The 57,175-nt window shown below is 61.0% G+C and carries 48 protein-coding genes, 1 tRNA gene and 8 pseudogenes (2 of these 57 cut by a window edge); 22 read left to right on the forward strand and 35 right to left on the reverse strand.

Features of this window, described 5'->3' with window-relative positions; all coding sequences use genetic code 11:
- The 6 genes and pseudogenes from BQ4436_RS03035 to BQ4436_RS03050 form a co-directional block, all read right to left on the reverse strand.
- Positions 1-235: the 5' portion of a nucleotidyl transferase AbiEii/AbiGii toxin family protein gene (locus BQ4436_RS03035; protein ID WP_246814950.1), read on the reverse strand. Its footprint begins 719 nt before the window's first position; 235 of the gene's 954 nt are visible here — the first part of the coding sequence; it begins with the start codon at positions 233-235; the stop codon falls past the left edge of the window.
- On the reverse strand, positions 135-1,016 hold the full coding sequence (locus BQ4436_RS03040; protein WP_255366098.1) for a type IV toxin-antitoxin system AbiEi family antitoxin domain-containing protein: 882 nt from the start codon (positions 1,014-1,016) through the stop codon (positions 135-137). The genes BQ4436_RS03035 and BQ4436_RS03040 overlap by 101 nt, the downstream gene beginning before the upstream one ends.
- Positions 1,017-1,040: 24 nt before the next feature.
- Positions 1,041-1,190: pseudogene (locus tag BQ4436_RS12610) on the reverse strand (type IV toxin-antitoxin system AbiEi family antitoxin domain-containing protein); the annotation flags it as partial.
- A 600-nt stretch (positions 1,191-1,790) separates the two neighbouring features.
- The gene (locus BQ4436_RS11895; RefSeq protein ID WP_143000783.1) at positions 1,791-2,144 is read right to left on the reverse strand and encodes a hypothetical protein; all 354 of its coding nucleotides are present in this window, start codon (positions 2,142-2,144) and stop codon (positions 1,791-1,793) included.
- Positions 2,145-2,554: 410 nt separating this feature from the next.
- The gene (locus BQ4436_RS03045; RefSeq protein WP_070975476.1) at positions 2,555-3,706 is read right to left on the reverse strand and encodes a restriction endonuclease subunit S; all 1,152 of its coding nucleotides are present in this window, start codon (positions 3,704-3,706) and stop codon (positions 2,555-2,557) included.
- A complete protein-coding gene (locus BQ4436_RS03050; RefSeq protein ID WP_070975477.1) occupies positions 3,707-5,221 on the reverse strand; it encodes a class I SAM-dependent DNA methyltransferase in 1,515 nt (504 codons plus the stop codon).
- 173 nt (positions 5,222-5,394) lie between these two features.
- Here BQ4436_RS03050 and BQ4436_RS03055 point away from each other — a divergent pair, with 173 nt between their 5' ends.
- The 4 genes from BQ4436_RS03055 to BQ4436_RS03070 all read left to right on the forward strand — a co-directional run bounded on the left by BQ4436_RS03055 (position 5,395) and on the right by BQ4436_RS03070 (position 10,386).
- On the forward strand, positions 5,395-6,612 hold the full coding sequence (locus BQ4436_RS03055) for a Fic family protein (RefSeq protein ID WP_255366099.1): 1,218 nt from the start codon (positions 5,395-5,397) through the stop codon (positions 6,610-6,612).
- A 116-nt stretch (positions 6,613-6,728) separates the two neighbouring features.
- Positions 6,729-7,961, forward strand: a complete 1,233-nt coding sequence (locus tag BQ4436_RS03060; protein WP_070363350.1) for an MFS transporter — start codon at positions 6,729-6,731, stop codon at positions 7,959-7,961.
- A gap of 503 nt (positions 7,962-8,464) precedes the next feature.
- Positions 8,465-9,631 carry an ATP-binding protein gene (locus BQ4436_RS03065; RefSeq protein WP_070975479.1) on the forward strand — a complete coding sequence of 389 codons (1,167 nt, stop codon included), beginning with the start codon at positions 8,465-8,467 and terminating at the stop codon, positions 9,629-9,631.
- A gap of 23 nt (positions 9,632-9,654) precedes the next feature.
- Positions 9,655-10,386 carry a rhomboid family intramembrane serine protease gene (locus BQ4436_RS03070; protein ID WP_255366100.1) on the forward strand — a complete coding sequence of 244 codons (732 nt, stop codon included), beginning with the start codon at positions 9,655-9,657 and terminating at the stop codon, positions 10,384-10,386.
- 288 nt (positions 10,387-10,674) lie between these two features.
- On the opposite strand, the gene BQ4436_RS03075 is transcribed toward BQ4436_RS03070, so the two are convergent.
- Positions 10,675-12,078, reverse strand: coding sequence for a hypothetical protein (locus BQ4436_RS03075; protein WP_070363348.1), 1,404 nt, complete (start codon positions 12,076-12,078; stop codon positions 10,675-10,677).
- A 171-nt stretch (positions 12,079-12,249) separates the two neighbouring features.
- Between BQ4436_RS03075 and BQ4436_RS03080 the strand changes: the two genes are divergently transcribed.
- The gene (locus BQ4436_RS03080; protein WP_070975481.1) at positions 12,250-13,137 is read left to right on the forward strand and encodes an endonuclease domain-containing protein; all 888 of its coding nucleotides are present in this window, start codon (positions 12,250-12,252) and stop codon (positions 13,135-13,137) included.
- 126 nt (positions 13,138-13,263) lie between these two features.
- Here the strand turns inward: BQ4436_RS03080 and BQ4436_RS03085 are convergent, their stop codons facing one another.
- The 10 genes and pseudogenes from BQ4436_RS03085 to BQ4436_RS03135 all read right to left on the reverse strand — a co-directional run bounded on the left by BQ4436_RS03085 (position 13,264) and on the right by BQ4436_RS03135 (position 24,787).
- On the reverse strand, positions 13,264-14,979 hold the full coding sequence (locus BQ4436_RS03085; protein ID WP_070975207.1) for an IS3 family transposase: 1,716 nt from the start codon (positions 14,977-14,979) through the stop codon (positions 13,264-13,266).
- A 118-nt stretch (positions 14,980-15,097) separates the two neighbouring features.
- Entirely contained in the window at positions 15,098-15,367 is a 270-nt protein-coding gene (gene crgA, locus BQ4436_RS03090) for a cell division protein CrgA (protein WP_070975482.1), read from the reverse strand.
- A 52-nt stretch (positions 15,368-15,419) separates the two neighbouring features.
- A pseudogene (gene pknB, locus BQ4436_RS12615) lies at positions 15,420-17,575 on the reverse strand (Stk1 family PASTA domain-containing Ser/Thr kinase).
- Positions 17,576-18,163, reverse strand: a complete 588-nt coding sequence (locus BQ4436_RS12445) for a hypothetical protein (RefSeq protein ID WP_255366101.1) — start codon at positions 18,161-18,163, stop codon at positions 17,576-17,578.
- Between the two features lie 84 nt (positions 18,164-18,247).
- A pseudogene (locus tag BQ4436_RS12450) lies at positions 18,248-19,207 on the reverse strand (serine/threonine-protein kinase); the annotation flags it as partial.
- Positions 19,204-20,661 (reverse strand): penicillin-binding transpeptidase domain-containing protein, encoded by a 1,458-nt coding sequence (locus BQ4436_RS03115; protein WP_070975485.1) that lies wholly within the window; start codon positions 20,659-20,661, stop codon positions 19,204-19,206. The gene BQ4436_RS03115 and the pseudogene BQ4436_RS12450, both read right to left, overlap by 4 nt.
- Positions 20,658-22,010 (reverse strand): FtsW/RodA/SpoVE family cell cycle protein, encoded by a 1,353-nt coding sequence (locus BQ4436_RS03120; RefSeq protein WP_070975486.1) that lies wholly within the window; start codon positions 22,008-22,010, stop codon positions 20,658-20,660. The genes BQ4436_RS03115 and BQ4436_RS03120 overlap by 4 nt, the downstream gene beginning before the upstream one ends.
- Before the next feature lie 2 nt (positions 22,011-22,012).
- Positions 22,013-23,401 (reverse strand): PP2C family protein-serine/threonine phosphatase, encoded by a 1,389-nt coding sequence (locus tag BQ4436_RS03125; RefSeq protein WP_070975487.1) that lies wholly within the window; start codon positions 23,399-23,401, stop codon positions 22,013-22,015.
- A complete protein-coding gene (locus tag BQ4436_RS03130) occupies positions 23,398-23,853 on the reverse strand; it encodes an FHA domain-containing protein FhaB/FipA (protein WP_070975488.1) in 456 nt (151 codons plus the stop codon). Before BQ4436_RS03130 ends, BQ4436_RS03125 begins: the two co-directional genes overlap by 4 nt.
- Positions 23,854-23,881: 28 nt before the next feature.
- The gene (locus BQ4436_RS03135) at positions 23,882-24,787 is read right to left on the reverse strand and encodes a DUF3662 and FHA domain-containing protein (RefSeq protein WP_070975489.1); all 906 of its coding nucleotides are present in this window, start codon (positions 24,785-24,787) and stop codon (positions 23,882-23,884) included.
- A 137-nt stretch (positions 24,788-24,924) separates the two neighbouring features.
- Here BQ4436_RS03135 and BQ4436_RS03140 point away from each other — a divergent pair.
- From BQ4436_RS03140 to BQ4436_RS11910, 4 genes and pseudogenes are all read left to right on the forward strand, one after another.
- A tRNA-Leu gene (locus BQ4436_RS03140) sits at positions 24,925-25,008 on the forward strand.
- A 173-nt stretch (positions 25,009-25,181) separates the two neighbouring features.
- Positions 25,182-25,235, forward strand: a complete 54-nt coding sequence (locus tag BQ4436_RS12620; RefSeq protein WP_011113070.1) for a chloramphenicol resistance leader peptide — start codon at positions 25,182-25,184, stop codon at positions 25,233-25,235.
- Positions 25,236-25,256: 21 nt separating this feature from the next.
- Entirely contained in the window at positions 25,257-26,432 is a 1,176-nt protein-coding gene (gene cmx / locus BQ4436_RS03145) for a chloramphenicol efflux MFS transporter Cmx (RefSeq protein WP_005297378.1), read from the forward strand.
- Positions 26,432-26,530: pseudogene (locus BQ4436_RS11910) on the forward strand (IS481 family transposase); the annotation flags it as partial. The gene cmx and the pseudogene BQ4436_RS11910, both read left to right, overlap by 1 nt.
- Positions 26,531-26,635: 105 nt before the next feature.
- Here the strand turns inward: BQ4436_RS11910 and BQ4436_RS03150 are convergent.
- The 5 genes from BQ4436_RS03150 to BQ4436_RS03170 form a co-directional block, all read right to left on the reverse strand.
- Complete coding sequence (locus BQ4436_RS03150) at positions 26,636-27,472, reverse strand: APH(6)-I family aminoglycoside O-phosphotransferase (protein WP_070975520.1); 837 nt, start codon at positions 27,470-27,472, stop codon at positions 26,636-26,638.
- Positions 27,472-28,275: an aminoglycoside O-phosphotransferase APH(3'')-Ib gene (aph(3'')-Ib, locus tag BQ4436_RS03155; RefSeq protein WP_001082319.1), complete on the reverse strand. Its 804-nt coding sequence runs from the start codon at positions 28,273-28,275 to the stop codon at positions 27,472-27,474. The genes BQ4436_RS03150 and aph(3'')-Ib overlap by 1 nt, the downstream gene beginning before the upstream one ends.
- Positions 28,276-28,340: 65 nt before the next feature.
- Entirely contained in the window at positions 28,341-28,709 is a 369-nt protein-coding gene (locus tag BQ4436_RS03160) for a recombinase family protein (protein WP_012360778.1), read from the reverse strand.
- 5 nt (positions 28,710-28,714) lie between these two features.
- Positions 28,715-29,419, reverse strand: coding sequence for an IS6-like element IS26 family transposase (locus BQ4436_RS03165; protein ID WP_070975521.1), 705 nt, complete (start codon positions 29,417-29,419; stop codon positions 28,715-28,717).
- A 156-nt stretch (positions 29,420-29,575) separates the two neighbouring features.
- Complete coding sequence (locus tag BQ4436_RS03170) at positions 29,576-30,391, reverse strand: aminoglycoside O-phosphotransferase APH(3')-Ia (RefSeq protein ID WP_000018326.1); 816 nt, start codon at positions 30,389-30,391, stop codon at positions 29,576-29,578.
- A gap of 150 nt (positions 30,392-30,541) precedes the next feature.
- Here BQ4436_RS03170 and BQ4436_RS03175 point away from each other — a divergent pair, with 150 nt between their 5' ends.
- Positions 30,542-31,246 (forward strand): IS6-like element IS26 family transposase, encoded by a 705-nt coding sequence (locus BQ4436_RS03175; protein ID WP_070975522.1) that lies wholly within the window; start codon positions 30,542-30,544, stop codon positions 31,244-31,246.
- 17 nt (positions 31,247-31,263) lie between these two features.
- Here the strand turns inward: BQ4436_RS03175 and BQ4436_RS11555 are convergent.
- A pseudogene (locus BQ4436_RS11555) lies at positions 31,264-31,599 on the reverse strand (recombinase family protein); the annotation flags it as partial.
- 125 nt (positions 31,600-31,724) lie between these two features.
- On the opposite strand from BQ4436_RS11555, the gene BQ4436_RS03180 reads away from it, so the two are divergent.
- Positions 31,725-34,610: a Tn3 family transposase gene (locus BQ4436_RS03180; RefSeq protein ID WP_011116984.1), complete on the forward strand. Its 2,886-nt coding sequence runs from the start codon at positions 31,725-31,727 to the stop codon at positions 34,608-34,610.
- A gap of 39 nt (positions 34,611-34,649) precedes the next feature.
- Positions 34,650-35,540, forward strand: a pseudogene (locus BQ4436_RS03185) (IS481-like element IS5564 family transposase); the annotation flags it as partial.
- On the opposite strand, the pseudogene BQ4436_RS11560 reads toward BQ4436_RS03185, so the two are convergent.
- Both BQ4436_RS11560 and BQ4436_RS03195 read right to left on the reverse strand, forming a co-directional pair.
- Positions 35,535-35,732 (reverse strand): annotated as a pseudogene (locus tag BQ4436_RS11560) (IS256 family transposase); the annotation flags it as partial. The pseudogenes BQ4436_RS03185 and BQ4436_RS11560 overlap by 6 nt on opposite strands.
- 586 nt (positions 35,733-36,318) lie before the next feature.
- On the reverse strand, positions 36,319-36,714 hold the full coding sequence (locus BQ4436_RS03195; protein ID WP_070975491.1) for a hypothetical protein: 396 nt from the start codon (positions 36,712-36,714) through the stop codon (positions 36,319-36,321).
- Between the two features lie 512 nt (positions 36,715-37,226).
- Between BQ4436_RS03195 and BQ4436_RS03200 the strand changes: the two genes are divergently transcribed.
- From BQ4436_RS03200 to BQ4436_RS03215, 4 genes are read left to right on the forward strand one after another with little or no spacing between them, the layout of a single operon-like run.
- Positions 37,227-37,820 carry a hypothetical protein gene (locus tag BQ4436_RS03200; RefSeq protein ID WP_070975492.1) on the forward strand — a complete coding sequence of 198 codons (594 nt, stop codon included), beginning with the start codon at positions 37,227-37,229 and terminating at the stop codon, positions 37,818-37,820.
- Complete coding sequence (locus BQ4436_RS03205; RefSeq protein ID WP_070975493.1) at positions 37,820-38,818, forward strand: S66 family peptidase; 999 nt, start codon at positions 37,820-37,822, stop codon at positions 38,816-38,818. The genes BQ4436_RS03200 and BQ4436_RS03205 overlap by 1 nt, the downstream gene beginning before the upstream one ends.
- A 9-nt stretch (positions 38,819-38,827) precedes the next feature.
- Entirely contained in the window at positions 38,828-40,294 is a 1,467-nt protein-coding gene (locus BQ4436_RS03210) for an MFS transporter (RefSeq protein ID WP_070975494.1), read from the forward strand.
- Positions 40,295-41,551 carry a hypothetical protein gene (locus BQ4436_RS03215; protein WP_070975495.1) on the forward strand — a complete coding sequence of 419 codons (1,257 nt, stop codon included), beginning with the start codon at positions 40,295-40,297 and terminating at the stop codon, positions 41,549-41,551.
- A 113-nt stretch (positions 41,552-41,664) separates the two neighbouring features.
- On the opposite strand, the gene BQ4436_RS03220 is transcribed toward BQ4436_RS03215, so the two are convergent.
- Positions 41,665-42,978 carry a multicopper oxidase domain-containing protein gene (locus tag BQ4436_RS03220; RefSeq protein ID WP_255366102.1) on the reverse strand — a complete coding sequence of 438 codons (1,314 nt, stop codon included), beginning with the start codon at positions 42,976-42,978 and terminating at the stop codon, positions 41,665-41,667.
- An 89-nt stretch (positions 42,979-43,067) separates the two neighbouring features.
- On the opposite strand from BQ4436_RS03220, the gene BQ4436_RS03225 reads away from it, so the two are divergent.
- Both BQ4436_RS03225 and BQ4436_RS03230 read left to right on the forward strand, forming a co-directional pair.
- Positions 43,068-43,724, forward strand: a complete 657-nt coding sequence (locus BQ4436_RS03225) for a helix-turn-helix transcriptional regulator (protein ID WP_083329414.1) — start codon at positions 43,068-43,070, stop codon at positions 43,722-43,724.
- Positions 43,721-44,461, forward strand: a complete 741-nt coding sequence (locus tag BQ4436_RS03230) for a helix-turn-helix transcriptional regulator (protein WP_070975497.1) — start codon at positions 43,721-43,723, stop codon at positions 44,459-44,461. Before BQ4436_RS03225 ends, BQ4436_RS03230 begins: the two co-directional genes overlap by 4 nt.
- On the opposite strand, the gene BQ4436_RS03235 is transcribed toward BQ4436_RS03230, so the two are convergent.
- The 4 genes from BQ4436_RS03235 to BQ4436_RS03250 all read right to left on the reverse strand — a co-directional run bounded on the left by BQ4436_RS03235 (position 44,433) and on the right by BQ4436_RS03250 (position 47,938).
- Positions 44,433-45,593 (reverse strand): globin domain-containing protein, encoded by a 1,161-nt coding sequence (locus BQ4436_RS03235; protein WP_070975498.1) that lies wholly within the window; start codon positions 45,591-45,593, stop codon positions 44,433-44,435. The genes BQ4436_RS03230 and BQ4436_RS03235 overlap by 29 nt on opposite strands.
- A gap of 23 nt (positions 45,594-45,616) precedes the next feature.
- Complete coding sequence (locus BQ4436_RS03240; RefSeq protein ID WP_070975499.1) at positions 45,617-46,099, reverse strand: hypothetical protein; 483 nt, start codon at positions 46,097-46,099, stop codon at positions 45,617-45,619.
- 4 nt (positions 46,100-46,103) lie between these two features.
- Positions 46,104-46,316: a helix-turn-helix transcriptional regulator gene (locus BQ4436_RS03245; protein WP_070975500.1), complete on the reverse strand. Its 213-nt coding sequence runs from the start codon at positions 46,314-46,316 to the stop codon at positions 46,104-46,106.
- Positions 46,317-46,510: 194 nt separating this feature from the next.
- Complete coding sequence (locus BQ4436_RS03250; RefSeq protein WP_070975523.1) at positions 46,511-47,938, reverse strand: ATP-binding protein; 1,428 nt, start codon at positions 47,936-47,938, stop codon at positions 46,511-46,513.
- A gap of 75 nt (positions 47,939-48,013) precedes the next feature.
- Here BQ4436_RS03250 and BQ4436_RS03255 point away from each other — a divergent pair.
- From BQ4436_RS03255 to BQ4436_RS03265, 4 genes and pseudogenes are all read left to right on the forward strand, one after another.
- Positions 48,014-49,255, forward strand: a pseudogene (locus BQ4436_RS03255) (glutaminase); the annotation flags it as partial.
- Entirely contained in the window at positions 49,247-49,669 is a 423-nt protein-coding gene (locus BQ4436_RS12455) for an SRPBCC family protein (protein WP_255366105.1), read from the forward strand. The pseudogene BQ4436_RS03255 and the gene BQ4436_RS12455, both read left to right, overlap by 9 nt.
- Positions 49,670-49,983: 314 nt before the next feature.
- On the forward strand, positions 49,984-51,693 hold the full coding sequence (locus BQ4436_RS03260; RefSeq protein WP_070975502.1) for a bifunctional 3-(3-hydroxy-phenyl)propionate/3-hydroxycinnamic acid hydroxylase MhpA: 1,710 nt from the start codon (positions 49,984-49,986) through the stop codon (positions 51,691-51,693).
- A gap of 91 nt (positions 51,694-51,784) precedes the next feature.
- A complete protein-coding gene (locus tag BQ4436_RS03265) occupies positions 51,785-52,435 on the forward strand; it encodes a DUF6198 family protein (RefSeq protein ID WP_143000785.1) in 651 nt (216 codons plus the stop codon).
- Between the two features lie 49 nt (positions 52,436-52,484).
- On the opposite strand, the gene BQ4436_RS03270 is transcribed toward BQ4436_RS03265, so the two are convergent.
- The 5 genes in view from BQ4436_RS03270 to BQ4436_RS03290 are tightly spaced (at most 36 nt apart) and all read right to left on the reverse strand, a layout consistent with a single transcriptional unit that may run on beyond the window.
- Positions 52,485-53,882 (reverse strand): MFS transporter, encoded by a 1,398-nt coding sequence (locus BQ4436_RS03270; protein WP_070975504.1) that lies wholly within the window; start codon positions 53,880-53,882, stop codon positions 52,485-52,487.
- Between the two features lie 31 nt (positions 53,883-53,913).
- Positions 53,914-54,615, reverse strand: coding sequence for a putative quinol monooxygenase (locus BQ4436_RS03275; RefSeq protein ID WP_070975505.1), 702 nt, complete (start codon positions 54,613-54,615; stop codon positions 53,914-53,916).
- Positions 54,612-55,679 carry a VOC family protein gene (locus BQ4436_RS03280; protein WP_070975506.1) on the reverse strand — a complete coding sequence of 356 codons (1,068 nt, stop codon included), beginning with the start codon at positions 55,677-55,679 and terminating at the stop codon, positions 54,612-54,614. Before BQ4436_RS03280 ends, BQ4436_RS03275 begins: the two co-directional genes overlap by 4 nt.
- A 15-nt stretch (positions 55,680-55,694) precedes the next feature.
- Positions 55,695-56,255: an aromatic-ring-hydroxylating dioxygenase subunit beta gene (locus tag BQ4436_RS03285; RefSeq protein WP_070975507.1), complete on the reverse strand. Its 561-nt coding sequence runs from the start codon at positions 56,253-56,255 to the stop codon at positions 55,695-55,697.
- 36 nt (positions 56,256-56,291) lie between these two features.
- Positions 56,292-57,175, reverse strand: the 3' portion of a protein-coding gene (locus tag BQ4436_RS03290) for an aromatic ring-hydroxylating oxygenase subunit alpha (RefSeq protein ID WP_070363325.1). The gene runs 508 nt beyond the window's last position; the window shows 884 of its 1,392 coding nt (coding positions 509-1,392); its start codon lies off the right edge, out of view; it ends in the stop codon at positions 56,292-56,294.

Consider the following 57,175-nt stretch of genomic DNA (forward strand, 5'->3'; position numbering starts at 1 on the left):
ATTGCCGAAATAGGTCGAGGTCTTTTGTCTGCCGGGCGCCTGGTATTCGGCAGTAAATGTTGGTGCCCCCTTTGAGCACCCAACCGTCGTTTAGGCGCATGAGTTCATGAAGGAACACCTCACGGAAAAACTGGTTATATACGTCGTTTGGCTTCTTTCCGGCGTGGCTTGCTTCCTTCTTCAGTGCTGAAACGATCTGACCGTGGCGCTCCCTTTGTTTTTGAGGTTGTGGCACAGGATTCTCCTTGAGGTTTTGCTGTGTGGGATGGGGGAAGAGGGGTGGACAGCCAGAGGGTCTTCAAACCTTCACTGTGCACGATCGTTTCGGCTAATTGTTTATGTGTTGCTTCGAGCGCATGGGCAGTAGCTGCTCTGCCAGCGAGCATGTTCTGGAGTGCCTCTTCTACATTGCTGCTGTGAAAGTCGGTTTGAAGTGGCATCTTTGCGACGAGCGCCTTTAACTCTTCAGCAAATGGCTCGAGCGCCTTGGCGACAGCTCTTTGGATTTGCTCTTCCATGATTGCCGCGGGAACAGGTGGAAAGCATTCTTTCCAAAGCATACGTAGCCCCTCCTGATCACCTTTTGGCAGGCCGAAAGCTGTTTCGTTTCCAGCAAAAGCGCTGAGTAGCTCAGGTTCTTGCAGTAATTGCTTTTCGCTCGCATCTGCGATGAGATCAAGGAGATGTTGGGGTTCATGTCCGTCTAGTGCGAGGTCCACGATGGTGCGAGCTGCAGTTGTGATGGGGAGGTTGTGTTCGGGGTGCAGGGTCCATTCGTGGTCGTCGAGTTTGTTTCGATGAAACTGGACTTCTGGTTGCCTACTTTGGCGTCGACGGTTGACGGTGAAGTGGATTCCATCGGGCCAGAGGTCACCGATGCCCCAGAGTTCAGCTGCGGTGGTGTGGGAGATGACGGATTCGGACGCCAATGTAGGGTCGTGGACCCGGTCAGCGGCCATCATCTCGGGTCGGAGTGCAAGCCATTGTGCTTTGACGTCTAACGCTGGACTCATCATGGTGCCGACGGTCGCATAAACCCCATGTCGAACTCGGATGAGTCCACCCCTTGTCTCTAGTCGGGAGAGAGTCAAGGGCGTTACTCCTTCTGCGCGTGCTTGTTTTGCCGTGCACAGTCCCCACTGTTGGGAAGCGATCTCCCCGATGATCTCCAACGATTCGGCGGCATCCATACTTCAAAAATTACCATATAGGATAGTTTTGCAGCACGGAGATTTCATAACTCCTGCGAAACTATCAGTCGGGTTGCCGCCTCCTCATCCCATGAGCTGCAGGATGTTCGCGGCTATTTCGTCCGCGCGGCGGACACCTTGATAAGTTCACCGCCGAGAAAGTTGCTGGCAGTGGCAGTGCCGCGGACAGTGGAAGCACGAGGGCTCTTATCGACGCCCCTTCGACCAACCACGCTTACCTTTAACACTCATGACCCAGTTTTTAGGTGAACTGTGATTATTTGTCCGCGCCGCGGAATCCAGCGACTACCTGTCCGCCCCGCGGACACCCGAATACGATCCCACTGTCCGCCCCGCGGACAGTTCGACTTGGAAGCCGAGGTTTTGCAGAGTGTCCGCGGCGCGGAACTCTGCCGTAACCCCGAAGCCACATTCACCGGTGGCAACCTGTCCGCCCCGCGGAAAGTCGGTGTGGTTGCCTGTCCGTGCGGCGGACACCTTGACGGGTTCACGCCGGGAAAGTTGCTGGTAGATGGCGTGCCGCGGACAGTGGAAGCAGCGGCGGGTTTTCTAATCAACGCCGGCTCCGTCCCATCACGTTTACCTTTCACAACGCGCCTCGGTTTCCGGGTGAGTGGTGGATGTCAGTCCGCCCCGCGGAATCTGTCGCAGCTTTTTATAGGTGGCCCTCCCACCACGGATACCTTCATCCGTCATCCACATCATGTTCACTGCTGCCGACTGTCCGCGCGGCGGACACCTCAACTGGTTGCCGTCAAGAAGCTCGCTGGTCACGATGGTGCCGCGGACAGTGGAAGCAGCGAATACTTTCTTATTTGCGCCCTCTCCGTCCCACCACGCTAACCACCAACAACATGACCCGGCTTCCGGGTGAGCGATGAAGATCTGTCCGCGCGGCGGAATCCAGTGATAACTTGTCCGCCCCGCGGACATTCGAAACGAGTGAACTGTCCGCCCCGCGGACCTTTGCGACACCCGAAGTTGCGTACACCGTTAGCAATTGCTGTCCGCCCCGCGGAAAGCCGGTGTGGTTGCCTGTCCGCGCGGCGGACACCTCGATGTGGTTTCCACCAGGAAAGTCGCTGGTAGTTCCGATGCCGCGGACAGTGGAACCTTGAGGATTGTCCGCCCGCGGAATGGGTCCGAGGGGTTTATAAAAGAGACCTATAACAACATTGTCCGAGATGCGACCGGGTGGAAGATAGTCCAAATGTAATTTTGCGTATAGCTCGAAACACACTCGAAACGAACTTTCAAGTCGTGAAAAGCGCAAAACAATCTACTCGAAACCGTTTCGAGTAGATTGCCAAGGGGTCGTCAACTAGTCCTTTTATCTGTCAGCTCTAAAGCTCTCCCGCGAACGCACGAGAGGAGAGGGAAGTGTAGAGCTCGTTCAAAAGCATCGCTTTCTTGGTGAGCGAACTCGCTAGATTGTCTATCTGTAGAAGTTGACTGTTCAGCTCGAAAGCTTCAATTTCATTCAGTTGTGGTATTTCGAATTCGCTCAACGTAGTACGGCGAACATTCATGACACCAGAAGCTCCGGAAGCGTTGGATTCGACGTGGCGTCGAAAGCGTTGCGTTTGTAAGGCGGTGTGAAGAACTGCATTTGGAATGTTTGGACAAGAAATTTTCCAAACTTTATCTGGCAGGTAGAGGTTCCTTTTTGTGGCCGGTGCGATGGCTACAGCGCCAAGGAGTGAGGGGCTACCGCTGGCGCGTGCAAACAACAAGTCACCCTCGTGAATTAAATGATCTGGATTTGGCGTATAACTCGCAGGAAGTGGCTTTATTTCTGAAGCGTCAAAAATGCCACTCGAAACAGCACTAACTTTTATAACGAAGCTATCTGGCGATGCATCGTTACCTTTTGCCGTCAAGCTTTTGCCCGTTATTACTTGAAGGCCAGAATCTCCCAGTGACTTAAGCGTTGAATTACTGTTAGTGCAAGCTTCGAAAAACGAAACTTGTAATGTACTAGCCAAGGACTTTTGCCTGTGTACATTTGTCACTTGATCTTCTACAGAGTTGAGAATCTTCGCGATGCGCTGCTGCTCTTCCAAGGGTGGTAGGGGGATTTTGACGCGTTCGAATTCATCAAATTTAACGCTTCGGCGGCGTTCGACGCTTCCTTGCCCAATGAGCGAATACTGTTTGAGGGCGTTTCGTGACTTGAGGAAGCAATAAAGAAACTCCCTGTTGAGCACCGTTTCATCTACTGTAAATGTCTTATACATCGGGCTGATAAGACATCTTTCCGGAGCAAAGCCAAGTGATCCTTCATCTAAGTGAATTGTCGAATAGGCCCAGTCGTTCGTATTGCAGATCTTGTAGCGAGTTAGATCTTTTGAGTGGACTGTCTTGTTGAAGAACTCTTTTGATGGCATGAAGCCATGGTGTTTTGTTACCGAGTAAACGGGTAAAGCTTCGTCCTCTTTGTTCGTAATCCGAGTTTCTTCGATGAACTGCCCCAGCTTCACCATCTCCCACCCCATCTAGATCAGCCCCTTGAGCGTGCTCATGGCGTCGGCGATTTCGGCGTCGAGGGCGTCGATGTCGGCAAGAATATCCTGCGGGTCGCGGGTTTCTTCGGTTTCGAAGACGATTTCTTTGTACCGGTTCATCGACAGGTCGTAGTCCGCCTCGCGGATCTCATCGACGGGGACGGTGAAAGACGCTTCGGTGCGAGCGCGATCCCGTTCGGCGGCTTGATTGTGGAAGCGGGCCACAACGTCGGGAAGATTGTTCAGGCGCAGCTGGGCGTCGTCAAGTGGAGTCTTGGGCCAGGGGCCGAGTAGTTCCTCGGCGAGCAGTGGGCTGCGCTTGTCGTCGAGGGAGCGGCCGTCAGCGGTGATGTCGTAGAACCAGATGTGCTCATTTTGGCCCGGTGAGTCGGTGCGGGTAAAACACACGATGGCGGTGGACACCCCGGTGTACGGCTTAAACGCGCCGGACGGCAGTTTGATGATGCCGTCGATTTTCTGGTTGTCCACAAGCTCTTTGCGCAGCGTCTTGTGCGCGCGCGTCGAGCCGAACAGCACACCCTCCGGCACAACGACGGCCGCCCGGCCGCCGAGTTTCAGCAAGGTTAAAAACCTTGCGATGAACAGTAGCTCTGTTTTCTTCGTCTTTATCGACGCCAACTCCGGATCCAAAATGTCCTGATTAATCGAGCCCGCAAACGGCGGGTTCGCCAGCAGCACATCGAATGCTTCAAGCCGCTCTGGCGCCAGTTCCTGCAGGGAGTCGAGGTAGGAAATGTTCGGGTCCGCGAAGCCGTGCATCACCATGTTCATCGCGGCGATGCGCACCATGGTGGAATCGAAATCGAATCCGGTCAGGCCGCAGGCGAGGTACTGCTCGCGCTGCAGTTTGGTGGCGTCCTTGAAGTCGTCGCGCAGGTACTCACTGGTGGCGGCGAGGAAACGTGCGGTGCCGCAGGCCGGGTCGATAAGCCGGTCGGTGACCTTCGGTTCGGTCAGCGCCACGATCAGTTCGATGATGTGGCTTGGTGTCCTGAACTGTCCGTTCGTGCCGGCGGTGGCCAGTTTGGACAACATGTACTCGTACAAGTCGCCCGTCATGTCCTTATTCGAGAACTCCAGCTTCGCGATCATCGTCGCCACCGCCGTCAGCGTCGCCGCGTTCGGGATCAGGAACGCCGCGTCCTTCATGTGGGTGACAAACCCACTGTCACGCGCGGCGCCGAGCTGCTTGATGTAGTCGAACCCCTCACGGAAGGCGGCGAAGCGTGCCTCGGGTGAGTCGACGGCCAACAACTTGGAAAAGCGCAGGTGGTCGTGGGTGTCGTCGTAAAATATTTGGGTGTCATCGGGCTCGCCGCCCAGCGTGTTGGCGAGGAATTCCGCGTCCGCTTGGCGTTCGTCGAGTTGGCGCATGAACAGCAGGTAGGTGAATTGTTCGATGACGGTGATTGGGTTGGAGATGCCGCCGGACCAAAAAGCGTCCCAAATGCGGTCTACCTGGGACTTTAGTGCGCCTGTAATCATGGCGTCATTCTAACAACCGCGCGGGACAGAAGATAGAACGGCTCGTGCACGGAGCTATCTTTTAAAAACCGCGATTTCTATAAGATAGGTGCGTATCGAGTGGCATCTAAGTTCTGCTTTTCCAGATTTTCAGAAGATTGAGGGGCAACGTGGCATACCGACCATTGAAAACCGTGTTTCACCAGCACGACGCGAAAACCGTCGACCATGAACACAGGTCTCGCCTTCAGCTACCTTCAACGCTTCGTTTCTCCTACCCGGTAGGGGAGCACGACCTGTTTGTCGTGGTCACCAGGGAACTCGCGACGAAGATGGAGCAAGTGTGGCGCAATGAACTTGCCCTCGCAGAATTGTGGATTAATCTGCCAGGAGCAGCGCGCCACCACTACGTCTATTCGCTGTTGATTGATGAGATCCAAGCATCCAACCAAATTGAAAACATTCACTCAACCAGGCATGAGATCAGCGAAGCACTCGAAGCGGCACGTCGAAACCGCGGGCCGGGGATAGCGAGGAAGCGGTTTCAGGAGATGGCGAGCGCGTACATGGCGCTCTTCCAATCGGACGAACCTGTGAAGCTTCCTAACACATTGCGTAGTGTGCGCGAGCTGTATGACTCGTTGCTAGGGGACGAGATCGGCGAAGACGACACGCTGGACGGTGAACTCTTCAGAAAGTCGCCCGTCAGCATTTATGACTATGGCAGTGCAGAACCCGTCCACCGCGGCGCCACTGACGAGGCCGAGATCAACCAGCGCGTAGGGACCATGCTGCTGATTCACGACCTATACGACGGCCCCGAGCTTGTCCTAGCGTTTATTGAGCATTTCATGCTCGAACACACGCACCCTTTCTACGACGGTAATGGACGCTTCGGCAGATTCTTGCTGGCACTGCGCTTAGGTAACCTGCTTTCGACGCCAACCGCACTGTCGCTCTCAAGCGGAATTATGAAGGAGAAGAGCGCATATTACGCTGCGTTTATCAACGCTGAGCACCCGATGAATAGAGGAGAGGGGACCTTCTTTGTTGAATCAATGGTGCAAACGCTGTTGCATGCTCAGGAAGAACGTCTGGTCTTCCTTACTCAAAAATCCGACGAGCTTCGCCGACTCGCCGAGGTCTACAAAGCATGGAAGAACGACAACCCGGAAGACCTGACTCACTACGAACAGCAAACGCTGTTCCTGCTCGGGCAAGTGCACCTGCTCGGCCCAAGGAGTGGTGCAAGTTGGGACGAAATTGCGAACTACCAGGAGCGGTCGAAGCAAACCGTACGGCCAGCGCTGGACTCCCTCGAAGGACGTGGGTTCATCGAGCGGCTCAGCGCGAAGCCGCTAGTAGTCCGGCTCGCCGAGGCGGGACAAACGCTGCTCGGGTTGGATTCATAGCGCAGGGGCGGAGCCGTCGTCGAAAAGTTGGACCCCTAGCGGGGCGCGATTTGGTCATACCTCATCCGAGGAGCAATATATTCGTGCTACCAATCGGACAACGTGAAGAACTGATTATGACTCAACAATTTCATCCGCGCGCATGGTTCCCCGTCGCAGGCAGCATGGTTGCTGTCGCGTGGGGCGGCAACGAATTCACCCCGCTGCTCGTGATGTACCGCGAAACCTCGCACTTTTCGCAGGTCACCGTCAATGGGCTGCTCGCCGCTTACGTCCTGGGCATCATCCCGGCGCTGCTGATCAGCGGTCCGCTGTCCGACCACATTGGACGACGCCCCACCATGCTCCCAGCCGCACCACTTTCGCTCGTGGGGTCCTTCCTGCTGTCCATCGCCCCGAACGAGCCACTGGTGATCGCGACGGGCCGCATCCTGTGCGGGCTCGCCCTGGGCATCGTGATGGCGGTGGGGTCCACGTGGGTCTCGGAGCTGATTATTAAAGCGGGCGGGGACCCGGCGTCGGGGCCGCGCAAGGCGTCGATGTGCCTGACCGTCGGCTTCCTGATCGGCGCTGCGCTCGCCTCCGTGCTGGCGCAGTGGGGCCCGTGGCCCACGCACACCGCGTACGTGCTGCACATCCTGCTCACACTCGGCACCGCCTACTGGCTGCTCGACACCCCGGAGACCCGCCCGCCGCGCCGGGGCACCGTGAAGGAAACCTTCCTTGAACTGCGAGTTCGCGACATGCTCGAGATGCTGCACATCCCATCCGCCGCGCACCGTCGCTTCGTGCGCATCGTCGTGCCGGTCGCGCCGTGGGTATTCGGGTGCGCCGGCGCCGCGTACGCCCTGCTGCCGCAGCTGCTGTCCAGCTCAGCGCACGATATGCCCATCGCGTTCTCCGGCTTCATGACGGTCGTGACCCTCGGCTGCGGCGTCGGCGTCCAGATGCTTGGCCGTGTCATCGATACGAGTAGGTCCGCCCGCGCGTCCGCCGTCGCGATGGCCGTCATCACCGTCGGCTGCATCCTCGCCGCCGAGGCGTCCCGGTCCCTCTCGCTGCCAATCGGCGTTGCAGCCGCCGCCATCATGGGCGCCGGCTACGGCCTGGCCCTGGTAGCCGGACTTTCAGAGGTCCAACGCATCGCCAACGCCGACGAACTCGCCGGCCTGACCGCCGTCTACTACTCGGTGTCCTACACCGGCTTCTTCATCCCGATGGTCTTCAGCGCCGCCGCGCCCGTCGTCGGCTTCACCACCCTGTTCGTCATCGGCACCATCCTCGCCCTGTGCTGCCTGATAAACGTGGTTCTCGGCTGGCGCGCCCACCTGCCCGGCCCGACCTGGTAGGCGGCTGCCCCGGCTCTCTGCCGCCTCCGGCCCTCAAATCTGCTCGTAGCGTGCGCTTCGAAGCGTGCGATGCAGGTCGCGCATTTCGACCCACCCCGGGCGATTTCCGGCGACCAGCGTCGCACTCCTTGAACACCTCGACCGGAACGGATTTCAGCAAGCAGCGCGCTATCTCCACAGCGCCATTCATGATCAACCAGGCCTGTAATCAGCCCCGGCGTACCTCAAACCTGCTCGTAGCGTGCGCTTCAAAGCGTGCGATGCAGGTCGCACATTTCCACCCACCCCGGCTGATTTCCGGCGACCAGCGTCGCACTCCTTTAACACCTCGACCGGAACGGATTTCAGCAAGCAGCACGGCCCCAGCCCCCAACCCCCAGCCCCAGCACACCCGTCTATCCTGAAATATCCATAAAGATGTGTCCAGATGCGAAAAATCAGATACGGGGACATCTGGGCACATCTAGCCGGATATTTCACACATTTTCGATTATTGTGAACCCATGGACCAAACACTGAACCCGTATTCGCCAGGTGCGGGACTGCGACCACCTGCGCTGACAGGGCGCGAAGCGGAGCTCGAGCTTGTCGAGGCGATCATCACAAGGACCCGCAGCGGATTGCACAATCGCGGCGTTATCCTGAGTGGTTTGCGTGGGGTGGGCAAAACGGTGTTGCTGAATGAACTCGCGTCGCGTGCCGAGAATGCAGATTGGTTGACGGTGCAGCTTGAGGCAAGCGCTGATCGTGCTGGTGCGCAGCGGGTCCGGAAGCGGTTGGCCCGTGAACTGGCGTTGAGTGCGCGGAAGGTGTCGTTGCGTAAGCGGTGGCAGCATTTCAAGGACGCACTTCCAGCGATTTCTTCGTTTGCTTGGCATGTCGGTGGTATTGACGTCGCGCTGGAGGTACCTGCTCAGGCGGGTATTTCTGACTCTGGTGATATCGGGATGGATCTCGAGGAACTTGTGCTGAGTGTCGCAGAGTCCGCGCAGAAGGACGGGAAGGCGATTGCGTTTTTTATTGACGAGATGCAGGACCTTGATGCGGAATTGATGTCGGCGGTGATTACCGTGCAGCACCAGGCGGGCCAGCGTGGTTTGCCGTTTTATGTGTTCGGGGCGGGCCTACCTACGTTGCCTCAGAAGCTGGCGGAATCTCAGTCGTACGCGGAGCGTCTGTTCGAGTACCGCAAGATTGGTCCATTGTCAGATAGCGCGGCGGCGGCCGCACTTGAGGATCCGGCTACCAGGCAAGGGGTGCTGTTTACATCAGCAGCGTTGCGGAATCTTGTGGACGCCGCTCTGAATTACCCCTATTTCCTGCAGGAGTATGGGAAGGCGATCTGGAACGTCGCTCCTGCTTCGCCGTTTACCGAAAGTGATGCGCAACTTGCCGTGGCGGAAGGCAATGCGGCCCTTGACGCCGGGTTCTTCCCGAGCCGTTGGGAGCGTGCGACGCCTGGTGAGAAGCGCTATTTGCAGGCGATGGCTGCGCATTCTGCGAAGCAGGTTCCCACGAAGGACATTGCGGATTCGCTTGACGTTTCGGTGAATTCGTTGAGTAGTAACCGGAAGCACCTGATTGAGAAGGGTCTCATTTTTGCCCCTGACCACGGTGTTGTGCAGTTCACGGTCCCTGGAATGGCGGACTATATCAAGCGCCTATCCTGAAATATCCACAAAGATGTGCCCAGATGCGAAAAATCAGATACGGGCACATCTCACCGGATATTTCGCGATACGCCCAGGCCGCCCCGTACCGTAGCCGTATGCAATTCGTTCGCTCACTCTTCCGCGGCGCGCCCGCAACCGCGCTGATCACCGTCGTCTGCCTGGGCGTTTTCGTGATTACGGCGCTCCAGTCGCATTCGATCAGCAACGTGGTGTGGGGCTCCAGCCTCGCCGAGAACATGGTGCTCTTCGGCCCATTTATCGACGCCCCCTCCGCCACCTTCCGCACCCTCCTCGCGGGTTTTCTGCATGTGGATATCTCCCACGTGGCCGTGAACATGATCACGTTGGCGTTGTTGGGCCCGCAGCTGGAGCGCCGCCTGGGGACTGGGCCGTATTCGTTGCTGTACGCGGCGGGTGTGTTGGGGTCGTCGGCATCCGTGTTGGAGTGGAACTACGACGTGCCCACGGCCGGCGCGTCCGGCGCCCTCTACATGCTGATGGGCGTGTTGCTCGCGTTGTCGATGCGCCAGAAGGTCAACGTCCGGGCGCCGTTGGCCCTGGTCGGCGCGAATCTTGCTTACTCGGTGCTGTCCCCGGGTATCAGTCTGTGGGGGCACCTTGGCGGTTTGGTGGTGGGCTTGTTGGCGGGCTGGCCTGTGACGTCGGTGAAGAAGCGCGTCAGGTGGCTCGCGTCCGCTCTTGCGGCCGTAGCAGCTGTGGCTGCTGTGGCGTTTGTGATTGGTGTTGCCTAGTTTTTCACATGTTATCCCCAAGTTTGTACACCGGTGGAGAACTCCACAGACTTGTCCACATTGTGGATAAACACAACCGTGTAATTTCTAGAACATCGCTAGAACATGTCAGCGATTCACAAGAAAAAACGCCTGGCGAATGGGCATCATTGCAGCTCATTACGCCAGGCGCTCGATGTGCGAATAGGTTGTGCACAGAGTTATCCACAGGTGTGGATAACAGTCCTCTCCACAGAACCATCCACAACCTGTGGATAACTTGGCACTACGAATTACACAAAATGCTCCCTAGAAGGTGCCCTTCAGCCAGCGGCCGAAGTCGGACACGGTCACGTCGCGGGAGTCGACGTTCTGGTCGTTCCACTGGGAGACGTCACCGGCCAGGCGGCTGGTCTGGGTGACCGTCATGTAGTTGTGCAGGCGGCCTTCCTTGGTCTTGCCGTCGCCGAAGCTGAACGCGCCGAGCAGCATGTCGTCACCAGCGTTGACCGGGTTGGACAGCGTCACCTCGAAGATGCGCGCGCCCTTCTTGGCGTTGTAGCCGAGGTCACGGATGTGCGAGCCGTTCGCGCCAGTCGTGGTGATCAGGCGGTCCACACCCTTCGGGCCGGACTCGGTACGCACCTCAACGCGGAACGTCAGCGCCGGGAATTCCGCCCAGTAGCGCTCGGTGCCCACGTTCTTCACACGCAGCGCCACGGACCCAGCAAAACCGGAAGCTTTCCAGGAGCTCGTCGTGAAGTATGGCACCAGGTCGAGCGCAGGTGCCTCCGCATTATCGACGACCTCTTCGACCTCAGTGTTCTCCTCCGAGGTCGCCTCATCCGACTCCTCATCGGTGATGACCGCTGCGGTCTCGCCGTCGATTTCGACGTTGGTCACATTGGCTTCGTCGTTGTCGTCGATGGTGGTGACGTCGTCAAGATTCTCACCCTCGGTGATCTTCTGAACATCCTCGTTGTACGCCGGGTTCGGGTTCTCCACCGTGTCAGTGACCTGCGCGCCGCGGTTCGGTGCCCACGAACCTGCAGGTGTGGAGTAGTTCTTCACACGAACCTCGTTCTTGATCGGCATGTTCGCGACCCACGCCGTCGGCGTCGCCCACGTGCCGTTCGGGCGGCAGCGCTGCTGCGTGCCCGTCATGGTGACGGTGCGGAAGCCGTACGTCGCTTCGCCCGTGTTGCCCGCCGGAACCTCGTACGGCCCGATCTTCTGGCCGACGTTCCAGCTCAAGCTTCCGGACACCGACCAGCCCAGCATCTTCGCCAGCGAGTAGCCGATGTTGCCCTGCAGCCCATCCTTCGAGCCCGACCCACCAATGTTGATCGTCTCAGTCTTCGACCCGTTGACCGACGCCGAAATCGTCTGCGTGCGCGCCAGGTCCTGCGTCAGCGGGATGGTGTTCTTGGTCAGGTTGGTCGTCGAAATCGTGCCGACCGGCAGGAAGTTGTCCTTCACCTTGTACACGATGGTGCGGTAGTCCTCAGTGGAGTTGCACACTGGGCGCGGGTTGAGCACGTTCGCCTTCAAGTGGTCCGATCCCCTGTAGGTGTGGATGATCGGCAGCGCATCATTGGTCGCTGGGGTTTCGGGGTACGACTCCTCAAGCGTCTGAGCCGTGGCTGGGGTCAGCGTGCCGGCAGCTAATGCCAAGGCCGCTACAACGCCCGTCATGGAACGAATAAACCGCATGACTATACCTTTCATAAGGTGACAATAGTAAAATAGCAGGTCAGGGCCTTTCTGGCCCTGTTTTAATATGTACACCTTCTCGGTCAGGATTGTTCAACAATCCACCCCCGTGCCACCCCGCTACCGAACACCTGTGGGGAACCTGGCGGCTTTCCTGTGCGTCTAAACCTCATGTTGGAAAACACTGAACTTTTCGCATCCATCGTGGACACGCGCACTCTCCGTCACCGTCTGCACAGCCCCGAGTACCGACGCCTCAACCGGACGCAATGCATCCCGTCGCGCACCTGGGGACAACTCAATGCCTGGCAGCGGCACCTCGTGCGCGCTTATGCCACCGCCCGCGCCATGACCAAAGGCTGCCTCGTAGGCAGGACCGCCGCCCGCATCCACGGCATGTGGGTCATCAGCCTCACCGAAGAGATCCAAGAAGTAACGACGCCCAGCCGCCGCGGCCCCGCGAAACACCTCGTGGAGCCCGATGTCCGCTACCGCACTTCCGCGTTGAGCGCCGCCGAGGTCACCACCGCATACGGCATCCGCCTTTCCACACGTATTCGCACAGCGATCGATATCGCCCGCTACCACGGGTTTCAGGAGGGCCTCATCGCCATGGACTGGCTGCTGTCCATCGCGCACGTGGAGCGCAGCGACATCCTGCTACACATCGAGCGCATGGGCCGCGTCCGCAACTGCGGCGTGGCCCGCGACGCCGCCCGCGCCGCAGCCTACAACGCCGATTCCCCCATGGAGTCCCTCGCCCGCGCCGAGTTCCTCCTCCGCGGCGTCACCGGCTGGAAGTTCCAGGCACAGGTGCAGCGCTACCGCGTCGACTTCCTTTTCGACGACTCCGTCATCCTCGAACTCGACGGCGACGCCAAACACGCCTCCGACCCCCGCCGCAGCCTCCTGCAAGAGCGCAAACGCGAACGCGAGCTAACCAACCAGGGATACACCGTCCTGCGGTACGGCTTCACGGATGTGCTTCACCGCATGGACGAGATCCTCGCCCGAATCGAGCTGGAACGGGCCAGCGCAAAGGGCCGCGCGGCCCGTTAAAACGCACGTCAAAACCGCACGTCAAAACGCAAATGGTAGTAACAGGATTGTAGTAATCCCCGTTTTGGCCCCCTTGGGGCTGCGGATGTTTTGTTGGAGTGCATCACGAGGGACTTTGTCTCGTAGTTATGCACTCAGTGCCTGTCTATGCTCAGCGATGGTCGTATAACCATCACCAAGTGTCGACTTCAACCTTGTATGGATATAGAAGTCAATGTAGGACTCAATATACTCGCGCATCTGCGCAACTGTCATCTGCGACGTATGCGCCCTGCCTTTGAGTAGTTCTTGTTTCATCGTGCCGAAGAACCCTTCTGTGCGCGCGTTATCACCACTGGTGCCCTTCCTGGATAGTGACGGGATGTAGCGCCACCTGGCCCGACACCACTTGCCTTCCTGACACTTCGGACAGTCCAGGCGGTTATGCGTGTGATCGGTAATCAACTTCACCCACTTAGTGCTGCGGTAGAGTCCACCCCGGTCAGAATGGATAATTGGCTGCACCCCGTCAGGTTTTACCGCATCAATACGCGCGATCATGTCTGCGACCAGATCATGATTCGGTGATGTCGACATGGTCACCGCAATGGGCATTCCGTCATAGAAGTCAATAGCGGCAGACAGATAGAGTTTGCCGTCTGGGCAGTGGATTTCTGTGACATCGGTACCGATTTTTTCCCACGGTGTATCAGCATGAAAATCATGGATTAATCCCTTGGCATCAGCGTGGGTGCGAAAGTGCTCAGATAGCTCGATGACTTCAGGCGTTGGCTGCTGTGCGGTGTCGTGACATGCACACGCAGTGGTGCGGGGTTTGACCAACAGGAGGTTTGCTGGACTGTGGGCGGTCTCACCGGTGTAGGACGAGTACTTCGTTGACTGCTTCGCCGGTGGCCTGCATGCAAGTTCACCCATTAACTCACGCACGATCTTTTCCGATACCCGATGTCCTCGAGCTTTCAGCCAGGCATGGATACGCCGATACCCATAGCTTTGATTCGACTCGGCAACTGCTTGCAGGATCATCGGTTTGTACTGCTCACGACGCGCACTACGCCGGGCCAGCACACGCTGATGCTTGCCCTGGTGGTGATAAAACGTTGACTCGGCAATACCAACAAGCTGACACGCTTTCTTGATAGAGACACCGCGGGCGTCCGTGATGGCAACAACGACGGCGGCCTTCGCCGCTGTCGTGAGTACACCGTCACGGACGGTGACTTTTCCCTGCGTCTCACCACCCATGAGTACTTCAATAATCGCGTCTTTGACTGCTTGGCGGTCACGTTCATCAGCCAGCATCTTTTTCAACACTTCCGGATCATCCGGCAAAGCATCCAAGTCAGGTATTGGGCCAGGCCCGGGCAACCACTCATCAACCGGGCGTGGCGGTGTCGCAGTGTTGCGGTTGATGGTGGTTCGTTGGTGTTTGCGGGCTCGTTTGGTTTTGCGGTTATAACTCACGCGTTTCATTGTGGCTTGATATGCCGCATCGAACGTCATCGACGCTGCGTCGTTGCGTTCTTCTTCGTCAGGCCATAATTCACGCGTCCACCTGCCTACCGAGTGAAATGACACCTGGAACTCCGCCGCGATCCGGCGCAGTGACTTCGTGGAGGTCAGTCTGCGCGCGACGGCTTTGGCGATCGCCTCCGCGGTTGGGGGACCATCAGATCGGATGTAGCCGTTGCGTCTGTCAGTAATCCAGTTTTTCACCGAGCCTGCTGCGGGGCGTCGGCCGGTAACGTGTGCTACCCAGTCGCAGACCTCGGGGGTGGTCATGCCTTCGAAGTACTTGTCGACCGCGGACTCGCGGACGGTGTCGGGGAACTTTGCGGGCATCGGAATACCTTCCAGCCCTCAACACTCCAACGAAATGTCCGCGCTCCCAAAATCCGGATTACTACAATCCTGTTACTACCATCTACGAAAATCCGCCGAAAAATCCGCCGGGATGCGACTAGCGCCACCCCATGGTCATGAGCAGGCCGAGGATCATGCCTGCGAAGCCGATGCCGTAGTTCCACGGGCCGAGCTCCGCAAGGAACGTCAGCTGGTCGCCGGCGATGTAGTAGAAGATAATCCAGCCGAGGCCGAGCAGCATCAGGCCATACATGATGGTCTTGTACCAGATCGGGGTGCCGCCGGTGTTGATCTTGACCGGGGTGCGGGACACGCCAGTTGGGGTTGATACGGGGCGGTGGTCCTTGGTGATTTTTGCCTTTGGCATTATGTCAGTCCTTTACAAGCAAGTGCGGTGGCTTTTCCAGCTATCAGGGTTTTTACCTTATCAGGCGTTCGGCGGTGAACTGCCAGAGGTTGTAGCCGATGGCGGCGTCGCGTCGGACGGTGTCGCCCGCGTTGACTTCTTGGTGTCCGATGAGGCCGTTGTCCACGAGGGCGCCGGTCGGGACGGTTGGACCTTCGACGAGGCGTCCGCTCCAGCCGGCGTCGCGTAGCGCTTTGTCGGCGTCGGCGGGTTTCATGCGGGTGATGTTCGGCATGGTCATGAGCATGCCGTTGGAGACGCGCACTTCGACGGTGGTGCCCTTGGCTACCTCGGTGTTTTCGCCGGCGACTGCGATGACTTCGCCGTCTGGGCGTTCGGAGTCGACCTTGTTCACGGTGACTTGGAGCCCCATGGAGCCGAGGGTGGCGGACGCTTGGTTGACGTTGACGCCGGACAGCGACGGTACCTGGACCATTTCGGGGCCGTCGGACACCGTGACGGTCACCTTGGATCCCTTGGAGATCTGGGTGCCGGCTGCGGGGTGCTGGCTGATGATCTCGCCCTTCGGCACGTCTTCGCTGGCTTCTCGACGCAGCTCCGCATTCAGTTCCAGGTCGGCATCTTCGAGGACCTTTGCGGCTTCTTGGGCGTCCATGTTGGTGACGTCGGGGACGTCGGTAAGCTCGCGTCCCGAGGAGACGGTGACGGTGACGAGTGTACCGCGCTGGAGTTCGGACCCGGCGATCGGGTTGGTGTCGATGACGTTGCCGCGCTTGATGTCGGGGCTGGGCTCGTCGGAGACGGCGACCTGGAAGCCGAGGTTTTCGAGTTCGGCGACGGCTTCTGCGCGTGGTTTGTCGGCGAGGTCCGGGATGATGACCATCTGGGAGGACTTGTGGGTCTCTCCGCTGTTGGGGGAGAAGTAGGAGTAGGCGAGCCAGCCGGAGGCGCCGATGATGGCGGCGCCGAGGCCGATTGCAAGCCACTTCATCCAGGTTGGGGTTGTGGTTTCGTGTTCGCGGCGGTGGGCGGCGCAGCGCCCGGCCGCCTCAGCACCAGCCCCAGCGCCGCCCGCTCCGGCGCCCGCTTTCTCCCGCAGCTGCCCGACGGGTCGGCTGCTGTCTCTTTTTCACCACCTCATTTGTCTAAGAGGCAGGGGCCCGCCCCCGCCACCACTCATCCTCCCGGCGTGGCCGGCGTCCCTGCCTGTGGGTGGTCGTGGGTTGTGTGGGGTTGCGGGGCCCGGTCGTGTTCGCGGCGCGGCGCGTTGCCCTGGACGGTTTCGGAGACCATGGTGGCGTCATCGACGGGTTCGGGTTCGGGGGCGGCGAGGTGGCTGCGGGCGGCGTTGGTCACGGCGCCGCGCTTGAGGAGTGCCAGGTCTTCGCCCATTTCGGTGGCGGTTTGGTAGCGGTCCGCCGGGTGCTTGGCCATCGCGGTGAGGATGACGCTGTCCAGGTTGACGGCCTCGTTGGGGGTCAGTTCGCGGTCAGCGGGGACGCGTTCGCTCGGCGGGATGGGGTCTTCTTGGACGTGCTGGTAGGCCACGGCGAAGGGCGATTCGCCTTCGAATGGCGGCTTGCCGGTGATGGCTTCGTACATGACGCAGCCGAGGGCATAGATGTCGGAGCGGGCGTCGGCAGCTTTGCCGCGGGCCTGCTCGGGGGAGAGGTATTGCGCGGTGCCGATGACGGCGGAGGTTTGCGTCATGGCCGAGGTGGAGTCATCCAGCGCGCGGGCGATGCCGAAGTCCATCACTTTCACCTCGCCGGTGTTGGTGATCATGATGTTGGCTGGTTTGATGTCGCGGTGGATGATGCCGGCGTCGTGGCTGGCTTGGAGCGCGTGGGTGACGGGCAGCAGGAACGCGGCCGCTTTTTGGGGGCTTAAGGGCCCTTCGGCGCGTACGAGGTCCCGCAGGTTTTGCCCGGTGACGCGTTCCATGACGATGAAGGGGACGTCGACACCTGAGACTTCTTCGGTGCCGGTGTCGTAGACGGCGACGATATTGGTGTGGTTGAGCCGCGCCGAGTTTTGGGCTTCTTTGCGGAAGCGTTCGCGGAAATTTTCGTCGCGCGCCATGTCGATTTTGAGCATTTTGACGGCGACGTCGCGGCCAAGCACGGTATCGGTGGCTGCGTAGACGTCGCTCATGCCCCCGGTGCCGATGACGGCGCCGAGTTCGTATCGGTTAGCGATCGTTGTCATTTACGCATTTCCTCCGAGGATGTTTGGCAGATTTTGCAAGTCTAGTCCACCGTTGCCGATTTCCCCACCGCCCGGTTCGGGGCTGGGTGCCTGCGTCGTGGGCGCCTCATTATGTATCGACGTCCCCTCCGTCGGCCGCTGCTCCGGCACCGAAGAGCGGGTGTGGGTTGGCTGCGTTGGCGTTTCGTCCTCGATGGTGAGCGTGGCCGGGGCGCTGCTGTGCCTACTGGGCTTGGTGTGCCTGCTGTGTTCAGTGGGCGTGTCGGGGGCGTGCGTGGTCGGCTCCTCGACGGGTTCCTCGTAGGTCGGTTCGGTTTCCACGGTGGTGGTTTGGGTGACCACGCTTTGGCGTGGGGCGGTGCTGCTCGGGGTGCTGCCGGCGAGGGTGCCGTTGTTGAATGCCCAGGCCACGCCACCGATGACGGCGAGGGTGATCACGCCGAGCACGATGCCGACCCAGTAGCCGGCTGTCCCGCGCCGTTTCCCAGGAGCAGCAACGTCAGCGGGCGCCGGGCGCACAGGCATCGCCGCGCGCGCCGGGGCCTGCCGTCGACGAACTGTCCACCTCTGCCGATCACTCGCTGACACCCATCCCCATGCCCCACCTTTCTTTGACCCCGTTAGTATAGGTGCGCTTGTCGCTTATACGCGTCTAGATGGGTATAAGAGTCGGGCGGCGGGCCGGGCCGTGGTCGGCCGGGACATGTCGGCGAGCATCTGGGTGGACGCGGTCGGGGAGGGTTCGATGGCGATGACGGCCGTGTCGCCGCCGGGCTGCGTCGGGCGCATCCCCTGGCGGACTTGTTCGACGGCCAGCTGCATCTCGTTGCCGTCCCGGAAGCGCTGGGTTGGCGTTTTGCGCAGGGCGATCTCGATGAGTTCACGCGCCGGGGCGCTCACGCTAATCGGCAGCGCGGGTGGTTCGGCGGAGACGTGCGCCAGCGCCACCGAGACCGAGGAGTCCCCGGTGAACGGGCGTTTCCCGGCGAGCATCTCGTAGCCGACCACGCCGAGCGAGTACACGTCGGACGCCGCCGTGACCTTCTTACCCTGCGCCTGCTCGGGGGAGACGTACTGGGCGGTGCCCACGACCATCCCGGTGCGCGTCAGCGGCACGGCCGCCGCGGCCTTCGCGATGCCGAAGTCCGTAATCTTGATCTGCCCGTTCTGGGTGATCATGAGGTTGCCGGGCTTGATGTCGCGGTGCACCAGCCCCATGCGGTGGATGACGGCCAGGCCGTGCGCGGCCTGTTCCAGCACGTCAAGGGCCATGTCTTCCTTGAGTTGGCCTTCGCGCGCGATGAGGTCGGCGAGGGATTCGCCGCGGATGTATTCCATGGCGATGAAGCACATGGGGAACCCGCCGTCGGTCTTGACCTCGCGGTAGTCGTAGGTGGCGACCACGTTGGGGGAGTTGATCCCCTCCGCCGAGTTGGCCTCGTTGCGGAAGCGGGTGAGGAACTCCTGGTTGGCGGTAAATTCGGGCCGCAGTACTTTGAGGGCTACTTCGCGTTCGTGGTGGACGTCGTCGGCAAGCCAGACGGTGGACATGCCGCCGTGCCCGATGATCCATTGCAGCTGGTAGTCGGGCCCGATGAGCTTCTGGAGTTCGTCTTTGTTTTCGTAGTTCATCGCGCGTTGGTTCCTTCCTCATCAGCTGGCGCTGCGGGTGCCGCGTAGAGCACCGCGCGCCCGAGTGGTGCGGAGACTTGCCCGCCGGTCGCCCCGGTGCCCAGGCCGCCACCATTCTTGACGACGACCCCCACCGCCACATCTTTCACCGGGTCGAAGGCGACGTACCAGGTATGCGGTGCGGCGCCTTCGGCGTGCTCGGCGGTGCCGGTTTTGGAGGCGAAGCCGTTGCCGTCGTAGCCCCAGGTGGCGCGTTCGGAGCCGAACATGAGGTCCTTGATGGTGTTGGCTTCCTCGGGGGTGATGGAGTCGGAAAGCAGGCGGGGCTTCGCCGTCTCGATTTCGCGCAGGTCCGGGCTGAGGACGCGGTTGACCACGTACGGCGCCATGCGGCGGCCCTCGTTGGCGACGGTGCCCGCCATGACGGCGGCCTGCAGCGCGGTCATGGTTACGTCGCGCTGCCCGATCGCGGACTGGCCAAGCTCGGCGTCGCCGGGCAGGTCGCCGAGTGAGCCGGTCGCGTTGGGCATGCCGAGGTCGTACTGCTCGCCGATGCCGAATCCGCGGGCGGCTTCACGCAGCGCGTCGGCGCCGACGGCCATGCCCATCTGCACGAACGCCGTGTTGCAGGACAGCGCGAACGCGGTGCGCAGCGGCACCTGGCCGCCGCCGGCGCAGGCCTGGCCCGCGTAGTTGGTCAGGGGCACGGTCGTGCCCGGCAGGGTGATGGACGGCGCGCCCGTCAGCGGGGAATCCGGCGTGTAGCCGTTGCGCAGCCCGGCGACGGTGGTGACGATCTTGAAGATCGACCCCGGCGGCAGCTGGTCCTGCGTCGCGTGGTTGAGCAGCGGCTTGCCGGGGTTGTTGTTCACCTCGGCCCAGGCGCCCTCGGCGGTGTCAGGGTTGGAGATCGCGTTCGGGTCGTACGAGGGCGTCGACGCCATCGCCAGCACCTGGCCGGTCGACGGGCGTAGCGCCACGATCGCGCCCTCGTAGTTGCGGTTTGAAAGCTGCTCGTAGGCCAGGGCCTGCAGGTGCGGGTCGATGCTCAACTCAACCGAGTTGCCCACCACGTCCTGCTCCAGGCCGGTGCGCAGGAAGCGGGAGGACTTGCCGGAGCCCGCCCCGGTCAGTTGCCCGTTGTAGCCGGCCTCGATCTGGGAGGTGCCGTACTGGTCTGACACGTAGCCGAGCACCGGCGCAAAGGACCACGGCATGTTCGGGTACGTGCGCTGGTAGGAGCCGTCCTCGAGCGGGTGGGACTCCGCCAGCACCTGCCCGCCGGCGCTGATCTGGCCGCGGTTGATCTGGCGCAGCTCCACCACGGTGCGCGAGTTCAGTGGGCTCTGCGCGTACTTCTCCTCGCGGAAGCCCTGCACCACGGTGAAGTTCACCAGCAGCGCCACAATCAGCAGCAGGGCAATGCCCGCGCCTAAGCGAATAGACTTGTTCATCGTGCGCTCACCGCCTCCGGTGCCTGGGCACCCATCGCCGAAGCATCAAACTCCGCTGGCTTGTTCGCCGCGTTCGAGATCCGCAGCAGCAGCGCCAGCAGCACGTAGTTCGCCATGATCGACGAGCCACCAGCGGACATAAACGGCGTGGTCAGGCCCGTCATGGGCAGCATCGCGGAGATCCCTCCGGCGACCACGAAGATTTGGATAGCGATGGTCGTCGCTAAGCCTGCGGCCAACAACTTGCCGAACGTGTCACTGACCTGCAGCGCCGCCGAGTAGCCGCGGGTAATGAAGATGGCGAACAGGCACAGCACGCTGGCCACGCCCACGAGCCCGAGCTCCTCACCAATCGCCGCCAGGATGTAGTCCGAGTGCGCCACCGGCACCATCTCTGGGTGGCCATAGCCCAACCCGGTGCCCGTCAGCCCACCCCAGGACAGGCCGAACAGCGCCTGCGACGGCTGGTAGCCCGTGGTGTCAAAGTTGGCCAGCGGGTCCATGAAGTTGGCGACGCGGTCCTGGATCTTCTCACTGACCTGGTACACCGTGTACCCGCCAACAGCCACCAGGCCTGCACCGATGACCAGCCATGACGTACGCCCCGTGGCGAAGTACACCATGCCCAGCACCGTGGCGAAGAGGAGGAGGGCCGGGCCGAAGTCGTTCGACACCGCCATGATCGCAATCGCGATCGCCCACACCGCCAAAATCGGCGCCAGGTCGCGCAGGCGCGGGAAGCTCATCCCCAGCAGCGTCTTGCCCGCCACCGTAAACAGGGCGCGCTTCTGCGCCAACAGCTGGGCGAAGAACACCAGCAGCAGGATCTTCGAAAACTCACCCGGCTGAATCGAGAACGGTCCCAGCCAGATCCAGATCCGCGCATCCGCGAACCCAGGCGGCTGCGGCCACACCAGCGGCAACGCCAATAGCACCAGGCCAAGCAGGCCCAGCAGGTAGGAGTAGCGGGCCAGCGCCTTATGGTCGCGCACAATCACAAGTGTGCACACCATCAGCACCACACCAGCCAGCGACCACATCACCTGCCGCTCCGCGAGCGGCGGGTAGCCAGCGCGTTCCGCCAGGTCCAGGCGGTAAATCACCACCAGGCCGATCGCGTTGAGCAGCGAGACCAGCGGCAGCAGCAACTGGTCCGCGTGCGGCGCCGCCAGCGAAATCGCCACGTGGGCAATCGCATAGACGCCCACGAACCCGCCGACCAGGTAGAACATCTCCGTCGACATCGTGCGGCCCTGGCTCAGCTCCAGGCCAAACAGCATCAGCAGCAGCAACCCCGCCGAGCACAGCAGCAGGAACAGCTCCTTCGCACGCCGAAACACACGAGACATCGCTACTTCACCTCCCGGCACGCGCCCTGCGGGGCGTCCTTCGCCGCATCATTATCGACGCACACCGGCAACGCCTCACCAGCCAACCGGTTCAGAATCCCCAGCACATCGTCATACGTGCCGCCCTTGAAGTTCTCCACCGTGTTCAGCTGGCTCTCCGGCAGGTCATTGATACCGAAGATCACGCAGTCCTGCGGCACCGAGTTCGACGACACAATCTGCAACTTGTTCTGCTCATTAATGCACGCCCGCTGAATCACCTCGCGGCGCGGCTCCGAAAACAACGACGTCCCGACGGCCCGCTCAATCGCGAAGTGGCCGTCGTTGCCGTCGGTGCCTAAAAAATAGCGGTCGTTGAGCCTATCGTTCGTCCACAACACCGCCGCCAGCGACAACATCAGCACAATCACCAACGCGGAGAGCACCCACGGCCAAATATTCACCTTGCGGCGAAACCGCTGGTCATCCTCCTCATCCGCCGACGCGTCACCCGCGCCGGGCTGCGACCCATCACGGCCGCCCTCACGATTATGGTTCGGCGGAATCGTCTCCGACTTGCGCATCAATGCCGCCGCCCTCGAAGCGGAAGAGTCCGGGTGCGTCGACTCGAACTCCGGCGCCAACGCGCCCGCCATCGCGGGGGCCGTCGGCAAGTCGGGGTGCTCCTCGCCGTCTTTGACCTCCACCACATCAGCGATGACTACCGTGATGTTGTCCGGCCCACCCGAACGCAGCGCCAACTCAATCAGCCGTTGCGCCGCCACCGACGGGGTGCCCTGCGCGAGCGCCTCCCCAATCGTCGACGCCGTCACCGGATCCGACAAGCCATCCGAGCACAACAGCACCCGATCCCCCGCGCGGACCTGAACCATCTCCAGGTGCGGCTCCACCGGGTTGCCCGTGTACGCCTTCAAAATCAACGACTTCTGCGGGTGACTCGACACGTCCTCCGGGTCCAGCTTCCCCTCGTTGACCAGGGACTGCACGAACGTATCGTCCTCGGTGATCTGGCGAAGCTGGCCGTCGCGAAGCAAATACCCGCGGGAATCGCCCACGTGAATGAGGCCGAACTCCGCGCCGTTGAACATCAACGCCGTCAGCGTCGTGCCCATGCCCTCCTGCTCCGGGTGCTGCGCCACCGAACGCTCAATCGTCGCGTTCGCATCATCCGCAGCCGCCCCGAGCAACGCCAACATGTCAGCGTCCTCCGGATCCCGGTCGAGGTGCTCCATGTGGCTGACCATCAACTGCGACGCAACCTCGCCCGCCGCGTGGCCACCCATCCCGTCCGCCAACAGCAGCAGATGCGGGCCCGCGTAGGCGGAATCCTCATTGTTTCCACGCACCAGACCCTTGTCCGATGCCGCCACATAATTCAACCGCAGCGTCATGGCATCAACCTCACAATCGTGCGCCCCATCTTGATATTCGTCCCCACCGACACCCGCTCCGGCTGGTCAATGCGCATACCCTGCACAAAGGTGCCGTTGCGGGAGTCTAGGTCCTCAATGAACCAGTCACTGCCACGGCGGAACAGTCGCGCGTGCCGCGAGGACGCAAAGTCATCCCCAAGCTGGAAATCATTATCCGGCGAGCGGCCCAGCGTCACATGCTCCACACTCGCAATCTCCATGTGAGAGCCCTGCAGCGGCCCCTCAACGACCGCAATCTGCCGGACCTTCTCACGCGACTGCAGCGGTTTCCCCGCCTGCTTCACTTGTCGACGCCCAGCTCCACCCACCTCACGCACATTCTTCCGCTGCACCCACAACACCAGCAGAATGAACAGCCAGAGCAGTGCGAGCAGGCCAAAGCGTGCGCTCAGGATCACCGCGGAATCCAACAAAGGAGCTCCTTCAGGTCAGGGCTTGTTAGGCCTGGAAAAATTCTGTCTGCGGGTGCGACGCCGCATCCGTGTAGCGCGGCGCGCCCTCCTCCGGGTCCGGCGTCGCCGGGGTCGATGCCCTCGGCTCCACGATGCGCACCTCAATGTGGGAATGGCCCAGGGTGATCACGTCGCCGTCGGCAAGCATCCAGTTCTCCACCGGCTCATCATTGACCGTCGTGCCGTTCGTCGACTGCAAATCGACCAACACCGCAACCTGGCCATCCCACGTAATCTCCGCATGTTGCCTCGACACACCCGTGTCCGGCAGGCGGAAATCCGCATCATTCGACCGGCCCAAAATATTCGAGCCCTCATGCACCAGGTACGTGCGCGACGACCCGTCCTGCAACAGCAAGCTCACAGTCGCTTCGCCACCCTCCACCGGCGTCATCGTATTTGGCTCATGCATGTGATCCTCCTGATCCTGGTTCGCCGCATGACGGTGCCTACCACCCTTCGACCGCTTCGTCGGCTCCGCCACAATGGCATCAAACCCACTCGCGACCTCCGGCTGCGGATCAATATACGAACTGACCCGCAACTGGCCCGTACGCAGCCCTGACTCCTCCGCGATCCGCACAACCGCCGGCCCATCAAAGAACCAACCCTGGTTGCGCACATACCGCGTCAGTTGTTCCGCGAGGTGCACCGGCAGGTCACGCTCCTGCGACAAGTTCTCCAAATCCTTCGAAGAAACACCCACCGCGAACACATTCGGCACCACAAACTCATCATGGTCAGTCACCACAACAGAGTCCTGCGCCTCCTGTTTCAGCAGCTCCTCGATCTCAGCCGGAACCACCTTGCCGCCAAACAGCGCCGCCATCGAATTATCCAGGCCACGCTGCAACGAACTGTCCAGCTTTGCCAATCGATCCATGACTCCCATCCGCATGCACCTCCTTTCTTTAACCCCGTTAGTATAGGTGCGCATTCCGACACAACCTAGCGTGAAACACCTTTATGCCCCATGACGTGCCGATTTGGCACTTCTCTATGTAAGGGTGTTATATTGTTCCAGTGCCCGCCCGGGTGGCGGAATTGGCAGACGCGCTGGCTTCAGGTGCCAGTGTTCGCAAGAACGTGGGGGTTCAAGTCCCCCCCCGGGCACAACCGGACCGGCCCTCCTTCGGGAGGGCCGGTTCTTTTTGTGTTTGGGCTGCTTTCAGGGCATGTTAGAGTTTGGGGCATGTCGAGTCCCGAATCAGACAGGTCAGGGGTTGTCGGTCACACCGCCAGCCCCTTGAACCACTAGTTACGACGCCCACGATCTGTGTGGGCGTATGTCTGGCGTACCCGGGGCGCTGGCCGTGGTGACAAGAAGAACCATTTCTTGATCTCACACCTCGGAGTACTCGATGCCTTTTGCCCTTTACATGCTTGCCCTGGCGGTCTTCGTCATGGGCACTTCAGAATTCATGCTCGCGGGATTGCTCCCCGCGATCGCGACCGAACTTGACGTCTCGGTCGGCACTGCGGGCCTGCTGACCTCCGCATTCGCAGTCGGTATGGTCGTCGGCGCGCCAGTGATGGCGGCATTCGCTCGCCGTTGGCCACCGCGGCTCACATTGATCGTTTGCCTTCTCGTGTTCGCGGGAAGCCACGTCATCGGAGCGATGACACCAGTGTTCTCTCTCCTGCTCATCACCCGGGTGCTCAGCGCTCTCGCAAACGCAGGATTCCTCGCCGTAGCACTGAGCACGGCCACTACCCTCGTGCCAGCGAACCAGAAGGGGCGTGCACTGTCGATCCTGCTCTCCGGCACGACGATCGCAACCGTCGTGGGCGTCCCCGCCGGGGCACTGCTCGGCACAGCGCTGGGCTGGCGAACGACGTTCTGGGCGATCGCCATCCTCTGTATTCCCGCGGCCGTTGGAGTCATTCGTGGCGTCACGAACAATGTTGGTCGGAGCGAGACTAGCGCGACCTCACCAAGGCTCCGTGTCGAGCTCAGCCAGTTGGCGACGCCGCGGCTCATCCTGGCCATGGCACTCGGAGCGCTGATCAACGGAGGGACCTTTGCGGCATTCACCTTCCTGGCACCCATCGTGACCGAGACCGCGGGCTTGGCCGAAGCGTGGGTGTCCGTCGCGCTGGTGATGTTCGGCATCGGATCGTTCCTTGGCGTCACGATCGCAGGACGACTATCAGATCAACGACCTGGCCTCGTGCTCGCAGTCGGCGGACCGCTATTGCTGACAGGCTGGATCGTGTTGGCAGTGGTCGCATCTCATCCCGTTGCGCTTATCGTCCTCGTCCTCGTTCAGGGATTCCTGTCGTTCGGCGTCGGCAGTACTCTGATCACGCGTGTGCTGTATGCAGCATCGGGTGCGCCAACGATGGGCGGTTCGTACGCAACCGCAGCATTGAATATCGGAGCTGCAGCGGGGCCCGTGCTTGGTGCGCTCGGGCTCGCGACCGGGCTGGGGCTGCTCGCGCCGGTTTGGGTCGCTTCGGTGCTGACAGCGATCGCTCTCGTCATCATGCTTCTCACCAGACGCGCGCTTACGAAGACCGCGGCGGAGGCCAATTGATGACCCATCCGAACGCTCTTCTCACTCCTCGTGCCCGTCTCCGGTTAGCTCGGCTGATTGTCGAAGACGGCTATCCGGCCACGATCGCCGCAAAGATGGGGTCGTTTGCGGGAGAGGGCGAAATCCTACGCTAAGGCTTTGGCCAACGATATTCTCCGGTAAGATTGATGTGTTCCCAGGGGATAGGAGAAGTCGCTTGATATCTAGTATGACGTCTGTCGCACCTGCTTGATCGCGGCCGCGATAGCTAGATCGCGTTGCTCCTCTTCTCCATCCGCGTTCCAAGCTGCGGAAAGGCACCCATAAGCGTACGCCTGGTCGAGCAGGCGACGCGGATCGACGTCCAGCGCACGAGAGAATGCGTCCGCCATCTGTGCAATGCGTCTAGGATCGAGACAAAGGTCGTCTCTGTCAGCCGGATCGTAGAACATATTGGCGGCGCCAAAGCCCACTTCACCGACCAGACCGACGGGATCTATCACCAGCCAGCCGCGACTGGAGAACATGATGTTTTCATGATGCAGATCGCCATGTAGCCCACGCAGTTCCGAGGCATTGCTCATCATTTGATCGGCTATAATCGCCGCGTGGACGTAGTCAGTTTGACAACCTGCGTTTTGATCATCGCGCGCCCGCTGAAACAAAGCTGCAAAGCGATCCCGGATCGGGAGAAGGGCAGAAGGCAGGGGTTCCTCAGATGCGGCATACAGCTTCGCCATTAGTTCCGCTGCAATTTCGGTCGCCTGGTAGTCGCCGTGCTCGGCAACGATGTGAGAGAGCATTCGCTCCCCGGCATATTCGAGCAACATCAGATTGTTCTCACGACCGAGCAACCGGACTGCTCCCCTCCCATTGCGCCATACCAGATAGTCGGCCCCGCGCAGTTCATCAGCAATGTCTTCTATAGGTTTCAATCCCTTGACGATTGCAGGAGTCCCGTCTGGCAATGGAACTTTCCAAACGAGGCTGGAAAAGGTGTCCGCAATGAGAACAGGTTGCGAAACGTGCCAATGAGCAGGAAAAACAGGCGGCATGAACATCAACCCCAAGTCAGAGGGTCCAATCGCAGATAGAAGGCAAGGCGTTCGCGGTCGGGGGCTTCGATCCCCAATACATTGAATAGGACAGCGAAGGCGCGCTCTGCTTCATCTGGCGCTGCCCAGTTCTCTTCGGCGTTAGCAATCATGAGTGCCAAATCGGCATAGCGATCTGCTGTTCCGAGCCGCCCAAGGTCGATCAGACCCGTGCATTGAAGAGTTTTAGGGTCCACCATGAAGTTCGGCATGCAGGGATCACCATGGCAAACAACCATATCGGTGCGCTCTTGGTCGAGCCGCACCGGTAGCTCTCGTTCGACACGAGCCAAAAGATCGAGCTGCGGCGTACTCTTGTCCTCGTCCGGTAAGAAGTCGGGATTGACGGCATTGCGGGACACCACATCAACGGCGCGTCCGAACATTCGCGACAGCCTGCGCTCAAACGGACATTGATCAACCGATAGGCTGTGAACAGCGCCAAGTTGCTGCCCCATTGACGGCCACGCTTTGAGCAAATCCGCTCCAGACAGATCAGCCGCCGGTACTCCCGGAATTGCCGTTATCACCAAGCATGCACCCTCCTGTTCCTCCTGCCAGTTGATCACCTCGGGGCAAGCCACACCTCGACCTTTGAGCCAAATGAGGCGGTCACGCTCTCCAGCGAGCTCACCGCGGCGGGAAGCAGGTGCGATTTTCGCGAAGGCATGCCCGTCACCACGTCGAAAAACAAAATCACCAGATTCTCCGCCTCTGACAGGCAACCAGTCAGAATGCGATTCACCAAAAAAAATATTAGTTCGATTCAATGGAGGTTCCTTCAGTTTTCTGATGAAGCGCGGAGGTGGCTCAACCTGCGAAAAGAAACGAGTTGCTACGTAAGTCCGAGAACATGCTTTCCATGGTCTCTGAGCTCGCCTTTGGGACCGACATATCGGTAGAGAGTGACGCGCTCGATGCCGAGTTCCTTGCAGAGATCGGAAACTGAAGTATCGCGCTGGGCCATGGCGGCTTGCGCGAGACGCACCTGAGCTTTGGTGAGCGCGAATTTTCGTCCGCCCTTGCGACCGCGCGCTCTCGCGGAGGCGAGACCCGCCATGGTGCGCTCTCGGATCAGATCCCGCTCGAACTCGGCCAAGGTGGCGAAGATTCCGAACACCATGCGACCGGACGCAGTCGTGGTGTCGATCTGAGCGGGCACTGTTGCAAAGTTAGCGATGAGGCAGCCTTTTGTCTTATTCAAAGGCCTTACATTTCAAAAACTCTGCTTACCAGGCGCATTTCGCCCAGGGGATCACCATAATAAAATGCTGAGGCCTGGCCTTTGCGTAGTGCACGCATCACCTCAATACCTTTGATGGTGGCGTAAGCCGTCTTCATGGATTTAAATCCCAGCGTGGCGCCGATTATCCGTTTCAGTTTGCCATGATCGCATTCAATCACGTTGTTCCGGTACTTAATCTGTCGGTGTTCAACGTCAGACGGGCACCGGCCTTCGCGTTTGAGCAGAGCAAGCGCGCGACCATAGGCGGGCGCTTTATCCGTGTTGATGAATCGCGGGATCTGCCACTTCTTCACGTTGTTGAGGATTTTACCCAGAAACCGGTATGCAGCTTTGCTGTTACGACGGGAGGAGAGATAAAAATCGACAGTGCGGCCCCGGCTGTCGACGGCCCGGTACAGATACGCCCAGCGGCCATTGACCTTCACGTAGGTTTCATCCATGTGCCACGGGCCAAGATCGGAAGGGTTACGCCAGTACCAGCGCAGCCGTTTTTCCATTTCAGGCGCATAACGCTGAACCCAGCGGTAAATCGTGGAGTGATCGACATTCACTCCGCGTTCAGCCAGCATCTCCTGCAGCTCACGGTAACTGATGCCGTATTTGCAGTACCAGCGTACGGCCCACAGAATGATGCCACGCTGAAAATGCCGGCCTTTGAATGGGTTCATGTGCAGCTCCATCAGCAAAAGGGGATGATAAGTTTATCACCACCGACTATTTGCAACAGTGCCCCGTCCGGATACTGCCAGATATCGGCGTCCAGGGAGATGTCCTGAAGCGCGGTGTCCGGAATTTCAGGTTTGTGTCTCTACAAAGACTAACTATCAGAAAAACTCATCGAGCATCAAATGAAACTGCAATTTATTCATATCAGGATTATCAATACCATATTTTTGAAAAAGCCGTTTCTGTAATGAAGGAGAAAACTCACCGAGGCAGTTCCATAGGATGGCAAGATCCTGGTATCGGTCTGCGATTCCGACTCGTCCAACATCAATACAACCTATTAATTTCCCCTCGTCAAAAATAAGGTTATCAAGTGAGAAATCACCATGAGTGACGACTGAATCCGGTGAGAATGGCAAAAGCTTATGCATTTCTTTCCAGACTTGTTCAACAGGCCAGCCATTACGCTCGTCATCAAAATCACTAGCATCAACCAAACCGTTATTCATTCGTGATTGCGCCTGAGCGAGACGAAATACGCGATCGCTGTTAAAAGGACAATTACAAACAGGAATCGAATGCAACCGGCGCAGGAACACTGCCAGCGCATCAACAATATTTTCACCTGAATCAGGATATTCTTCTAATACCTGGAATGCTGTTTTCCCGGGGATCGCAGTGGTGAGTAACCATGCATCATCAGGAGTACGGATAAAATGCTTGATGGTCGGAAGAGGCATAAATGCCGTCAGCCAGTTTAGTCTGACCATCTCATCTGTAACATCATTGGCAACGCTACCTTTGCCATGTTTCAGAAACAACTCTGGCGCATTGGGCTTCCCATACAATCGATAGATTGTCGCACCTGATTGCCCGACATTATCGCGAGCCCATCTATACCCATATAAATCAGCATCCAGGTTGGAATTTAATCGCGGCCTCGAGCAAGACGTTTCCCGTTGAATATGGCTCATAACACCCCTTGTATTACTGTTTATGTAAGCAGACAGTTTTATTGTTCATGATGATATATTTTTATCTTGTGCAATATAACATGGGTTGGCACTGTTGCAAATAGTCGGTGGTGATAAACTTATCATCCCCTTTTGCTGATGGAGCTGCACATGAACCCATTCAAAGGCCGGCATTTTCAGCGTGGCATCATTCTGTGGGCCGTACGCTGGTACTGCAAATACGGCATCAGTTACCGTGAGCTGCAGGAGATGCTGGCTGAACGCGGAGTGAATGTCGATCACTCCACGATTTACCGCTGGGTTCAGCGTTATGCGCCTGAAATGGAAAAACGGCTGCGCTGGTACTGGCGTAACCCTTCCGATCTTTGCCCGTGGCACATGGATGAAACCTACGTGAAGGTCAATGGCCGCTGGGCGTATCTGTACCGGGCCGTCGACAGCCGGGGCCGCACTGTCGATTTTTATCTCTCCTCCCGTCGTAACAGCAAAGCTGCATACCGGTTTCTGGGTAAAATCCTCAACAACGTGAAGAAGTGGCAGATCCCGCGATTCATCAACACGGATAAAGCGCCCGCCTATGGTCGCGCGCTTGCTCTGCTCAAACGCGAAGGCCGGTGCCCGTCTGACGTTGAACACCGACAGATTAAGTACCGGAACAACGTGATTGAATGCGATCATGGCAAACTGAAACGGATAATCGGCGCCACGCTGGGATTTAAATCCATGAAGACGGCTTACGCCACCATCAAAGGTATTGAGGTGATGCGTGCACTACGCAAAGGCCAGGCCTCAGCATTTTATTATGGTGATCCCCTGGGCGAAATGCGCCTGGTAAGCAGAGTTTTTGAAATGTAAGGCCTTTGAATAAGACAAAAGGCTGCCTCATCGCTAACTTTGCAACAGTGCCTCTGAGCGCCCTTTCCAGTCAGAACCCGCAGGCCGATCTTGCGGTCTGACAGCTCCTTCACCGTGTTGACCAGATGGGCAAGCGATCGTCCGAGGCGATCGAGCTTCCAGACCACCAGCACATCGCCGTCACGCAATGACTTGAGGCAGGCAGTCAAGCCAGGGCGATCATCACGACCGCCGGAAGCAAGATCATCATAGATATTGTCCCGTTCGACACCTGCGGCGCGCAAGGCGTCGTGCTGCAGGTCGAGAGACTGCGAGCCATCGGCTTTGGAGACGCGGGCATATCCGATCAGCATGTATCACAAACGTTGGTTTGAGGCGGCGCTTCGGCCACGATTGCATTGACCTCTGGAAATGTATCTCAACCAGCTTCATAAACAAAGCGTCTTGAACGCTATCAGATTTTGAAAAAGGAACATGTATGCCGCGTCGCGTCACTCTAACCGATCGGCAGAAAGACGCGCTGTTGCGCTTGCCGACTTCACAGACGGATTTGCTCAAGCACTATACGCTGAGTGATGAAGACTTTGGGCATATCAGGCTGCGTCGGCGCGCTCACAACAGGTTCGGCTTCGCCCTGCAATTGTGTGTCCTGCGCTATCCCGGCCGGGTGCTGGCTCCAGGCGAACTGATCCCTGCAGAGGTCATCGAATTTATCGGAGCGCAGCTTGGCCTGGGTGCCGACGATCTCGTAGACTATGCTGCCCGCGAGGAAACACGGCACGAGCATCTTGCCGAGTTACGGGGGCTCTACGGCTTCCGCACCTTCTCCGGACGTGGTGCGAGCGAGCTGAAGGAATGGTTGTTCCGAGAAGCCGAGATGGCGGTGTCGAACGAGGATATCGCCCGTCGCTTCGTAGCCGAGTGCCGACGCACCCGCACTGTCCTTCCCGCGACATCCACGATCGAGCGGCTTTGTGCCGCGGCTCTCGTCGATGCCGAGCGACGCATCGAGACGAGGATCGCCAGTCGGCTGCCTATGTCGATCCGAGAACAGTTGCTGGCATTGCTCGAGGAGACGGCTGATGATCGGGTGACCCGTTTTGTGTGGCTGCGCCAGTTCGAGCCTGGCTCGAACTCTTCGTCGGCCAACCGGCTGCTCGACCGGCTCGAATATCTGCAACGCGTCGATCTCCCCGAGGATCTGCTTGCCGGCGTTCCTGCCCATCGGGTGACTCGTCTGCGCAGGCAGGGTGAACGGTATTATGCCGACGGCATGCGCGATCTCCCGGAGGACAGGCGGCTTGCGATCTTGGCTGTTTGCGTCTCGGAATGGCAGGCGATGTTGGCCGACGCAGTGGTCGAAACCCACGACCGGATCGTCGGCCGTCTCTACCGTGCTTCGGAGCGTATTTGCCATGCAAAGGTCGCAGACGAAGCGGGGGTGGTGCGTGACACCCTGAAATCCTTCGCCGAGATCGGGGGCGCCCTGGTCGATGCACAGGATGATGGCCAGCCGCTGGGCGATGTCATCGCGAGTGGGTCAGGGTGGGACGGCTTAAAAACCCTTGTTGCAATGGCAACCAGGCTGACCGCCACCATGGCCGACGATCCGCTCAATCATGTGCTCGACGGTTATCACCGCTTCCGCCGATACGCTCCACGCATGTTGCGCCTGCTCGATCTGCGAGCTGCGCCCGTTGCACTGCCGCTTCTGGAAGCGGTGACGGCCCTTCGTACCGGTTTGAACGATGCCGCGATGACCAGCTTCTTGCGGCCCAGCTCGAAATGGCATCGCCACCTTCGGGCCCAGAGGGCTGGCGACGCTCGCCTATGGGAGATCGCGGTGCTGTTCCATCTGCGCGATGCGTTCCGCTCCGGAGATGTCTGGCTTACTAGGTCCCGGCGCTATGGCGATCTGAAACACGCACTCGTTCCGGCACAAGCCATCGCGGAAGGCGGTCGTCTCGCTGTGCCATTGCGGCCGGAGGAATGGCTGGCAGACCGGCAAGCTCGCCTCGACATGCGGTTGCGCGAGCTTGGCCGTGCCGCTCGCGCAGGCACGATCCCGGGCGGGTCGATTGAAAACGGCGTTCTGCATATCGAGAAACTCGAAGCCGCCGCGCCGACAGGCGCCGAAGATCTGGTGCTCGATCTCTACAAGCAGATCCCGCCCACGCGCATCACCGATCTCCTGCTGGAGGTGGATGCGGCGACCGGCTTCACCGAAGCGTTCACCCATCTGCGCACAGGAGCACCCTGCGCTGACCGGATCGGGCTAATGAACGTTATCTTGGCGGAAGGGATCAACCTCGGCTTGCGCAAAATGGCGGATGCGACAAACACCCACACCTTCTGGGAATTGATCCGCATTGGACGGTGGCATGTCGAGGGCGAAGCCTATGACCGGGCGCTGGCCATGGTGGTCGAGGCACAGGCAGCGTTACCCATGGCCCGGTTCTGGGGCATGGGCACGTCGGCTTCGAGCGACGGACAGTTCTTCGTCGCTACAGAGCAAGGTGAGGCCATGAACCTGGTCAACGCGAAATATGGCAATACCCCGGGCCTGAAAGCCTATAGCCACGTCTCCGACCAATATGCGCCGTTCGCAACCCAGGTGATTCCTGCAACGGCAAGCGAAGCGCCTTACATCCTCGATGGCCTGCTGATGAACGATGCTGGACGCCATATCCGCGAGCAGTTCACCGACACGGGCGGCTTCACCGATCACGTCTTTGCCGCATGTGCCATTCTCGGCTACCGGTTCGCTCCGCGCATCCGCGACCTGCCATCCAAACGGCTCTACGCGTTCAATCCGTCGGCCGCCCCGGCGCACCTGCGAGCGTTGATCGGCGGAAAGGTCAACCAAGCCATGATCGAGCGCAATTGGCCCGACATCCTGCGCATCGCCGCCACCATTGCTGCCGGGACCGTCGCGCCAAGCCAGATTCTGCGGAAACTCGCCTCCTATCCGCGGCAGAACGAGCTCGCGACAGCCCTGCGGGAAGTCGGTCGCGTCGAGCGCACCCTGTTCATGATCGACTGGATTCTGGATGCCGAACTCCAACGGCGTGCCCAGATCGGGCTCAACAAAGGCGAAGCTCATCATGCGCTGAAGCGGGCAATCAGCTTCCACCGCCGCGGTGAAATCCGCGACCGTTCCGCCGAAGGCCAGCATTACCGCATCGCCGGCATGAATCTGCTCGCCGCCATCATCATCTTCTGGAACACCATGAAGCTCGGCGAGGTCGTTGCAAACCAGAAACGCGATGGAAAGCTGCTATCGCCCGATCTCTTGGCCCATGTTTCGCCGCTCGGATGGGAACACATCAATCTCACCGGAGAATATCGCTGGCCAAAGCCTTAGCGTAGGATTCCGCCCCCTCCCGCAAACGACCCCAAGATGTTCATGGTCTCCCCGATCACTGCCCGGAAATGGGCAGGCCGCTACCGGGAAGAGGGTGAGTTTGGGATGCAGGATCGCTCCAGCAAGCCGCACCGGATCCCAGGCAGGACGCCCGAGCATGTCAAGAAGAAGATCATCAACCTGCGCTGGCGGCTTCGACTGGGGCCAGCCCAGATCGCTGCGCGACTTGGTCTCTCGACGTCGACTGTTCACGCGGTCCTCGTCCGTTGCCGCGTGAACCGCCTCTCGCATATCGATCGTGTCACTGGCGAGCCATTGCGGCGATATGAGCATCCTCATCCGGGATCGTTGATTCATGTCGATGTCACGAAGTTCGGCAACATCCCCGACGGCGGTGGACATCGTTACGTAGGTCGGCAGCAAGGCGCACGGAACAAGCTCGCGACTCCGGGATTACCACGAGGAAAAGATCACAAGCCGCGCACCGGGACGGCGTTCGTTCACACAGTCATCGACGACCACTCCCGCGTCGCATACGCAGAAATCTGGTCGGATGAGCAGGCGAGCACAGCGGTGGGAGTTCTCGAACGCGCCGTGGCCTGGTTCGCCGAACGAGGCGTGACCGTCGAGCGAGTCCTATCCGACAACGGGTCGGCATACAGATCCCACGCATGGAGGGACTTCTGCGCTCGGCTCGGCATCCGACACAAGCGGACACGCCCCTACCGGCCGCAGACGAACGGGAAGATCGAGCGATTCCACCGCACGCTCGGGGACGGCTGGGCCTATGCCAGGTTTTACGGTTCAGAGGCCGAACGACGCCTGGCGCTGCCCGGCTGGCTCCACTTCTACAACCACCACCGACACCACTCTGCGATTGGCGGCGTACCCTTCGACCGACTCAACAACGTCCCTGGACATCACAGCTAGGTCGTCGAGTGATATTGCGGTGGTGCAATGCTCGATGAACTGGGTGAACACTGCCGCGTTGGTGATGTCGTTTCGACGTTTGACGCTGGAGGCGCCGCATTGTTTGCAGCGCCATCTGGTGGTGCCTTTGCTGGTGGTGCCGTTGCGTTTCATTTCACCGCCGCAGTGGCAGCGTGGTTGGTTCTTCGACATTGCGACACCACACCACGCCGCGCATAGCACATCACGGCTGCCACACCGAGGATTTCCCGTCGGGGGCTAGATATATGCTTCCGGAGCATATACTTTCCGGAAACCTACAGGTCAATCCGTGAAAATCCGCGATTCCGGACACACTTTTTGACCCTTAACCCTGCTTTCATGGGCTGCGTCGGTGGGAGACAGTGACAAAAGACGCAACCCAATTTGGTCCGTGCATTTAAAGTGCCAGTTTATAAAAGTGCTAGATAATTAGCGACGTCAGATTTGTCACTCGCGTCAGTTCCCTGTGCAGCACACTCCCGGTTTTCCAACAAACCAGCGTGACGTTTCGCCAGGTCGCGAAAACACCAACCCGGAACTTGGTGTGTTGGGAGTGGGCGGAAAAGGATAACATTAGCGACGATGCTCGGGGCCGCTCGTTTCGAGAGGTATTTCACTATGGCCGGAGAGGACGTCGATAAGGCGGATTGCGATAGACGGTTGAGGCTGTTTTGGGAGTGCTCGCAGGCGATTAACTGGTTAGTTAGCTTCACACAATGGGCGAACAGTAGCTCAAGAGAGTTACGCGAACCCTTCGTTACTTCGGCCGTGACATAAGAGACGAGAAATTAACAGTGCTGATAAAAGACCGAGGCCACTCCTCGTCGTCGGTCAAAAGCATGTCCTCCCACAAACGTGACACGGCTGCCCCGGGCTCAATAGGCTCATCGATCGTCCCTAACGCGGTGGAATAGCTATACATATTCCATTCATCCTCGTTAACCGGTTCATCACTTTGTGCCTGGAGATCATGGAGCAAGTTTTCTTTCACGATTGGGTTAACCTCGTAAAACTCCACATCAGCAACCAGATAGACGGTTGTGAACTGCTTTACGCGCTCCACTCGTTCAAGATAGCGCTGATAGCACCGAGGAAGATCCTCCTCTTTGGCAAGGAAGTAGGTTCTAGTCAGAGTGATTTCGCTGAGTGTCATTTAGGGTTCCAATTCGTGTCATAGGCACCCGAAGGGCGGTACTTTCTCTGTGGGTAGCAATGCCTCTTCTAGACATTGTTGAACTTGTTCACGTACAGGTTAGCTTCTTTTCCAGTGTTGTCAGGGTGCGATGGATGGTTGCGGAATTGAACCATCAACCGCTAGAGCATGAGTCGCCGCGATGGACCAAGTTCGAAAGTGGGCGAGGAGAGGGGTACGGCGCCGGAGGCTCCAGTGCCAAAAGACGCAACCCAATTTGGTCCGGCCATTTAAAGTGCCAGGTCAGAAAAGTGCTAGATGTTAAGAAGGGTCAGATTTGGCACTCCTGCGAGTTTCCTGTGCACCACAATCCCCATTTTCGAGCAACCCGAGCGGCGTTTCCGCAGGTCGCAAAAATGCTGCCCCGGAATCTGGTGCAAAGTTCCAGATGGAGCGTCCACGCCCCATATGAGCAGCGCGCACCTAGTAAGGTGAGCTGCAGTATTGTTGCATATACCTGAAGGAAGCCCCTCATGACGAACCCGTACCAGCCCGACGACACCCACCCTGGCACCAACGAGTGGGCGACCCAGCAGCAACAGCAGTACCAGCAGCCGTACTACCAGCAGCCATATCAGCCGCAGCCGCCGTACCAGCCGCAGCAGAAGAGCAACACCGGCCTGGTGGTTGCGTTGTCGGTGTTGGGGACGCTGGTGTTGTTGGCGCTGGCTGGCGCGGTGGCGTTTTTGGTTGTGCGTTCCGACGGGACGAAGGACGGGCAGCAGGATCCGGTGATCGTGACGGAGATTGAGACGGTCGCGCCGGAAGCCGGCAACAACGGCAGCAACGGCAACCAGGGCAACAAGCCTAATGTGAACCGGCGTGAGCCGATGGGGTCGAGTGCGGGGTTCTCGAACGCGACGGCGGAGACCGGGAATACGTCGTCGGAGTTCGCGGGCAATGTGTTGGCTGTGTTTAATGAGCGGGCTGCGGCCACTGGTGAGTTCCCGGGGTCGTTGAGTGTGTATAGCCCGGTGACGGGGCAGACGTACACGATGTCGTGCTGGCCGGCGGGTGGGGGAGCCCGGTGCCAGGGCGGTAATAATGCGTCGGTGTATTTGTACTAATGGCGTTGTATCCTCGCCCGTTGTCGGTGGGCGATCATGTGCGTGTGGTGGCTCCGGCGCGTTCGTTGGCGTATGTGGAGCAGGGCCCGGCGGGTCGTTTTGTGGCTGAGTTGGCCACGCGGCGCCTGGAGGAGCTTGGCCTGTCGGTGAGCTTTGGGGCGAATGTGCGTGTGTCGGACATGTTTTGGTCCGCGCCGGGCAAGCTGCGAGCTGAGGATCTTATCGACGCCTACTCCGACCCAACCGTCGACGGCATCATGAGCGTGATCGGTGGCTTTACCAGTAACGAGATTCTGCCTCACCTGGATTTTGATGTGATTGCGGAGCATCCGAAGTTTTTGTGTGGGAATTCGGATGTGTCGGCGTTGGCGAATGCGGTGTATGCGAAGACGGGCCAGGTGGTCTACGTGGGCCCGCATTGGTCGACGTTGGGGATGCGCGATTTCGGGGAGGTGACGCGGGATGCGTTTGTGCAGGCGGCGTTTACTGATGGGCCGATCGTGTGGCAGCCGGGGGAGTGGTTCACGGACGATGACTGGTTTATTAACCAGGATGGTCGTGTGCAGGAGCCGGATGATGGCTGGTGGGTGATCCAGGAGGGCCGCGCGGAGGGGATTGCGCTTGGGTCGAATTTGGGCACGTTGGGGTTGTTGTCGGGCACGGAGTTCATGCCGTCGCTGAATGATGCGGTGCTGTTTGCGGAGGTGACGGGGAAGTACACGGTGATGGATTTCCGGCGTGAGCTGGTGTCGTTGTTGCAGGCCCCGGATGGTCACGGGATTGAGGGCTTGGTGATTGGGCGTTTCCAGACCGCGAGCCGTGTCACGAGGGTGATGGTGGAGGAGATGGTGGCGTCGATACCTGAGTTGAGGGGGAAGCCGGTGGTGGCGAACGCATCGTTTGGGCACACGAACCCCTTGCTGACGTTCCCGGTCGGCGGGCGTGTGGATGTTTCGGTGGAGGGGGGAGAGGCGTCGATTAGTTTTCCTAGAGTGTAGTTTGTCCCTATGACTGATTCGACGCCGGGTCAACGTTGGACCTTCTTTGCAGTGATTTCGCTCGGTCTGCTGATGATCGGGCTGGACAATTCAATTCTGTATACGGCGTTGCCGGAGCTCAACGAGCAGTTGCACACCACCCCGACCCAGGGCTTGTGGATTATTAACGCCTACCCGCTGGTGCTGGCGGGGCTGCTGCTGGGCACGGGCACGCTGGGTGACAAGCTGGGACACCGCCTGATGTTCATTGTTGGGCTGGTGGTGTTCGGGGTGGCGTCGCTGGCGGCGGCGTTTGCGCCGTCGGCGTGGCTGCTGGTTGGCGCGCGCGGGCTGCTCGGCATGGGTGCTGCGGTGATGATGCCTGCGACGCTCGCGCTGATTCGCCTCACGTTCCCGGACGAGCGGGAGCGCAACACCGCGATCGGCATTTGGGGGTCGGTGGCCGTGGTGGGTGCGGCGCTGGGCCCGCTGGTCGGTGGCGCGCTGCTGGAGGCGTTCTGGTGGGGCTCCGTCTTCCTGATCAACGTGCCGATTGTGCTCATCGCCCTGGCCCTGACGTTCTGGTTGGCCCCGGAGAACATGCCGAACCCGGCGAAGCACTGGGACCTTATCTCCTCGGTGTACGCACTGTTCGCGCTGTCGGGCCTGACCATGGCTATCAAAGAATTGGTGAACCCGAACTCCGGCTGGTCCCTGTTCGTGGTGGCGGTGGTGCTGTGCGTCGTCGGCGCGGTGTTGTTCGTGCGCCGCCAGGGGAAGCTGGCGGACCCGCTGCTCACCTTCGACATTTTCAAGTCGCGGATGTTCACCGGCGGCGTCGTCGCAGCAGCCGGCGGCATGTTCTTCATGGCCGGCGCCGAGCTGATGACCACGCAGAAGCTCCAGCTTGTCGACGGCTTCTCCCCCCTCCACGCCGGCGCCACCATCATCGCGATGGCGGCGGCCGCGATTCCGGCGTCGACACTTGGGGGTGCCTACCTGCACAAGATTGGCTTCCTGCCTCTGATCGGCGGCGGCTTCCTGGGCGCCGCTGCTGGTGCCGCTGCCCTGATTTGGGGTTCGGACGCGGGCAGCCTCGGCATCGAGATCGCGGCGCTGGCCGTGATGGGCTTTTCGGCGGGTTCGGTGATGAGCGTGTCCTCGATCGCGATTATTGGCGCGGCGCCGCTGCACCGCTCCGGCATGGCCGCCGGGGTGGAGGAGGTCTCCTACGAGTTCGGCACCCTGGTCACCGTCGCGCTGACCGGCTCGTTGCTGCCGATGTGGATGGTGCGCAACCTGCCCGCCGAGCTGCAGCCACTCGGCATGGATGCAATTTACGACGCCTCCACCAACGCCCTTGCCGCCCCGGCCTACGCTGGGGCGTACCACAACGTCCTCGTGATGATCGCCTGTGCGGCCCTGATCTTCGGCGCTGTGACCTGGTGGTGCTTCCACGACAACCCGAAGTCCGGCGACGCGAAGGTGGCGGCGTAAATGAGCGCACGCAGCTGGCACCGGAAGGCGTCCAAGCCGGTGAGCATCTGGATGTGGGTGTTCATCTTGATCGGGCTCACCCACACGCTGTTCCCCGAACCGGCGTGGCTGCTGATTCACATTTTCACCCTTGGCATCGTGGCGAACTCGATTGTGCTGTGGAGCGTGAACCTGACCGAGCGTTTCCTGCAGCAGCGCCTTCCCGAGGAAGCGCGCCCTGCCCAGTTGTGGCGCACCTGGATCCTGAACGCGGGCGTCGTGTTGGTGCTCGTGGGCCAGGTTCTGGCCAGTTGGTGGGAGCTGCACTGGTTGGTCACCTGGGTCGGCGGCTGCCTGGTAGCGGGTGCGGTGCTGTGGCACGCGGTAGTGCTCGCCCGGTTGGTGCGTGACGCCGGGCCGGAGAAGCGGCACCGACCCGCGGCGATTGGGTACGTGGCGTCGGCTGCCTGCCTGCTGGCGGGGGTGTGCTTCGGCGCGGCCCTGTCGATGGGCCTGCCGGGCACCTGGCAGGAGCAGATTCGCCAGGCGCACCTGTTTACCAACGTTGGCGGCTTTGTGGGCTTGGCCGCGATGTCGAGCCTGAGCGTGCTGTTCCCGACGATGTGGCGGATCAACGGCATGCGGGACCGCACCCGCGTGGCCATTTGGGGCGCGGTGGCCGGGATTGTCTGCGCCGTCGTCGGCGCGCTGCTGGGGATCTCGCAGGTGGTCGCGGTTGGTGCGTTCGTCTACGTCGGCGCGTGGCTGTGGCTCTTCCAGGGGTTCCTGGTCAACGTGATCGACGTGTTGCGCGACCCACGCGACCGCATCACCTACCCGGGACTTTCCGTCTTCGTGGCGATGTTCTGGCTGATCGGCACGATGCTCTGGTACGCCGTGGGGCTCGTGCGGACCGTCCCGGAGATCCCCACGCTGGCGCTCCTGCTCGGCTTCGTGGCGCCGTTGCTGATCGGCACCATGAGCTACCTGCTGCCCACCACGATGGGCGGCGGGCCGAAGGCGGTGCGCGCCGGGCTGCTGGAACTGTCCCGGGGCACCTACTTCCGGGTCGTGCTGTACAACCTCGCGCTAACGGTGTGGCTGCTGACGGAGCAGTCCTGGCTGCGAGTGGTGATGAGCCTGCTCGTGTTCGCCGTGCTGGTGGCGTACCTGCCGCTGCTGCGCAGGGCAGTGAAAGCACAGGTGGCGGTGCTGCGGGGGCAGCGTGAGGCCCCGGTGGCGGGCGCCCACGTGGAGCGCCCCGCCGGGCAAGCGTGAGGCCCCGGTGGCGGGCGCCCACGTGGAGCGCCCCGCCGGGCAGTCCGCCCTGGCGCTGGCGCTAGTTGCGGTGGTTGTGGCGTCCTTTGGCGGGATTGCCTGAGCCCGTTCGCCTAGGGCGTGACCACGAACTGGCCGCGCTGTCCCTTTTCGGCGTCGGTCATCTGGTGGTTCACGAAAGTGTACGTCCCGGGTTCATCGAAGGTCATCTCGACGAACCCGCCCTGGGCGGCGAGGAGCCCGATCGCCTGTGAACCGGTGTCAGTGGCGTTTCGGATCTGGTACTGGCCTTCCTTGAACACGGTGTCGAAGATTTCGCCGACCACGTGGAAGCTCAGCGGATTGTCGGGGCCGACGTTGAAGAGCCACACACGGACGGTATCGCCGACGCGGGCCGGAATCGGCCGCTGCTGGTACTGGTTGGGGTAGCCGTTGAACGCGGTGAGGTCGTAGAGCCCGGCGGCGACTCGCTCGGGGTCGGCGCCGTCCTCGCCGACGAAGACCTCGTGTGCGAGGAGGACGTATTCGGCGTCGACAGGCGTGAGGTCGGGTGGGTCGATGATGACGGAGCCGAACATTCCGTTGGCGATGTGCAGGCTCATCGGCATGGTGGCGCAGTGGTACATCCAGATCCCGTACCGGCGGGCCTCGAACTCGTACGTGAGCGATTCACCCGGAGCGATCTGGGCCATATTTGTATCGGGGTTGACCTCACCCGCGTGGAAGTCGATGGAGTGCTCCATTGTGCCGTCGTTGACGATGGTGATGCGGAACAGGTCACCGACGCGCCCGCGCAGTACGGGACCTGGCATTTTTCCGTCGAAGGTCCAGACGGGTTGGGTGACGCCGGGCGCGACCTGACGCTCGCTTTCGGCAACGTGCCAGGTGTGTTCGTGCACTGTTCTTTCGGGAGCATCGGGCGCGGGAGGCAGCGCCGGGTCGCGGTAGACCAGGCCGTCGTCAGGCCCATCCGCGGCGACTACCGGTCTGGGCGCGGCGCTCGGCGAAGTGCTCGGGCTCGCCGACCCGACCACGACGTCGAACACCATCCCCATCGCCTTGTGCCCGGCGATCGTGCACCAGCCCTGCGTGGACTCGGTGAAGACGCCGAAGTCGTGGACGACGGTGTCGCCAGGGTCGATGCGCCCGGTGTACTCGCTGCCCAGCTTGAGGTCGTGCTGCTGGTCGTCGGAGTTGGTGATAGTGAGGATGAGGCGGGTACCGGAGGGGACGTCGATACGATTCGGCGTGAAGGTCATGCCTTGGATGTCGACGTCGAGCGTGGTGGCGCCGCTGGTGTCGAGTGGTTCCGGGCCGCGATCGTCGCCTGCGGTCGAGCTCAGCGCGCTGAACGCCACCACGAGCGCCACGAATACGGCGATGATGCCCCACGCCAGGCCGTCGGAGGTCTGCCCTTTTTTATTCACGGTCCCGATCGTAATAAATACGGCCTGGAATAGGGAAAATCCGCGATTTCGGTTTAAGCTGGTAAAGAGCTCTGACCGAAGGAGGACACGTGAATTCGGCGACCCCGCCTCAACCGACGACGGACCTGATGGACCGCGCCGCCGAGTTGAGCGTGAAACAGCGCGAGGTGCTTGATCGCCTAGCTTTGCACCCGCATGGGGCGCAGGTCGGCGACCTTGCCAAGGAGATGGGGATGCACCCCAACACGATCCGCGGGCATTTGGATGAGTTGTTGGCGCGGGATTTGGTGCAGGTCACCACGGCTCCGAGCGAGGGACGCGGCCGCCCGAGCAACATTTTCCACACGCGCACCCCGCACCACTCGACCGTGACTCGCGAGTACATCGGCCTGGTCAGGACGATGGCGGAGTGCCTCACCGAGGGCGATACGGAGAAGGCGCGCGAGATCGGCCGTCAGTGGGCGCGCCAGACCCACAACGGCCGCGAGGTGCAGTCGGACGCCTCCGGGGCGTCCCAGCTCAGCGCCCTGATCGCGATTCTGCGGGACCTCGGCTTCGACCCCTCCTACCCAAACCAGTCCGGCAACATTGGCCTCAACGCTTGCCCGTTCACGACGGTGGGCGTCAGCGCGCCAAGTTCGGTCATCTGTGCCCTGCACGCCGGCTACCTGGATGAACTCAGCGGCGGCATCGTGCACAAGCTGCTGCCGTATAGTCGCCCGTCGCAGTGCGAGATCGAACTATGACTATCGACGACGCCGCCGCCCCCCTGCCCACCGCGGAGCTGATGCGCCGCGCGGCAGAGCTGAGCCCGAAGCAGCGTGAGGTCCTCGATGCGCTCGATTCTTTCCCGGAGGGTGCCTTGCTCAGCGAGCTGAGCAAGGAGCTTGGCATCCACGTCAATACTGTGCGCGGCCACGTCGATGAGCTGGCGGAGCGCGGTTTGGTGGGCTGGCGCGTGGCCAGCCGCACTACCCGCGGCCGCCCCTCGCACGTGTACCACGTGCGCACCCCACAGCATCACGCTGTGATGCACGAGTACGTCGCGCTCGTCGAGTCGCTGATTGAGTCGCTCGCCGGCTTCGATCTGGACGCTGCCCGCGACTTCGGGCGCGCGTGGGCGCGGCGCAACGCGGACCGCTTCGGCGAGCCGCCAAAGGACTTCGAGGAGCTCGCCGCCGCCTTCGGCGAGCCGCCAAAGGACTTCGAGGAGCTCGCCGCCGCGGTGCTGCGCTCCCTGCGCGAGATGGGCTTCGACCCGCTCGTCCGCGAGGCTGACGGCGACGCCTCCGTGGAAGTCGGCCTGCAGGCGTGCCCGTTCGTCGCCGCCGACGGCACCCCGCCCGCAGCCACGATTTGCGCACTGCACCAGGGGTTTATCGACGCCACCATCGGCCCCCACCACCTCGACTTCATGCCGTTCGACGCGCCGGGGCAGTGCGGGGCCCGGCTGGTTAACCGATCAGCCAGTCGTTCGGACTAAACAGCTCGAAGTACACGTTCGCCGGGTTCAACTCGGCCAGGTCGTCGCGGATGGACTGCAGGAAGCCCTCGCCGCCGCACAGGTACACATCCGCGCCGGAAACGTCCAGGTCAGCGACGTTGAGGCGCTGGCCCTCGGCACGGAAGTAGGGGTGCAGGGAGGCGTCGTCAAGCTTGTCGACGAGCATCCGCATCTCATCCGCCTGCGCCCACGACTGCTGTGATTCGTCGGCGTGCGCGACCGTGACCTTGCGCGGCGAGCCTTCCGCCGCGAGGTGCCCCAAGATGCCAGTCATCGGCGTGGATCCGATGCCGGAGGAGATCAGCACCACTGGGTTCGAGCCCGGCTGCAGCACCAGGTCACCGGCGGCGAGTGTTGCGTCGACGGTGTCGCCGACGTTGACGTGGTCGCGCAGGAACGTGGACACCTCGCCCTCGGTTTCCACGGCGATGCGGTAGTGGGAGGCGTCGCCTTCGATGATGGAGTACTGGCGCAGCTGACGCGCGCCGTCCGGCAGCTTCACGCCGACCGACGTGTACTGGCCCGGGCGCGGCGCGGTGAAGTCGCCTTCCAGGGCGTAGGCGTAGACGGTGTCGCTGAGCTGGGTTTTCTCCGTGACGGTGGCGGTGCGGAACACGTCGCCGGCTTCCACGCCGTCCGATTCGTAGAGCTTGCCTTCGTGCTTGATCAGGACGTCGGCCATCAGCCAGTACACCTTGTCCCAGGCCTCGGCGACTTCTGGGGTGACGGCGTCACCAAGCACCTCGACGATGGCGGCCATCAGGTTGTCGTGCACGATCTGGTACTGGTCTGCCGTGATGCCCAGCGAGACGTGCTTGTGCGCGATGCGGTCCAGCATCATCACAGGGTCTGGCGCGTCTGGGTCCACCAGCTGCGTGGCGAACGTCGCTACCGACGCCGCCAGTGCCTTCTGCTGCGCGCCCTGCTTCTGGTTGCCACGGTTGAACGTGTCCGAGATGAGCTCGGGGTGGGCGGTGAACATCTTGTTGTAGAAGGTCTTCGTGATCGTCTGAATGTTCGCGCCTACCGGCGGGAGCGTCGCCTTGATGATCTCGGCGTGCTCGTCGCTCAGGTATGCCTGTTTCGGGTTTGGTTTCTCGTCAATGAACATAAACACGAATATACTCGTGTTTATTAATCTTCGAGATTTTGGTCCAGTCGCTCTTCGTCGCTGCGGCGCCGCGAGCGCTGCCAGCGCGGGGCGAAGATCGCAGCAGCGCCACCGCCGACGATCACGCCGATGACCATGCCGATACTGCCGCTCGGGTCACTGTCGAAGTCGTTAAAAGCGATTCCGGCTAAGGCGATCGCGAGGAAGATCCAGATGGGCAGGGTGGACAGCGTGAAAATCTTGGGCGGGCGGGGCCGCGGGGCGTAGTTCTGCATCCACAGCGCGCCGGCGGTTTGTGCGAGCGTGCCGGGCAACAGCGCGAGCAGTGAGTAGATGGCCACACCACTTGGCAGGACCCAGGCGAGGATCGCCATGATGAACGTGGTGGTGTACAACAGCGTCTCCGAGGTCACGGTGCTGGACTGGTGGAGGATCTGCTGCTGGTATTCGTCGTCGGTGCCCTGGTTTGCCAGGGCGATCTTCTTGTCGCCGTACTGCTTCAACATGGGGTTATCCTTCCTGTTCGTCGCCGAAGAGGGCTTCGACGGTTTTGCCGAGGGTGTGTGCGATGTCGAGTGCGAGGTGGACGGAGGGGGAGTAGTTGCCTTTTTCGATGTTGGCGATGGTCTGGCGGGACACTCCCACCTGTGCGGCGAGCTCGGCCTGGGAGAGTTCCTGCCACCGCCGCCATTTGCGGACCATGTTTTCGTGTGCGTCGGGCATCAGCGCTCCTTTCTGCTTTATAAGCGCCTAAGACAAACAATAAACTAAACGCGCCACTATGTAAAGGAAAGTAGGCAAAAAGGTAAGAGTGGGCGTCGCTAAGCGCAAAATTCTAGACTGCGTACCTCGATAAGATCCTTGACCTCGTCCGCCATACCACCCAACATCCCACATGTGGGATGTTATGTGGGATGTTATGTTGCGCGGTAGCGCTGGCGGGGGCTCTTATGCGGCTCTGTTCGCTCCGCCTCTCCGGCGTCTACCAGGCGATTGAGTGCGTTTTGGACCGCTGTTCGGCTCAGCTGCGTCTCCGTTACGAGCTCGGTCGTGGACCAGGACTCCTTCGTGGCAAGGAGATCTTTCACTTGGTCGATGGCCGTCCCGTGCCGCTCTGCTGCGATGATTCTGCGTTTGTGGAAGGTGATCGTGAAGTGCGTGAGCGAGTTCGCATACGTGGGTGGGGGCATGAGCGCTTTGGCAAGCGCTTGTTCGATCACGGCGATTCCAGAGCCACGGTTTTCCGCGACGGGCCCGCCGTCGTCGAAGCGCAGTTCCTCCAGGAACGTAGAAAGCCGCTGGTTGCGTGAGTTACTGACCCTGGCGTCGCCAAGGTTCTCCGTGGTGACGCCGCCGTAGAGGCCCCCAGGATTCGTGATCTCCAGACGGTCGGCGAACATCATAATCTGGACCTGGCCTCCGCGCGCGGCAGGGGAGTAATCGCGGTGCATGACGGCATTGACCAGCGCCTCGCGTACTGCCTCTACCGGGTAGTCCGGCATGTCTTTCCTGTACACATCGCCGATGACGCTCGCGGTGCGCATGTTCTTCTTCACAAGTTCGACGCCCGCTTCGACCATCTCGGGAATCGTACCGGTGAGCGTCGCGTTGTCCAGGAACCGAATCCCTTCGGCGACTTCCCCGATCTCAGTGCCTGGCAAGAGAGTAAACGTAATGGTCAAGCGTGGGAAGAACTGCTGTGGGTACTCGCCCATCGTGAGAAGCGCAGCGAGTGTGGGGTGCTCACCGTCGAGGATGCGCAGGCGCTGCATTGCGGTCACATCACCTTGCTTGAAGGTGCGCGGCCGCAGTGATTTCTGATGGGAGAGGTAGGGGGTGAGCAGGTCGGTATCCAGGTCGTCCGGGGAGGCGTCTGCAACTGGTTCTTCATCCCACGTGGGTTGGGTGCGTTCCTCGAGCAGGCGGTCAATTTCGTAGGGCTCGAGGCGTCGCTCGCCTTCCCCGGTGCGGGTGAAACTACCCTTGTACATCCCTCGTTCCTTGACGTAGCAGGGCTGCTCGCGCGGGGGAAGGGCGGGCACCTCGACGACTACAATCGCCGATCCCTCGAACGGCACCGGTGTGACAAGCGGCCGAAGCACTGGTGAGAGCTGGTCACAGCGCGACGCGACCGCATCCTGGGCGCGCTGCGCATCGAACCTATCGAGCGGGGCGAAGGATGCGTCCTCGCTCAATCCGATCAAAATGACTCCGCCCTGCGTATTCGCAAACGCCGAGAGCGTCTCCAGAATGCTCTTCCCGACGTTCGATTTCACCTCAACTCGCGGGGTCTCACCAACCAACCGCAGATCTGCGACGATCTTCGATACTTCTTCTACCTGCATAAACTCAACATACCACATAACATCCCACATGTGGGATGTTATGTGGTATGTTATGTGGGAAGTAAGCTGGTCGGCATGCCAACTCCAGTGCCCGCGTACCTCGATAAGATCCTTGACCTCGTCCGCGACGACGACGCCGGCGAGCTCGCCGACTACATCGAGTCGCTGCGCACCGCCGACCCGGACAAGCTCGGCCTCGCCGTATGCACCACGTCCGGCCACCTGTACTCCGTCGGCGACGATAGCTACGAGTTTTCCATCCAGTCGATCTCGAAGCCGTTCGTGTACGCCCTCGCGCTCGAGGAACTCGGCGCCCAAGAGGTGCACAAGGTCGTGGGGGTTGAGCCCTCGGGGGAGGCCTTCAACGCCATCTCACTTGACGACGCCACCAACCGGCCCTCAAACCCCATGATCAATGCGGGCGCCATCGCCGTGAACCAGCTCATCAACGGGGCGGATTCGAGTGTCGAAGACCGCGTCGAGAAGATTCGGTCGTTCTTTTCCCGCCTTGCGGGCCGTGAACTGCGCATCGACCAAAACATCCTCGACGACGAGCTGGCAACCGCGCACCGCAACCTGTCCATCGCGCACTTGCTACGGGAGTTCGGGATGGTGCAGGACCAGGCCCACGACGCCGTGAACTCGTATACGCAGCAGTGCTCCATCCTGGTCACCGTCCGCGACCTCGCCGTGATGGCCGCCACCTTGGCCAACGGCGGCGTCCAGCCGATCACCGGCGAGCGCATCATGTCCGCGAAAGCCAGCCGAGTCACGCAGGCTGTGATGACATCCGCCGGCATGTACGACGGTTCCGGCCGCTGGATGGTCAACGTGGGCATTCCCGCCAAGTCGGGCGTGGCCGGTGGCCTTATCGGGACGATGCCGGGGCAGCTCGGCATCGCGTCGCTCAGCCCTCGCTTGGACAAGCAGGGCAACTCGGTCCGCGGCGTGAAGATCTTCCGCGAGCTTTCCGAATCCCTCGGCCTCAACCTGATGAGCGCCGACTACTACGCGGCGCCAGGAATCCGGACGGTGGATCGTCGAGAAGCGAAGACCGTCGTGCAACTCCAGGGCATGATCAACTTCACCGCTGCCGAGAAAATCCTTCACGACCTCGGCGAATACCGCCTCGCCGGCAACCGCCTGGTGCTCGACGTCTCCAACGTCACCTCATTCAACAAGGCCGGGCGCCTGCTGATTAAGGAAGGCATCAAGCAGATCCGCGACCAAGGTTTCGACGTCTCCATCTACGACCCCGACGGCGCCATGCCCGACTACGAGTTCTCCGACGGCACCAAATTCCGCGCCGTGAAGGACTTCTCCACCTCCTTCGAGGTCCCGGCGAGCCGCACCGAAGTCTTCCGCGCAATCACCAGGCCACAGGAGTGGTGGGACGAAACCATCGAGGGCTCTGCAGACACCGCCGGCGGCGAGTTCCACTTCCAAAACGACGACCAATTCGCCGAGCTCTACGTCTCCGAAGCCGAGCAGGGCGACCGCCTCGTCTGGCGCGTCGAGCCCACCGGCAACCTGCTCGAGGACCCCGAGTGGGACGACACCGACATCATCTTCGAGCTTGAAGACGCCCCCGACGGCGACACCCGCGTCAAATTCACCCACCGCGGCATGCACCCGCACGAGGAAGGCTACGAGGAGGCCGCCGCCGACTGGAAGGCGCGTCTCCGCGACAAGTTGGAGCCACTGATCAAGCGCGAGAGCAAATCTGAGTAGACTGCGCACCAAATTCCCTCGCGCGCTTCCCGCGACCAGGGCTTTTGCAAACCCGCCCCCCAAAATCCCGGAATCTGGTGCAAAGCCGGGGCGCTATGACACCAAATTCCCCCAAGCGCTTGCCGTGACCAGGGCTTTTGCAAACCCGCCCCGAGAAAAACAAGGAATCTGGTGCGCGCACCCACCTTCACATGTTCCGAAAGACGGAATTGGAGATGCGTCAACTTACTCCTGTGATTAGAACTAGAAACACATGCGAAAGTGAGGTGACTCACTGTGCTGGATCTATTGTCGAAAGTCAAGGAGCGAACACCATGGGAGAGCTGAATGCAGACGTTGATGTGCTGGTCATCGGTACGGGACCGGTTGGCCTAGCGCTGGCGAACCTGCTTGGCATCCGTGGTGTTTCGGTCGCGGTCATGGAGAAGCGTGACCAGCTGATTGACTACCCGCGCGGGGTGGGCCTCGACGACGAGTCCATGCGCACCATCCAGGCGATGGGCCTGGCGGAGGAGTTCCGGCCGTACACGATTCCGCACCACATCATGCGCTTGGTCGATGGTGCCGGCAACGTCATCCTGACGAACAACCCGCAGGGTGAGCCGTACGGGTGGCCTCGTAAGTTTGGGTTCCTGCAGCCGCCGGCAGATAAGGCCTCCTTCGATGGGTTGGCGAGGTTCCCGCACGTCACCACCACGTTTGGCCGTGAGCTGGTGAAGATCGAGGAGGTCGAGGGTGGCGTCCGCGCGACCTTTGAGGTCGTGCGTGGTGAAGAGGGGGAGGAGCGCACGGGCGAGCAGGAGCAGATCACCGCGAGGTACCTCGTTGGTTGTGAAGGTGGCCGTTCGTTTACGCGCAAGTGGATGGGGACGGAGTTTGAGGGGAAGTCGCCGTCGACAAGGTGGGTTGTTGTTGACGTCAACAATGATCCGCTGGGCGCCCCGAATGTGTACCTCGGTGCCGACCCGAACCGCCCGTACGTGTCCATTGGCCTGCCGCGCGGGGTGCGTCGTTGGGAGTTCATGCTGTTCGACGACGAGCCGACCGAGAAGGTCGAGGAGGACGCCTTCATTGAGGAGCTGCTGTCGGAGCACATCCCGGAGGGCACGAAGCTGGACGTGATCCGCCGCCGCGTGTTCACGCACCACGGCCGGATGGCGCGGACGTTCCGGAAGGGCAACGTGCTCATTGCCGGTGACGCGGCGCACTTGATGCCGGTGTGGATGGGCCAGGGGTACAACTCGGGTATCCGCGACGTGACGAACCTGTCGTGGAAGCTCGCCGGCGTGCTGCAGGGCAACTTCAGCCCGGAGCTGCTGGATACCTACGATGTCGAGCGCCGCGACCACGCCAAGGCCATGATCGATTTGTCGATGACGTTCGGCACGGTGATTAAGCCGACGGATAAGAAGGTGGCGTTCGTGCGCGACACGGCGGCGAAGCTGATGAACCTTTCGCCGCGTGTCAAGGAGTACTTCGCGGACATGAAGCTCAAGCCGGTGCCGCGCTACGGCCGTGGCGCGGTGGTGGATCAGGCGACGCTGCAGCCTGGTGTTGCGGATCGTTCGAATGATCCGTCGCATCGCCCGCGCATCGTTACGTCGCGCGTTGCGGTGAACAAGATGTCGCCGGTGGGCCTGCAGATCATCCAGCCGAAGGTCGAGTACAACGGCGCTGAGGTGCTTCTCGACGACGCCTTGGGCCTCAACCACGCCGTGGTGACCTGGGGCGTGGACCCGGCCCGCCTGTTCACGCCGGAGCAGCTCGCTGAGATGGCAAAGGCGAACGTCAAACTGGTGTGTGCGGTCAGCCCGACGCAGGTCGAGTGGGCGAAGGAGTACGTGTCGGCGGACACCGAGGTTGTCTCGGATATCACGGGTGCGCTGAAGGGCTTTTTTGATACCCGCGCGGTTGGTACGGTGCTTGTCCGCCCGGACAGGTTCGTTGCGGTGGCAACGCTCAACGCCCAGGCAAGTAAGGCGTGGGAGGCGTACAAGCAGGCTGCAAGCATGCGCGTGCAGTAATTACATTCTGACTACTACTTCAGGGGCACTCAGACAGGAATGTTTGGGTGTCCCTGGTTTTTAACAAGTCCTTATCAAGGAGGTATCGCAAGTGAGCGACTCGAAACACTCGGCGCGGCCGAGAGACTACGCATATTCAGTGTTCGCCATTGTGGTGATGATGGCCGGTACCGCCCTTGTGACGACGAGCCAGCTCGGCACGCCGCCGGTCTCGTCGCCGGTGTACGCGATGACGCTGATCGGTGGGCTGAGCTTCGGAGGTTGGACGTTTGTGCTCAACCTGTTCCTCATCACCGCGCAGTGGTTGATGCTCCGTCAGGATTTCCCTCGCCGGTACTGGCTGCAGCTGCCCGCGCTGTTTGTCGGCAGCGTGAGTTTGGACGGGTGGATGTACGTGTTCCGCCCGCTGGTGTCGACGAATTACGCGGCGCAGGTTGCGCTCGTCGCGGTCGGGTTGGTGGTGCTCGGCTTTGGCGTGGCAATCCTGGCTACAGCCAACGCTGTATTCCTGCCGGGCGAGGGCTTCGTCGCTACCGTTGCGACGCTGCGTCGAAAACCGTTCTACAAGGTCAAGCTGGTCTTTGACATCGTGTGTGTTTTGCTGGCGTTGGTGCTGTCCGTATTGTGGGTGGGCCATTTTGAGGCTGCCCGTGAGGCGACGATCGTCTCAGCGCTGACGCTCGGGTTTATCGTGGGGGCGTTCACCCCGGTTGCCCGGCGGCTGGTGAAGCCGGTCGACTAAGCAATAAGAAAACGCCCCGGAGTAGCTCCGGGGCGTTTGTGTTGCGGTGCTAGCCCTTGAACACATTCGTCTTGGTGAAGCGCTCCGCGTGGCCCATGCTCTGGGCGGTTTCCTTGGAGAAGTAAATCGCCAGCGAGGAGACCACGAACAGGCCGGTGATGATGATGGCCAGCGGGGTCAGGCCGGTCTCCGGGGAGACGAAGCGGGTCGCGACCAGCGGTGCGGTACCAGCGCCGAGGATGGACGCCGCCTGGTAGGTGATACCGGAGCCGGTGTAGCGCAGCTCGGGGACGAACTTCTCGGAGATGAACGCGCCGATCGGCCCGTACTGTGCGGGCTGCACCACGCATACGAGCAGGACCATGCCGATCCAGATCTTGGTTGGGTCACCGGAGTCGATCATGTTGAAAACGATCCAGATGCCGATGATGGAGACCAAACCACCAGCCAGCATGACGCGGCGTCGGCCGAGGCGGTCAGACAGGGCGGCGAGGCCCGGCATGACGAAGATCGCGATGGCGGAACCAACGGTAACCATCATCAGCGCCGTAGAGCGGCCGACTGGCGTTTCAGTTTCAGCGGTCACGTTCACGATGTACGGCACCATGAACGAGCCCTGCAGACCCTGCACGAACAGTGCGGCGGTGCCGGCGAGCGCACCGAGGACCAGCTCGCGCGGAGCCTCCTTCAGCATGCGGACCAGCGGTACACCGGTGTGCACCTTGCCGGCGCGCCGGGCGGCTTCGAACTCTGGGGACTCTTTCACGTTGGCGCGCATGAACAGGCCGACGATGACGATGGCTGCGGAGAACAGGAACGGAACGCGCCAGCCCCAGTCGGTGATGAAGTACTGCTCGGGGTTGGCGAAGTTGTCGCCGGAAGCCTTCGCGAAGATCGCGAGGACCAGCGTCGACAAGATGGCACCTGCTGGGCCGCCAGCGATGGCGACGGAGGCGCCGAAGCCCTTGTTCTTGGCGGTGGAGTTCTCCATGGCCATCAGGGTGGCACCGGCCCATTCGCCGCCGATCGCCATGCCCTGGATGATGCGCAGGATGACCAGCAGAATCGGAGCGGCCGGCCCAATCATCTGCGAGGACGGCATCAAACCGATGGAGATGGAGACAAGCCCCATCGTCATGAGCGTGATGACCAGGACGTTTTTACGGCCGTACTTGTCGCCGAAGTGGCCGAACGCCATCGAACCAATCGGGCGGGAGAGGTAGCCGGTGAGCAGGATGACGAAGGAGAGCATCGTGCCCAGCTTCGGGTCGATGTTCGCGAAGAAGAGCTGCGGGAACACCAGGCCAGCTGCGGCTGCGTAGAGCAGGAAGTCGTAGTACTCCACGGTGGAGCCGAGGAAGGACGAACCAAGGGCGAGGCGTCGCTCTTTCGGCGTGCGCTCATGCTTCGCGAGGTCTACCGGTGGGGCATGGGTGATGTTAGTCATGTGGGTCTCCTGAAAGGGATGGGGTGGTCAGCTAGCGCGCGGACCACGCAACGGAGTGGGAATAGTTTTCGGTTGCCTCAGGGAGAAGGCGTCCGTAGTGGTATTCGAAGGACTGCTGGCGGTAAAACTCGCGGGTAAGTTCTCCGCGCTGCGGCGTGGCGGCCTCGCGTCCGGAGTTGCCGCGGTACTCGCCCGTGGCCATGCGCCCGAACCAGTGATGGTCGTAGATCGTCTGGTCCGCCCACACCTCAAGCAGCATGAGGTGATTGGGCAGCTCCAGGTTCTCCATCCATGCGTAGTAGAGACAGCCCGGCTCGCGGCGGGTCTCGGTGATTTCCTGGGCGGTCAGCGCGCGCATCTCAGGGTTTTCGACGAAAGCGTTCTGGATGACAATGCTGACTGGCCCGCGCGCTGGCCACATGATGCGGGCGTCGTAGCCTGCTTCTGGGGCCCACACGCCGTCGGCGAGGACGTACTTGGACTGCTCGTAGATCTCCGTCGTGCCGTCCTGCACGAATGTGTGCAGGTGCGGCAGCTCCGGCAGCTTTTCGACGATCTCTGCGTAGTCGGACACGCTCTCCGCGAGGATCGCGACGGCGCAGTCCTCGTCCTCGACCGCCAGGGTTTGATAGGCCTCGGCTTGCTTGATGCCGTCGCGCTGGCGGAGGGATGCGACGTCGTGAAGAAGCTTTTCTGGAGCATCGGTAGCTCCGCGGTGAACGATGCGGATCATACGAGCTCCTCGAAGTCGACGATCCAGTCCGGCGCGGCGAACTCCGGCTTCGGTGGCTCGCGGCGCGCGACGATCTCGATGAGGTAGCCGCCGAGCGCGTCGAAGGTGTCGAAGTAGCCGAACTCGGCGGCGCCGCCGCGCAGGTTAGAGCCCATGCACAGTGGGTGGCCAGCCTCGGTCATGGAGGCGACGACCTCGTCCCACTCGGAGTCCTCCGTGGTCATCCACGCGAAGTAGTGGTGGATGCCCGGGCCGCGCTCATCGAAGAATTCGCGGTTGTAGTGGCAGTCGCCGTGGTTGACGGAGATGATCTCGAAGCCGAAGTCGCCGGCGGTGCCCTGGGCGGTGAAGTAGCCGGTGTCGCCGTCCTTGCCGCGGTAGTACGGCTTGTCCAGGCGGCCGAAGCCGGTCTCCCACGTCTTCATCTCGTAGCGCTGGATGCCGAAGACGTCGCGGTAGTGCGGCAGCGCCGCCATGACGTCGTGCACGAGGACACCGAAGTGGTACATGCCCTGCACCGGCTGGGGCGGGCGGGTGTCGGTGCTCACCTGGGCTGGGTCGGCCGCGGTTGCGGGGAGCATCTCGACGAGGAAGCCGCCCAGGTTCTCACGCGTGTCGTAGAAGGTGCGCGTGGCGCCGTCGACAGTTGCTGTGTAGGCGATGTCGTAGCCGAGCGCCTTGAAGTGCTCCGCGACCGCCTCGTCGTTGGCCGCGGTGGAGCGGACCTGCAGGAACGCGATGCCTTCGCGCTTGGTGCGTAGGAACTCGTTGAAGGGGCTCTCGCCGCCGGTTGGTTCGATGATCTCGAAGGTGAGGCTCGACGCCGGGCGCCCGCCTGGGCCTTTCTCGCCGTTCACGGCCGGGGTGGTGCCGACGGCGCTCCGCCAGGTTCCCGGGGTCGTCGCCAAGCGTCGGCCGTGCGCTACCGCGTCGGTCGGTGCGTGCTCGGCGGTGTCCCAGTCGGTGATGCCGTAGATGCGGGAGTACTCCTTGATCTTGGCGTCGAGATCGTAGACAACGACGCCGATGCGCAGGAGGTTCGTGGTTTCAATCTGTGTACTCAAGAGCGTTTCCTTTCTTTAGTAGAACAGAGACAAGTTCTTGACGAGGATGGTTGCCATATCGAAGCGGATCTCACGCTCGAGCACCAGGAATCCGTAGCGCGATTCCGGTGCCCGTACGATGACGTCGCGACGCTCACCTGCGATGGTGTCCTCGTAGCGCTCCCCGCGGGAACGGTAGATGAGGAAGTTCGAGCGGACGGCGAAGGTGCCGTCGCTACGCTCGTCAATGCGCAGGTTGGTGAGCATGTGGCGCGAACGTGACGGCGGTTCCTCGGCCCACGCCATGTTCGTTTGAAGACGGACGACGCGCTGGCGCAGAAACGCCTTGGATTCCTCGAAGTAGACCGACGTCCCTTTCGGGTAGAACTCTTCCTTACGCTCACGGGCCACACGGTTTTCGCGGACCGGCGCCCAGTAGTCGACGTCGTCGTGCATGCAGTCGAGCCAGTCTTCCCACTGCATGTTGTCCATCATTTCAGCTTCGTCGTACAGGAAGCGCGCGATGAGGCGCTCATCTTCCGCACCCGCAGGGGCCTGGGTCACTGCCTCTGACGCTTGCGTGTTGTTGCTCGCCATGGGTTTCTCCTTCAAAGGTCGTGTAAAAGCTAGGGACTAATCGACGTTGCCTTCGTAAGCACCGTCAGAGGCTGCAGCTGCCGCTGCTGCTTCCGGATCCATCACCTTGGTGAAGTCACGCTGGTCAACCTCCGGAACGCCCCCTCGTTCGGCCTTGAGCTGTTCCCAAGACTTGTCTTCCATCAGGTCGCGGTAGAAGCCGTACATGTTCAGCGCGGCGTTGTCCGAGTAGACATGTGCCGTGGATGCGCCTGGGTAGCCGTCATCGTCGTAGCTGACGGGGACGCGGCGCATGTTGTAGGTAAAGCCGGTCTCGCGGGACTTCGCGCCGCGGAGGATGTGCTGCATCTCCTCCCAGTTCTCGGCGTCGTCCTGCTCGAACATGCCGCCAGGGGAGAAGGTGCGCATGACGTCGACACGGATGGCTTCCTTGACCTCTTCCGGCGCGTCCTTTGGCACGAACGCCCAGGACCAGATCTCCATCTCGTTCGGGCCACGCGGGTGGGTGACGCGGAAGGTGTAGTTGCCCAGCAGCATGAAGTTGGGGAAGACGTTCATGTGGCCGCGGACCTCGCGGAACTCACCGAGGCGCTCCACGATGGAGTCACGGATGGTGTTCTCCCACTCGATCAGCGCAGGGCCAGTGTTGGGGATCTCCGCGTCACGCTTGCCGAAGAACGCACCGCCGTGACCGTACGGGCTGAGGAACTGGCGGCCCTCCGGGACCTTCTTGCGGCCGGTCTTGCGGTCGAAGGTGTCCGAACCGGAGCTGAGCGCCTCCACCGCGGAGACGTGGGAGATCTCCGAGTGCTGCATGTCGGACGTCGGCTGCTCAACGTTGAACTTCCAGTTCGCTGGCAGGACCCACTTGTGTACAGCGATGGCTTCCATGCCGCCCTCGTAGCGGTCCATGTAGCCAT

This window comes from Corynebacterium sp. MC3 (genome assembly GCF_900099485.1).
GTDB lineage: Bacteria > Actinomycetota > Actinomycetes > Mycobacteriales > Mycobacteriaceae > Corynebacterium > Corynebacterium pseudogenitalium.

Coding starts and splice junctions, on each gene's coding strand:
- BQ4436_RS03040 (WP_255366098.1), bottom strand. CDS start 1,016: ATGATGAGTCCAGCGTTAGACGTCAAAGCACAATGGCTTGCACTCCGA.
- BQ4436_RS11895 (WP_143000783.1), bottom strand. CDS start 2,144: ATGTCCGCGGGGCGGACAAGTTATCACTGGATTCCGCCGCGCGGACAG.
- BQ4436_RS03045 (WP_070975476.1), bottom strand. CDS start 3,706: ATGGGGTGGGAGATGGTGAAGCTGGGGCAGTTCATCGAAGAAACTCGG.
- BQ4436_RS03050 (WP_070975477.1), bottom strand. CDS start 5,221: ATGATTACAGGCGCACTAAAGTCCCAGGTAGACCGCATTTGGGACGCT.
- BQ4436_RS03060 (WP_070363350.1), top strand. CDS start 6,729: ATGACTCAACAATTTCATCCGCGCGCATGGTTCCCCGTCGCAGGCAGC.
- BQ4436_RS03065 (WP_070975479.1), top strand. CDS start 8,465: ATGGACCAAACACTGAACCCGTATTCGCCAGGTGCGGGACTGCGACCA.
- BQ4436_RS03070 (WP_255366100.1), top strand. CDS start 9,655: ATGCGAAAAATCAGATACGGGCACATCTCACCGGATATTTCGCGATAC.
- BQ4436_RS03075 (WP_070363348.1), bottom strand. CDS start 12,078: ATGCGGTTTATTCGTTCCATGACGGGCGTTGTAGCGGCCTTGGCATTA.
- BQ4436_RS03080 (WP_070975481.1), top strand. CDS start 12,250: ATGTTGGAAAACACTGAACTTTTCGCATCCATCGTGGACACGCGCACT.
- BQ4436_RS03085 (WP_070975207.1), bottom strand. CDS start 14,979: ATGCCCGCAAAGTTCCCCGACACCGTCCGCGAGTCCGCGGTCGACAAG.
- crgA (WP_070975482.1), bottom strand. CDS start 15,367: ATGCCAAAGGCAAAAATCACCAAGGACCACCGCCCCGTATCAACCCCA.
- BQ4436_RS03115 (WP_070975485.1), bottom strand. CDS start 20,661: ATGAACAAGTCTATTCGCTTAGGCGCGGGCATTGCCCTGCTGCTGATT.
- BQ4436_RS03120 (WP_070975486.1), bottom strand. CDS start 22,010: ATGTCTCGTGTGTTTCGGCGTGCGAAGGAGCTGTTCCTGCTGCTGTGC.
- BQ4436_RS03125 (WP_070975487.1), bottom strand. CDS start 23,401: ATGACGCTGCGGTTGAATTATGTGGCGGCATCGGACAAGGGTCTGGTG.
- BQ4436_RS03135 (WP_070975489.1), bottom strand. CDS start 24,787: ATGGGAGTCATGGATCGATTGGCAAAGCTGGACAGTTCGTTGCAGCGT.
- cmx (WP_005297378.1), top strand. CDS start 25,257: ATGCCTTTTGCCCTTTACATGCTTGCCCTGGCGGTCTTCGTCATGGGC.
- BQ4436_RS03150 (WP_070975520.1), bottom strand. CDS start 27,472: ATGTTCATGCCGCCTGTTTTTCCTGCTCATTGGCACGTTTCGCAACCT.
- BQ4436_RS03165 (WP_070975521.1), bottom strand. CDS start 29,419: ATGAACCCATTCAAAGGCCGGCATTTTCAGCGTGGCATCATTCTGTGG.
- BQ4436_RS03170 (WP_000018326.1), bottom strand. CDS start 30,391: ATGAGCCATATTCAACGGGAAACGTCTTGCTCGAGGCCGCGATTAAAT.
- BQ4436_RS03175 (WP_070975522.1), top strand. CDS start 30,542: ATGAACCCATTCAAAGGCCGGCATTTTCAGCGTGGCATCATTCTGTGG.
- BQ4436_RS03180 (WP_011116984.1), top strand. CDS start 31,725: ATGCCGCGTCGCGTCACTCTAACCGATCGGCAGAAAGACGCGCTGTTG.
- BQ4436_RS03195 (WP_070975491.1), bottom strand. CDS start 36,714: ATGACACTCAGCGAAATCACTCTGACTAGAACCTACTTCCTTGCCAAA.
- BQ4436_RS03200 (WP_070975492.1), top strand. CDS start 37,227: ATGACGAACCCGTACCAGCCCGACGACACCCACCCTGGCACCAACGAG.
- BQ4436_RS03205 (WP_070975493.1), top strand. CDS start 37,820: ATGGCGTTGTATCCTCGCCCGTTGTCGGTGGGCGATCATGTGCGTGTG.
- BQ4436_RS03210 (WP_070975494.1), top strand. CDS start 38,828: ATGACTGATTCGACGCCGGGTCAACGTTGGACCTTCTTTGCAGTGATT.
- BQ4436_RS03215 (WP_070975495.1), top strand. CDS start 40,295: ATGAGCGCACGCAGCTGGCACCGGAAGGCGTCCAAGCCGGTGAGCATC.
- BQ4436_RS03230 (WP_070975497.1), top strand. CDS start 43,721: ATGACTATCGACGACGCCGCCGCCCCCCTGCCCACCGCGGAGCTGATG.
- BQ4436_RS03235 (WP_070975498.1), bottom strand. CDS start 45,593: ATGTTCATTGACGAGAAACCAAACCCGAAACAGGCATACCTGAGCGAC.
- BQ4436_RS03240 (WP_070975499.1), bottom strand. CDS start 46,099: ATGTTGAAGCAGTACGGCGACAAGAAGATCGCCCTGGCAAACCAGGGC.
- BQ4436_RS03245 (WP_070975500.1), bottom strand. CDS start 46,316: ATGCCCGACGCACACGAAAACATGGTCCGCAAATGGCGGCGGTGGCAG.
- BQ4436_RS03250 (WP_070975523.1), bottom strand. CDS start 47,938: ATGCAGGTAGAAGAAGTATCGAAGATCGTCGCAGATCTGCGGTTGGTT.
- BQ4436_RS03260 (WP_070975502.1), top strand. CDS start 49,984: ATGGGAGAGCTGAATGCAGACGTTGATGTGCTGGTCATCGGTACGGGA.
- BQ4436_RS03270 (WP_070975504.1), bottom strand. CDS start 53,882: ATGACTAACATCACCCATGCCCCACCGGTAGACCTCGCGAAGCATGAG.
- BQ4436_RS03275 (WP_070975505.1), bottom strand. CDS start 54,615: ATGATCCGCATCGTTCACCGCGGAGCTACCGATGCTCCAGAAAAGCTT.
- BQ4436_RS03285 (WP_070975507.1), bottom strand. CDS start 56,255: ATGGCGAGCAACAACACGCAAGCGTCAGAGGCAGTGACCCAGGCCCCT.